This window comes from Vreelandella aquamarina, assembly GCF_900110265.1.
GTDB classification, from domain to species: domain Bacteria; phylum Pseudomonadota; class Gammaproteobacteria; order Pseudomonadales; family Halomonadaceae; genus Vreelandella; species Vreelandella aquamarina.
On record NZ_FODB01000018.1, the window covers coordinates 1 to 57,208 of the forward strand.

Below are 57,208 nucleotides of genomic sequence, written 5' to 3' on the forward strand. Positions count from 1 at the left end.
TTATCAGTTAGCGCGGAAAACCTCGTACTTTTAGTGCGAGGATGGATAGCGCGGCGTCCGCCAGGACGCCTTGTGTTTTGCATCCTTACAATATTTCGTCTAAAGTGTAAAGAATGAAAGCCGAACGCGCCTACCAATACCGCTTCTATCCCACGCCTGAGCAAGCAGCCTTGCTGGCGCGGACGTTTGGGTGCGTGCGGTTTGTCTGGAACGCGGTGCTGCGCTATCGCACCGACGCGTTTTATCAGCGTCAGGAAAAGATCGGCTATAACGATGCCAGCGCGTTCCTAACACAGTTAAAGAAGCAGCCGGACACCGCCTTTCTAGCCGAGGTTAGTTCGGTGCCACTGCAACAATGCTTGCGCCATCAACAAAGTGCGTTCAAGCATTTCTTTGCCAAGCGGGCGCGGTACCCCAGCTTTAAATCGAAGAAGCACCGGCAGTCAGCTACCTTTACCAGTTCGGCATTTTCGTACCGTGACGGGCAGATCACGCTCGCCAAGTGCCGTGAACCGCTAAACATCCGCTGGAGCCGCGACCTGCCTGCGGCACCGAGCACAGTGACGGTATCCAAGGATGCAGCAGGCCGTTACTTCATTAGCTGTTTGTGCAAGGTAGACACTGAGGCGCTGCCAATTACGTTCAAGATGGTCGGTATCGACCTGGGGATTAAAGACCTGTTCGTGACCAGTGACGGCCATCGGGTGAATAATCCCCGCCACACTGCCCGCTATGCCCGAAAGCTAGCGAAGGCGCAGCGGCGCCTCAGCCGTAAGCAAAAAGGCTCGAACAACCGAGCCAAGGCACGGTTAAAGGTCGCTCGCTGTCACGCCAAGATCGCTGACACGCGCCGTGACCACCTGCATAAACTCACCCGCCAGATCGTTAACGAGAACCAAGTGATTGCAGCGGAGAGTTTGCAGGTGAAGAATATGGTCAAAAACCGCCATCTCTCTAACGCCATCAGTGATGTTGGCTGGGGGGAGTTGGTCCGCCAGCTTGACTACAAGGCGGCCTGGGCGGGAAGGCAGTTTGTCCAGATTGATCGCTGGTACCCAAGCTCAAAACGCTGCCATAGCTGCGGCTTTGTGCTGGAATCACTACCGCTGAATGTTCGCACCTGGGACTGCCCAGATTGCGGTACTCAGGGCATCGACCGCGACGTGAATGCGGCCCGCAACATTCTGCAAGCAGGCACCGCGCTATTAGCCGGTGCAGATGGTTGAAAGATCATACCGAGGGGCACTCGGGAATGTACGCCTGTGGAGTTTGTGTAAGACCAGCAGTGCCAAGGCATTGAAGGCAACGAACATCGAAGCAGGAACCAGGAAGGTAACGACCTGGGAATCCCCTTCCTTTCCGCCGCAAGGCGGCAGCGCAAGCTGAGGGAGGGGAGGATGTCAACGGTAATACCGATATTCAATTCGCCTTTGATAGTGTGATGCAGCGCGTTAACGTCACTTTTAAAGGTCTCCAGCGCCGTAAGCAGCGTTAGCCCTGCCTGATAAATCTCTTTCCCCTCTTCTGTTAGGCTGAATCCGCCGCGTCCTCGCTGACAGAGGGAAAACCCCAGACGTCCCTCCAGGTCGTTCATATGCTGGCTAATGGCCGAGCGACTAATCCCCAAGGTGGTTTCCGCAGCGGTAAAACCGCCGCACTCAACGACCGTCTTAAAAATGCGGATCAGGCGTATTTCGTAGTCGCTCATTTGGCCTAGTGATGCCATAACTGTCTCTTGATCAGGAAAAAAGAGGGGGGTGCTGCATTGCGTTTAACAAAAAATTGATATACATCAAAAAAGCGAAGCGTCACTATCCTGGCATTGCGCCCATAGAGTCGCGGTGGTGTATCTTCCACTGTTATCCATGCCATCGCAAAGGACAAGCTACTCTTGGGTAGCCAGCAAGCGCTAGGATTGCACTATCAGCAGGTGTTGCCCCCCCGCGTTGGCAAACACCTTTGACGCCATCTTTCATCAAGTTCAGCAAACCCGTCAGGTGGCGACGTTTGAATACCCGCTGATGCTAGGCCAACAGCAACGTTACTTTCATGCCACTGTTAGCCCCTTGGCAAGCAAAACAAAATACTTTGAAGGAGTGCTTTCTGTGCCCCGCGATATTACCGACGCGAAGCAAGCCGAGGTTGAACTGCAAATCGCCGCTGCGGCATTCCAGGCGCATTTAGGCATTATGGTGACCGATGCGCGGGGCAATATCCTGAAGGTTAATGATACTTTTAAGCGTATTACCGGTTACAGCGATGAGGAGATGATTGGCAGAAATCCGCGCATGTTCAGCTCTGGACACCATAATGCCACGTTCTATCGGCGACTTTGGAACAGCGTTGCAGAAACGGGTAGCTGGGAAGGGGAAATTTGGAATCAGCGTAAAAACGGCGAGCTGTTCCCTGAGTGGCTGACGATTAGTGCAGTGTATGATGCCGACGGTAACCTCACGAACTACGTTGCCACGATGAGTGATATCAGTGAGCGCAAGGCGGCCGAGCAGGAGATCCACCAGCTTGCTTTTTATGACCCCATTACGGGTTTCGCTAACCGGCGGCTGTTTATTGACCGTATTGGCACAGCGCTAAAAGAGCTGAACCGCCATCAGCGCTGCGGCGCGTTAATCCTGATCGATATTGATAACTTTAATCATGTTAACGATACCCTAGGCCACCATGCGGGCGACCAGCTGTTGCAAAGTGTTGCCCGGCGCTTTGGGCGAATGCTGCGAGATACTGACACCTTGGCAAGGTTGGGAAGCGACGAGTTTGCGGTGCTGATTGAAGGGATTGATGGTAGCCCACGGCAAACTCAGCAACTGGCTGAACATATCGCGTATAAGCTGCTGGCGGCGCTGGATGAGCCGATCAGCGTGGGGGAAGAGAGTGCGTTAGTCACCGCTAGCGTAGGTATTACGATCATCGCAGATAGCCAGCGCAGCGCAGACGACTACCTTCAACAGGGAGATATGGCACTTTCTCAAGCGAAAGCCAGCGGCCGACGAGCAGTGCGCTTTTTTGACCCTTCCATGCAGGCAAAACTGCTAGCTAAGGTAAAACTAGAGTCGGAGCTTCGCCAAGCGCTTGAGCATCAGCAATGGCGGCTGCATTACCAACCTCAGGTTGATCGTCGGGGTAGATTAATAGGCGTTGAAGCCCTACTGCGCTGGCAGCACCCTGAGCGTGGGTTAGTCTCGCCGGGCGAGTTTATACCGCTGCTAGAGAGCACAGGGCTGATTAATGATGTCGGGGAGTGGGTGCTGGAAGAGGCTTGCCAGCAGTTAGCCCAGTGGGCAGGTTCGCCGCTGCTGAATAGGCTCACGATTTCGGTGAACATCAGCCCACTACAATTCCGCGAGAACAACTTTCTGCAGCGGGTCGAGCAGGTATTTCAGCGCACTCAAGCGCCGCTAGAGCAGCTGAAATTAGAAGTCACTGAAACTCTGTTTGTAGAGGCGCGTGACGATGCACGCGATAAAATGCTCAGTCTAAAAGCCTTGGGCGTTCGTTTCTCGCTGGACGACTTCGGCACCGGCTACTCGTCGCTGGCTTACTTGGCCCAACTGCCGTTGGATCAGCTGAAAATTGACCAATCCTTTGTGCAGCAAGTGCTCGAGAGCAAAGCAAACGCGGCGATTGTGGAAAGTACCATTGCCCTGGCGAAGAGCTTAAGCCTGGATGTGATTGCCGAGGGGGTGGAAGTGGAAGCGCAGCAGGCGTGGCTGATGGCCCATGGCTGTCACGCCTTTCAGGGCTATCTGTTCGGACGGCCGGTGTCCGTTAATGACATTGAAGCAGCCGTGCTAGCTCAGTCCTACGCTTGAGGCATGCAGCTTGATGAGTAACGCCGCGATCAGCGCGGCGTGCTCAAAGCTCTCGGGGGTAATCACCTCAAGCCGCGAGTCTTGCCGCCAAGCGCTGCTGACAACGCTCAGGGCGCCATCCGCGCGGTTGAACCGTTTCCAGCCGTCGGTGGTGTGGAACACTCCCTTTACCCGCGCCGTCGCGGGCAGCTCGCCAATACAATGGGCGAGATGGTCGAGGCCGAATCGCTCGGTAGGGTGCCAGCGCAGGCCCGTACTGGTGTAACCCAGGGCAGTGGCGGTTTGCTGTTGGGGCTGGCCAGGAGGGGGCGGAAAATCGAAAAAAGCCCCCTCTAGGCTAGGGCTGGCTGCCAGAGCCTGATGCTCGGCAGGCATCGCAGGCTGATCTTGTTGGCGCGCCTGGCCGCTGTCCAAGATGAGCGACACCGGCAGCACCCCTTCCTCAACGGTGTACACCCATTTACGGGCCGGCCATAGCGTGCCGATAAACTGCTGCGCTTGTTGATGCTGGGCGCTGCTTGCCTGCTCGCCCATGGTGATGGCGATGGCGTCGGCCATGTGGAGCTGGTCCTGAAACGTGTCGTGCTCGCGCACGCGGGCTTCATCCAATCGGCGTGGGTCAAGCGTGGCGATGATATCCTGCACCGTCACCACGTCTTGAAACGCCTCGCCGCGCAGTAAATCTAATAACCCCGCCGGATGGCCAAGGCCCGATGGCTCGATAATCACCCGATCGGGCTTGCTGCGCGCCAATAAATTAACCAGCGCCGCCTGAAGCACAAACGCCAGCTGGCAGCATAGGCAGCCGCCGGGCAAGCCTTTTACCACCACATCATCGCGGGCATCAAACATCGCTTGATCAATGCCGATCTGACCAAATTCGTTGACCAAAATCGCCCACTTCTCATCCACAGGCTTTTGCTCGATCAGGCTGTGGATAAGCGTGGTTTTGCCGCTACCTAAAAAGCCGGTGACGATGTGAACGGGAACGCGTGAAGCGGCTGCCAACGGTTAACCTCCGGTCATGTTCATAAAGCGCACCACCTGCACGTCGCCATCGGTGGTGAAGTGGTGGCGTTCGGGCTTAAGCGGTAGGGCGTTAATAATGGCGGTTTTGAGCGCCTGCATATCGCCAGGATGGCGGCGCAATACGGCGCGCAGGTCCACCGAGTGCTCATTACCCAGGCAGAGCAGCAGGCGGCCTTCCACGGTGACCCGTACGCGGTTGCAACTATCGCAGAAGTTGTGGCTGTGGGGCGAGATAAAGCCCACCCGGCTGTCGCTGTCGGCCATTTTGAAGTAACGCGACGGCCCTGGTGTGCTCTCTGTGGTGGGCATCAGCGGGTAGCGTGTTTCGATCAATGCCTGAACGTCGTCGCTGGAGTAGAAGGTCTCTGCCCGGGAGTGGTCCGACACATCGCCCAGCGGCATCTCCTCGATAAAGCTAATATCGAGGCCCTCCTGACGGGCAAAGGTCACCAAGTCGAGCACTTCGTCTTCGTTACGCCCCTTCAAGATCACTGCGTTCAGCTTGATGCGCTTGAAGCCCGCCTCTTTGGCGGCGTGAATGCCGTCGATCACCTTGGCTAAGTCGCCGGTGCGCGTCAGCTGCTTAAAGCGCTCGGGGTTGAGGGAGTCCAGGCTGATATTGAGCCTACGCAGGCCGCCGTCATACAGCCGCTTGGCGTGCTTGCGCAGGCTGGCGCCGTTGGTGGTCATGGTGAAATCGTCCAGCCCCGGTAGGGCGCCAATCTCGTCCACCAGTTGCTCAATCCCTTTGCGCACTAGCGGTTCGCCGCCGGTTAGGCGGATCTTCTCGACGCCAAGCTCGGTGAAGGCGCGCGCCACCATGGCAAGCTCTTCCAGCGTGAGCACTTGCGCGCGGGGGAGAAACGTCATCTCCTCGCTCATGCAGTACACGCATCGGAAGTCGCAGCGGTCCGTCACGGAGATGCGTACATAGCGGACACGGCGGCCAAAATCGTCAATCAGTTGTTCGGTCATTGCCAGCTCGTTATCGGTTGAATGCAGACCGCCTCGCCTGGTTGAGCGTCTGCTTGGTCATCGCCAAGTTCAATTAAGCAGTTGGCCATCACCATGGAAGTCAAAATACCCGAACCCTGGGCACCTGTGCTGCGCACATGTAGCACGCCCTGCTCATCACAAGTATAAATGCCACGTAGAAAGTCGGTGCGCTTCAGGCGGCTTTTTAGCGGTGTTTGGGCAATCGCTGTGAGTCGTAAGGGCGGAAAAGGCAGCTGCCCCTGCAGCCGTTGCAAAAGCGGCACCACAAACTGGCTGAAAGTAACCATCACCGCCACCGGATTACCGGGTAAGCCCACAAACGGCGTGCGGGAGTCACTCAGTTGGCCGCAGGCCATCGGGCGGCCAGGGCGTAGCGCCACCCGCCAAAAGGCCAGCCGTCCAAGTTTTTCCAGCGCGTCGCGGGTGTAGTCCGCGTGGCCCACGGACACGCCGCCGCTGGTAATCACAAGGTCACACTGCGCTGCTGCTTCCGCAAGCGCTTGCTCAATGGCGCGCGGGTCGTCGGGCAGAATACCTAAATCCACCACCTCGGCCCCTTGCTCGCTAAGCATGCCAATCAGGGTGAAGCGGTTGGTGTCGTAGATCCCGGCGCTGGGGAGCGGCTCTCCCGGTGGCGTGACTTCGTTGCCGGTAGAAAAAATCGCAACCTTAGGGCGCAGGTATACGTCGACCTCGGCATAACCTAACGAGGCCAACAGCCCCATGCTGGCAGCATCCAGCCGTGTGCCCGCCGTCAATGCAACGGCCCCTTTGGCAATATCTTCCCCGGCTTGGCGTACGTGCTGCCCAAAACTGACCCGCTCTGGCGCATCGATGGTAACACTGTCGTCACCCTCAATGAGCTGCTCACGCATAATCACCGTATCGGTGCCGCTGGGCAGCGGCGCGCCGGTGGTGATGCGTACGCACTGGCCAGAGGGCACCTCACCCTCAAACGCTTGCCCGGCGAAGGCATCGCCCGCAACAGGCCATTGGGTTTGAAAGGGCGGCTGCTTTGGCCAGGATAAGGCAACGCCATCCATCGCCGCATTGGTATTCTGTGGCACGTTAATAGGCGCAGTGATATCAATCGCCAGCCTGCGTCCGTAGGCGCTAGCTAGTGCCACCTGTTCTACCGCTACCGATTTCTCAACCAGCGTCATCAGCGCATCACGGGCGGCATCGACGCTGAGCATCTGCTCGCCCAGTTCAAAACACGACAGGCTCATGGCGTCTCCTGGGAAGGCGTTGTCAGTGCCAGCTCCAAGCGGGCTTTCTCCTCTTCGGTATTGAGGTTGGCGAACGCTTCAGGGCAGTCAGACATATCCACCCGGCACCATGCGTGGCGCGCGTACCAGCGATCGATTTTACGCTCGCCTTCGGCCAGGGTGGCCGCTAAGTCGTCAGCCAGCGACGTACGTAGCAGCGCGACGACGGGGTGCAGGCGCTCGCCATCAAACGCCACGGCGATATCGTGCTCGACACCCTCGTGAGTAATACCTGCGACCATGCGCGCCACCAAATCGTGGGGCAGCGCAGGGGAGTCGCAGGGTGCGACCAGCAGCCACGGAGTTTGAGCCGCACGCAGGCCGCTGTAAATACCCATCAGCGGGCCTTTAAAGCCGCCTTCGGCATCTTCAATCACACGGTCGGCAAACAGCGCATACGCATCGCTATTACGGTTGGCGTTAATCACCAGCTCATGTACCTGGCCTTCGAAACGCTTGACGGTGTGTGCCACCAGCGGCAGTCCGGCAAATGGCTCTAGGCCCTTATCACGGCCACCCATGCGACGGCCTTCTCCGCCCGCGAGGATCATGCCAGTCAGTTCGTGCTTGGCGATCATATGCCTGCCTCCTTGGACGAGCGCGCGCTCGGAGGCTTGGGGGGAATCGCGTCCAGCGTCAAGCGGCCAGCGGCGTTAATAGCTTGGAAGCCTTTGCCCTTCGCACGGGCAATCAGCATCACGCCGAAACGCTCGGCCAGCTCTACGCCTTTCTGTGTCACGCCTGAACGCGATACCAGTACGCTAATGCCCATTTGCGCGACTTTCAGCACCATTTCAGACGTTAAACGGCCGGTGGTGTAAAAAATATCGGCGCTACGGCTATCGGCTTGGTTAAGCCACTGGCGACCCGCCAGTGTGTCCACGGCGTTGTGGCGGCCCACGTCTTCGACGAAATCCAGCACCTGAGCTTGGTGGCACAGCGCGCAGCCGTGTACCGCGCCCGCGCTGCGGTAGGTGTCGTTATAGGTGTTCAAATTGGTCAACAGTTGATAGAGCGTCGATTGGGCCAGCGGTGTCTCAGGCAGCGCTGTGAGAGAAGTTTGCTCCAACAGTTTACCAAACACAGTGCCCTGACCGCAGCCCGTTGTGACAGTGCGCGTGCTAAGGCGCGCTTCCAAGTCATCCGGCAGGTGGCGGGTAACGATCACCGCAGCCTCTACTTCCCAATCGACTTGAACCGCGGTTAAGTCCTCGGCGCTTCTTAATAGCCCCTGGTTGCGCAGGTAGCCTACCACTAGTGCCTCGGGGTCATCGCCTAGCGTCATCAGGGTGACAATTTCACGCTTGTTAAGATACACCGTAAGCGCACGCTCGGCGGCAATGGCCTGGGGGCGAGTGTCGCCGTAGGCATCCATGACATCAATGGTGGTCGTGGCCGGTAAGCGGGCTCGGCTTAACTGAAGGGCGGGCATCCGCAATCCTCACTGATACCAAAACGCTGTGTGGCTGACGCAAACACGGCGCACAAGATCATAATAGTTGAGTAAAATAGTCTGAGTTGACGATGATGGCGCTCAAAAGGCTTACTTGTCTACCCGTTCAAGGTCTAAGGTGGTGAAACCCATGAGTGATAGTTTACGCGCATTAAGCGTTACCTTAGTCGCCGAGCCCAAGCAGGTGCGCAGTTTCACGCTGACCCAGTGGCGCATTGCCGAGCTGGTGCCGGGGGACGAAGGGGAGTGCGTACTCAACCTGCAGCTCTATATGACCGAGCGAGCCGCCTATCGATTTAACCTCACCGCGCCGACGCCGCGCCTGTTCGTGCGTGCCGGGTTCACCGGGCAAACCCCGAAACCCGATGCCATCACCGCCAGCCAGGATGTGGCCGCAGGCTGGCTGGATGGCGAGCAGCAAGTATTAGAAGCTGCGATGCCGATGGCGATTCAGGTGTGGATAGAGCACTATCTGGCCCGTCATGGAGAAGCCCCCGTGGAGCAGCGCAAGAAAAAACGCAAAGGGGCCGGGCGCAGTAAAGAGATCCCGACCAAGGAGCAGCCACAGTGAGCCGTTTGGAGCGCTGGTCGCGTAAAAAGCGCGGCATTGAACATGAGAGTGATGACAGTCAGCCGGTGGAGCCGATAGAGCCTCAGTTGGAAGTGGAGACGCACGCGCCTGAGTCTGACGGCATAGATGCCTCCTCCTCAGCGGTAGACGAGCAAGAGGCCGCAGCTCCGCCCCTGCCGGGCAGCCTGGACCACACGTTGCCCGACCCAGACACCCTGCCTGCAGGCAGCGACTTCAGCGCCTTTATGGTGCCTGGCGTCAGTGCTGCGCTGCGCCGCCGTGCCCTGCGTAGGCTCTGGGCCACCGGTAACTACAATGTGCGCGATGGTTTGGATGATTACGACGCCGACTTCACTCAACAGTTAAAGCCCATGGCCAGCGAGCTAGCGGGCAAGCTGCGGCGTTGGGCCAATAAGGCGGAAGAGACCTTAGAGAAGCTGGAAGATTCGGCACAAAAAGACGCTGAATACAGCGAAAAAGTAGCGGCTGAGAGCCCGCCTGAGCAGGTGAGCGCTTGCACAAGTGATGACAGTTTTGTACAAAGTGCCTCGCCAGACGACCAGTCTGATTATCCTGATCACGCTCCAGGAGAGCGAAGAAAAGACAGTTAGCTTTTTGAATCAGTGGGTTATGGTAAGTATGGCGGGCTTGTGTTGACAGCGGTGCGACCAAAGGAAGTGGCAAAAAAGCTGTTTTCGCCATACGCTGATACAAGAAGCTATGTCGTTATAACGCCGAAAGTCATCCGTGGTGAGATGACAAAATCTAATCTCTAATTATAACAAAAACGACCTCTTGACCGTGAGAATGCATGAACCAACGAATCCAACTGGCGTCGATTGACGACCAGCGCAACGTCGCCGCTCGTGAAGCGGTGCGTCGGCGTATCTCATGGCCGGTGAATTTAACGCCTGCCAACGTGACCTACCACAGCCGCGGTCATGTGCTGCTGCTCGGTAGTGCGCCGTCAGTGACTCAAGCGGCACGAGTGCTTCAGGGGCGAGGATTAGCGTCCCTCACGATGCTGACCACAGATGAGGCCGTTGATCTTCCCGTCGCCAGCGAGCCGCTGATCGCTCAAGTGCTGAGTGCGCATCAACAGTCACAGCTTAACATCGCGGGTCATTTGGGTGGTTTTCGTGCCACTCTGAGCCAAGACGATGGCGACTCTCTCAATCTTGCCCAAGCGCTGATTGAGCGGGACGTGTTTGACGTAGTGCTGGACCTTTCGGAGGGAGTACTTAACGTCGCTTCTTGGGAACTGCCCCCGCCGGGCTACCTGCGCCTCGCATGGGAGCGCCAGGAAGCTGAGCGTGCCGACGTGTTAGAGAGCGTGACGGAACTGGTCGGTGAGTTCGATAAACCGCGCTATTTCCAGGTCAATACCGATCTTTGCGCCCACTCTTCCAGTGGTAACGTCGGTTGCACTCGCTGCCTCGACGTCTGCCCGGCGGATGCGATTTCTAGCATCCAAGGCCGCATTGAGTCGCGCATTGAGATTGATCCTTTCCTTTGCCAAGGCGTAGGCAGTTGCACCAGTGCGTGCCCTACGGGTGCCATCGAGTTTCGCCTGCCGGAAACCCGCCGTCAGCAGGATACTCTGGCCAACTGGCTAACCGCCTATCGGGAAGCCGGTGGCGAGGTGCCGGTGCTGCGCTTTATTACCCATGACTCGCTGGAAGCTGAGCGTGTTGCAGGCATTACCACGCCGGGTCACATCATTGATGCCCCCTTGGAAGAGCTGGGCGCGGCGGGCCACGACCAGTGGCTGACGGCGCTCGCCAGCGGCGCTTCTGAAGTGCGCATTCAGCTTCACGACGACATGCCGAATCGGCTCAGCGCATTTTTAGAGCATCAAATCACTCAGGCTCATAGTCTGCTGGCCGCGCTAGGCCACGACGCCGCGCGTATTAAGCTACTGTCGGTAGATGCCGAGGGCGAGCGAGATGCGCTGCCCAGCCTAACACCGCTCACCGAGACGCCATTGAGCTTTAATGAGCCTAATAAGCGTGCTCGCCTAAACGTTGTGCTAGCGCGGTTGGCTGAACTGGGGGCTCCCAGCGGTGAGCGCCACGCCATGCCTCAAGGGGCGGCTTACGGCGGCATTAATGTCGATAGCGCGGCCTGTACGCTGTGCCACGCCTGTGTCAGCAATTGCCCAACGCCTGCGCTTAAATCCGGCGGTAATACCCCCGCGCTTAGCTTCCTGGAAGCCGATTGTGTACAGTGCGGGCTCTGCGAACAGGCCTGCCCTGAAGACGCCATCACGCTGGAGCCAGGCTTCCTCGCGGCACCTGCGCGCGAAACGCGGCATATTTGCCACGAAGAGGCGGCTTTCGAATGTATTAGCTGCGGTAAGCCGTTTGCCACCGCCAGCACCGTTGCCACCATTAAAGCCAAGCTGGCCAACCACCCTTACTTTGCCGGTGATGCCATGACGCGCTTAGAAATGTGTGAAGACTGTCGGGTGAAAGACGTGTGGAAAACCATGGCTCGTGACCCTGAAGCGCAACTAAAGGTGTAAAGCAATGAGCGATGCAATGCCGACGCTAAGTGAAACCGATGCGCTGCGAATGGATATCTACCAGCTGTTCGCTAGCCTGCTGCGTCAGGCCCCCGACAGCGAGCTACTGGCGTGGTTGGAAAGTCTCGATATTGAGCAAGATGGCAGCCGCATTGCTGAATGCTGGGCCGCGTTGTCAGAAGCGGCAGGCCAAAGCGATGTGGACAGCCTGAAGCGTGCGCATTTCCGCCACTTAGTAGGCGTCATTCAAGGCGACGTTGTGCCCTATGCATCCTGGTACCGCAACGGCGAGCTGATGGAAGCCGCGCTGGTCGCGCTACGCCAAGATCTCCGGGCGCTAGGCTTTGAGCGCAGCGAGCATACCCGGGACCCAGAAGACCACCTGGCGGCGATGTGCGAAGTGATGGCCATGCTCATCGCCGCGCAAAGTAGTGAACAGTTCACCTTTTTCCAACAGCACCTTACCCCCTGGGCTAGCCGCTGTTGGGATGACCTTGCAAAAGTAGACACCGCTTTCTATTCAGCGCTGGGGCAGTTGGGTAGTGCTTTTATGGAGAGCGAACAGGCACGTTTGAGCGATCAAGCGGCCTATCAACCGGTGCGCATAGTGGAGCCTGCTTCCTATGATGCCGGTGCAGCGCGCAAAGCCACACCGTGACGTGACCGTGCGCAGCGGTAAGCGAACAACAGGGCCTACGGGCCACGCATAAAAAGGGCATGAAAGAGGAGAACCCCATGCACCAGTCACATAACCCTGAGCGCCGCCGGTTTATGAAAACCGTTGGTTTAGGCACCGCCGCTGCGGGCGCAGCCGTTGCGGTAGGCCACGTCACGCTGGCACAGGCAGATGATAAAAGTCCGGTTGAGCGCGACAAGCAGGCGGTGAACTACCGCGAGACCGACCATATTCGTGCTTATTACGCCTCGCTGCGTGACTGACGGCGAACTGCCAGGAGATTTGCCATGCGTCTAACTCGCAAAACGAACACCCCCGCTACCACTGGGTTGGGTATTTCCCGTCGTCAGTTCCTAAAGCGCACGGGTGTAGCCACCGGTGGGGTGGCTGCGGCAGGCTTTATGGGCGCGCCGATGATGCAGCGCACTGAAGCGGCTGATAAAACGCCGGTGCTCGACTCCCCGGTAGAAACGAAGCGCACCATCTGCTCCCACTGCTCGGTGGGCTGCGGTGTGTATGCCGAGGTTCAAGAGGGCATCTGGACCAAGCAAGAGCCCGCCTTCGACCACCCGATCAACCGTGGCGCTCACTGTGCCAAAGGTGCGTCGCTCCGCCAGCACGGCCACTCCACTCGCCGCCTGAAGTACCCGATGAAACTGGTCGCCGGTGAATGGCAGCGCCTGAGCTGGGACGACGCCGTCAATGAGATTGGCGACAAGCTGCTGGAACTGCGCGACGCCCACGGCCCCGACAGCGTTTACTGGCTGGGGTCGGCCAAGTTCAGTAACGAGCAGGCGTACCTGATGCGCAAGCTCGCCTCCATGTGGGGCACCAACAACACCGATCACCAGGCGCGTATTTGCCACTCCACCACTGTGGCGGGCGTTGCGAATACCTGGGGTTACGGAGCGATGACCAACTCGCTCAACGATATGCATAACAGCAAATCGATGCTCTTCATTGGCTCCAACCCCAGTGAAGCCCACCCGGTGGCCATGCAGCACATTTTGATCGCCAAGGAGCGCAACAACTGCGACATCATCGTCGCGGACCCGCGCTTTACCCGCACCGCTGCTAAAGCCAACAAGTACGTGCGCATTCGCCCCGGTTCTGACGTGGCCTACATCTGGGGCTTGCTGTGGCACATCTTCGAAAACGGCTGGGAAGATAGCGAGTACATCAACCAGCGCGTGTACGGCATGGACGACGTGCGGGCCGAAGTCGCCCAGTTCCCACCCAGCGTCGTCGAAGACATTACCGGCGTGCCCGAAGCAGAGATGTTCGACGTGGCCAAGCGTCTGGCCGACAATCGTCCTGGCTGCGTGGTGTGGTGTATGGGCGGTACTCAGCACACCACCGGCAACAACAACACCCGCGCCTACTGCATCCTGGAGCTGGCACTGGGCAACATCGGCAAGTCTGGCGGCGGTGCCAACATCCTGCGTGGTCACGACAACGTACAGGGTGCCACCGATTTGGGCCTGGGGTCTGATTCACTGCCGGGCTACTACGGCTTAGCAGAAGGCGCTTGGCAGCACTGGGCCAATGTGTGGGACGTAGACTACGAGTGGCTGAAAGGCCGCTTCGACGACACCGAGTACGCCGACGGCAAGCCCATGTACTCCAGCGGTATTACCGTCTCCCGTTGGGTAGATGGCGTGCTGGAAGAGGACGAAAACATCTCCCAGCGCACCGCGCTGAAAGCGATGTTCTACTGGGGCCACGCGGTCAACTCGCAAACCCGCGGCGTTGAAATGCAAAAGGCGATGCAGAAACTGGAGATGATGGTCATCGTCGACCCTTATCCCACTGTCGCGTCCGTCATGCACGACCGCACCGACGGCGTCTACCTGCTGCCCGCTGCCACGCAGTTTGAAACCACCGGTAGTGTGACTGCCACCAACCGCTCGATTCAGTGGCGTGACCAAGTCATCGAACCGCTGTTCGAGTCCAAGCCCGACCATGAAATCATGTACCTGTTTGCCCGCAAGCTGGGCTTCGGTAATGAGCTGGTCAAGAACTATGAAATGAACGGCGACGAGCCGCTGATCGAAGATATTCTGCGTGAAATTAACAGAGGTATGTGGACCGTCGGTTACACCGGCCAAAGCCCAGAGCGCTTGAAAGAGCACCAGCAAAACTGGCACACCTTCAGTTTTGAGAACCTGCGTGCCCAGGGCGGCCCTGCCGATGGCGACTACTACGGTTTGCCGTGGCCTTGCTGGGGCACCCCGGAATTCCGTCACCCGGGCTCCCCGAACCTCTACGATACCAGCGTGCCCGTGATGGAGGGCGGCATGGGCTTCCGCGCCCGCTTTGGCATCGAGCGTAACGGCGTCAACCTGCTGGCCGAAGGCTCGGCCCCGGTAGGCGGCGACATCGACGACGGTTATCCGGAGTTCAACGACCAGTTGCTGAAAGACCTGGGCTGGTGGGATGACCTTACCCCGGAAGAGAAAGCCGCCGCAGAAGGGCAGAACTGGAAGACTGACCTCTCCGGTGGTATCCAGCGCGTCGCCATTGAGCATGGCTGTGCGCCCTACGGTAATGCCAAAGCCCGCGCCGTGGTGTGGACTTTCCCAGATGCGGTGCCGAAGCACCGCGAGCCGCTCTACACCACCCGCCGTGATTTGGTGGAGCGTTACCCCACATGGGACGACTTTGACTCCATCATGCGTCTGCCCACGCTCTATCGAACCATCCAGGAGCGCGACAACAGCGCGGACTACCCGATCATTCTGACCTCAGGTCGTTTGGTCGAGTACGAAGGCGGCGGCGAAGAAACCCGCTCCATGTCGTGGCTGGCGGAGCTGCAACAGGAAATGTTCGTCGAGATGAACCCTGCCGACGCCAACGATATCGGCGTACGTGACGGTGACGATGTCTGGGTCGAAGGCGCCGAGGGCGGCCGCGTCAAGGTGAAAGCCCTGGTCACCCCCAGGGTGGATCGCAAGGTGGCCTTCATGCCGTTCCACTTTGGCGGCATCTTCCAGGGCGAGAACCTGCATGATCGCTACCCGGAAGGCACGGCGCCCTATGTTCAGGGCGAGGCAGCCAACACGGCGACCACTTACGGCTACGACCCGGTGACACTGATGCAAGAGACCAAGTGCACCATTTGTCGTATTGAGCGCGCTTGATCGATAACGCGCGACCCGACCAGATAGCAGGCCGATGCGGCAATGTCCGCACCGGCAAGAGGAGAACACCATGGCTCAAATGAAATTTATGTGTGACGCCGAGCGCTGCATCGAGTGCAACGGCTGCGTCACCGCCTGTAAGAACGCCAACGACGTCGAGTGGGGCATCCAGCGCCGCCGAGTAGTGACTCTGAACGACGGCGAAGCGGATGAAATGTCCATTTCCGTTGCCTGTATGCACTGTGATGATGCCCCTTGTATGGCGGTTTGCCCTACCGACTGCTTCTACAAAACCGACGATGGCATCGTGCTGCACGATAAAGACCTCTGCATCGGCTGTGGTTACTGCCTATACGCCTGCCCCTTCGGCGCGCCGCAGTTCCCCCAGCAGAACGCCTTTGGCGAGCGCGGCAAGATGGACAAGTGCACCTTCTGTGCCGGTGGCCCTGCGGAAACCAAAGAAGAGGAGTACCAGAAGTACGGCTCCAACCGCATCGCGGAAGGCAAACTGCCGCTATGTGCTGAGATGTGCTCCACTAAAGCGCTACTGGCTGGTGATGCTCAAGATGTTGCCGATATCTTCCGCCAGCGCGTGGTACACCGTGGCCATAAAGATGGTGCGTGGTCGAACAATCCTCAGGCTAGCACTGACAACCTTGCCTATGATGCTGCCCGCAAAGGGTAAGGAGGCGTGTCATGACAACGTTGACCATGACAAAGGTGCCCTCACGGGCACCTAGCGGCACCGCTAGCTGGCTACAGCGTGGCTGGCGTCTATGCCTAATGCTGGTGCTGTTGGTTGCGAGTTTGGGGGTCACCCACATGGCCGTGGCGCAAGCCGACCCGGATCGCGAAATGACCACCGCCGCCCCCGGCATCACGGCGGATCAGTGGCGCCAAGTACGCAGTGGCGAGACGGGACCGAACTACCGTGACTCCCGGCACGAGAGTAACTACAACCTGATCAACGCCAGCGGCGAAACGTGGCGGATACTGCGCAATCGCTGGGTATCGCCGTTTGGCTTGATCGCCATCGGCGGCATGGCCGCGATGATTGCGCTGTTTTACTTCATCGTTGGCCGTAAATACCTGGAAGAGCCGCGCACGGGCCGCAAGCTCTTGCGCTGGTCGCTGCTAATGCGCGCGCTGCACTGGACCGTGGCGACGCTGTTCATCACGCTGGCGCTGACCGGGCTTAACCTGCTGTTAGGCAAGTTCGTGTTCCGTACGCTGTTTGGTGATGCGGTATGGGCCTGGATGATTGCGGCTTCTAAAGTGCTGCACAACTATCTGGGGCCGATTTTTGGCGTGCTGCTGGTCATCATGCTGATTAGCCTGATCAAAGAGAACATTCCCAAGAAGCACGACTGGGTATGGTTCAAAAAGGGCGGCGGTATGATTGGCAAAGGCCATGTAGATGCTGGTTTTGCCAACGGTGGCGAAAAAGCCTGGTACTGGCTGCTAGCGTCGGTAGGCATTTTGGTGGTGGCGAGTGGCTTCGTGCTCGACTTCCCCAACTTTGACCAGGGCCGCGACACCATGCAGTGGGCCAACATCATCCACGCCGTGGGCGCGCTGGGCTTGACCGCCGTCTCGCTGGGCCATATCTACATCGGCACATTAGGTACGGAAGGCGCGCTGGAAGGCATGACCACCGGCTACGTGGATGAAACCTGGGCTAAAGAACACCACAACCTGTGGTATGAAGCGGTTAAAGATCAGACCGTTAGTGAAGAGGAACTGGCCGCGCGTAAAGCGGGCGGCAGCGGTGAGCCTTCAGCAGCCAAGCCAAGCTGAGTCACGCCGTCGAGATAAGTGGACGTGAACGCCCTTCGACACCGCCTTCGGGCGGTGTCTTTTGTTATGCTGCACTCCAATGACTTTTGAAAGAGGAATCACCATGGCGACATTTGACGAACTGGATGCCACCACCCGCACTGAGCTGGAAGCCGCCGCCTTTCGGCGCTTGCTTAAGCATCTGGACGACAATAAAGATGTGCAGAACATCGACCTGATGATTCTGGCGGATTTCTGCCGTAACTGCCTCTCCAAGTGGCTGGTGACCGCCGCCGATGAGCGCGGCACCGAGCTTGAGCTGGACGCCGCCCGCGAGTACGTCTACGGCATGCCCTACAGCGAGTGGAAAGCCAATCACCAGGGTGAGGCAACGCCGGAACAGCTGGCTGCTCTTGAAGCGCGCCAAGCCAAGAAAAAGGCCAACGCCTCCCCCAACGAGCACAAGGAGTAGCGCCATGGATGCCATGGAAGCGCTGAACATTGCGGTGCTCACCGTCTCCGATACGCGGACGGAAGAGACCGACCGCTCGGGGCAGTCGCTGGTGCAGCGGCTAACTGAGGCGGGGCACCGTTTGGCGGATAAGCGGATCGTACCGGATGACGTTTACCAGATCCGTGCGGTGGTAGCGCAGTGGATTGCCGACCCCGGCGTGCAGGTGGTGCTAACCACGGGCGGCACAGGGTTTACCGGGCGCGACTCCACCCCCGAAGCGGTCTCGGTGCTGCTGGATAAACGTATCGAAGGTTTTGGTGAGCGTTTTCGCCAGCTCAGCGGCGATGAGATCGGCAGCTCCACGATCCAGAGTCGCGCATTGGGTGGCTTCGCTAACGCCACGGTGGTGTTCTGTTTGCCGGGCTCTACCGGTGCGTGCCGTACCGGCTGGGATGGCATTCTGGCCGAACAGCTCGATAGCCGCCATAAGCCCTGCAACTTTGCCAATCTGGTGATTCCCGGTCGGGGGCAGCATGGCTGAGTTACAGCCGATTGAAGCGGCGCTTGAGGCGCTGCTGGCCGATGTTGCACCGCTCTCCACCGAGCAGGTGGCGCTGGATGGCGCCGCTGGCCGCGTGCTGGCCGAACCGGTGACGGCCACGCTGGATGTGCCGCCGTTCGATAACAGCGCAATGGATGGCTACGCGCTGCGTGCTATGGATGCGGGTAAGCGGCTGCCGGTTAGCCAGCGGATTGCCGCGGGCAGTACGGCACGGCCATTGGCGGTGGGCACCTGCGCACGAATCTTTACCGGCGGGCAGATTCCGCCAGGTGCCGACTGCGTGGTGATGCAGGAGCGGGTGGCTGAGGAGAACGGCGAGGCGCTCATCCCCGTGGACGTGCCTGAAGGAGACAACGTTCGCCTGCAGGGCCGCGACGTGCGCCAAGGCGATGTGCTGCTCAATGCTGGCGAACGCTTGGAAGCCGCCGCGTTAGGGCATTTGGCGGGGCAGGGCATCACCGAGGTTCGCGTACGTCGTCGCCCCCGGGTGGCGCTGCTTTCCACAGGTGATGAGATCGTCGACCCCGGCACACCGTTAAAACCGGGTCAGCTGTATAACTCCAACCGCCCAATGCTCAAGCGGCTGCTGGAGACGTTCGGGGCCGAGGTGGTGCAGTTGGTGAGCGTGCCTGATGACTACGCCCAAACCGTGGCGCTGTTGAACCACGCCGCTGCCGAGGCCGATGTAGTGGTGAGCACCGGTGGCGTCAGCGTCGGGGAGGAGGACCACGTCAAAGCGGCGCTGGAGTCTCTTGGGCAGCTCGATATGTGGAAGCTGGCGATTCGTCCTGGCAAGCCGCTAGCGCTGGGTCGCTTGCCCCGCGACGATGGCAGTCATGCTCGGTTTGTGGGGCTGCCGGGTAACCCGGTGTCGGGGTTTGTGGGCGCGTGGCTATTTCTACGCCCACTGATGGGGGCACTACTGGGCTGCCCTGCGCTGGCGGAGCTTCCGTGCCTAACCGCCACCGCGACCTTTACCACCGACACCGGCCCGCGCCAGCACTATATGCGGGTGGCGCTGCGCTTTACGCCCGAGGGCATTGAGGCCGATGCCTTTGATGATCAAAACTCAGCGGTGCTCTCTTCCTGCATTGCGGCCGATGCGCTGGCGGTGATTGATCCGCATAGCCAGGTGGAGAAAGGTAGCCAAGTGCGCTGCTTATGGATGGTGGGTTGAACTTGCCTCGGAAGGTGGGCTTAGCCGAGCTCCGTTTAGGAGCAGAGTGAGCTGCTCCCCTTCCAGGGTGATGCCGCACAGCGCCGGATGGCGGGAGCGGGCAGCCAGCGCGTTGGGTGGCTAGGCTGATTAAGCAGTAGCGCATCGGCAGCGATGTGTCGATGATGAGTGGGCGTACTATCGATGCGTTGAATATAGCGCGCTTCTAAGGCCACACGGTGGCCGCTAGCTTGAAAGCATACGCAGGCGACATAGCTCACGGCCTAACCAAGCCCCTTTTGATAGGCGTGAAACAGGGCATCAGGGTCCAAGAGGGCCGTGGCACGCTGCTCGTCACTAGGTTGCCACAAAGCGCTGACGTAGGGGCGTAACGTGCTCTATGTGAAGAGGTACACCGCTTACTCGGTGGTTACGAACTAATCACGCGATTAATTTTGAAAAGGCACTTAATCGGTTGCTAGAAAAAAGAATGATCGAGCAACTAAATAATGGCATGGGGAATAAAACACGACGTATCCTTGGTAATACGTCCCACGTCTTCGCGAATGCCCATGCCGCAGGCGCGGTCGCCCACTACCCAACTGCCAATCAGCGCGTGCATGTCGCCAAAGCGCGGCAGTGGGTGGTACGCCTGGCGTATCCACGGGTTATCAGTGTAAGGCCCGCCCACGCTCTCTTGCTGGCCGCTGGGCGTTATCAAACTGATGTTGCTCCCTTCCCGTGAGAAAAACGGCTTGCGCACCCAGCCTGCTTCCAGCGGCGAGTGACTATCTTTTTCAAAATACGCTGGTAGCAGATTCGGGTGCCCTTCAAACTCTTCCCACAGCAGCGGCAGAATCCCTTTATTGGAGAGTACGGCTTTCCAGGGTGGCTCGAACCAGTAGGTGTTGAGTTGCGTGACCGCCTCGCCAAACGCTTCTATCGCCATCTCTTCCCACGGATAGAGCTTGAACAGGGCGGTAATCGGCTGCTCGTCCAAATCGACAAAGTGCTCGACTCCTGGGGCCACGCCAATGTCTTCGATGTAGATAAACGGTGCCTGTAAGCCTGCTTGTAGAGCGATATCCTGCAAGTAGCTGACGGTGGCGCGCTCCTCGTCGCTGCCTTTTACACAGGAGAAGTAGAGGGTGCGGTTTTCCAAGCGGTCGCCCAGATGCGCCATAGCATTAAGCAGGCGTTCTTGAATCGAGTTGTACTGGTCGGCGTGGCGGGGCAGGATGCCTTGCTCAATCGCCTGCTCCAGCCATACCCACTGGAAAAAGCCCGCTTCATAGAGCGAGGTGGGCGTATCGTAATTCAGCTCTAACAGCTTGGCGGGGCCGTTACCTGAATAGGCAAAGTCCATTCGCCCATAGAGGGGCGGTTGCCCGCTGCGCCAGGAGTGGTGGATGAGGTCCCACATATGCTCGGGGATTGCGAGGCGCTGCATTAAGGCATTGGAGTGACAGACCTTATCCACCAGCTCCATACACATCTCGTGCAGGGCTTCGGTGGGTGCTTCGATCTCTTGCTCCACCTGCTCCAGGGTGAACTGGTAGTAGGCGTCCTCTTTCCAGTAGGGTTCGCCATCAATGGTATGGAAATGAAACCCCAGCTCTTTGGCCAGGGTTTTCCATTGCGGGCGTTCAGAGACGTTGATGCGCAGCATGGTAGCTCCCAAACGGTGGTCAATACCCCAAAACGCTAGGAACCCCAAGAGGCCGATCGTGTGCCCAAACCGCGACGTGTCGTGGCTTGGCGGTTTTGCACCACCGAGCTGCGCAGGGCCTCGTTACGCTGATTGACCCGTTGCGTCGCCTGGCTGGCCGCAGCATTCCAGTTGCCCTGGTTTTGGCGGTTGCGGTAGACCGGCTCTTGATACACGCGCTCAAACGAGCGCCCTCGGCTGGTATTCGCCAGCATGTTACCGACCATATAGCCCATCATGGCAGGCATGAACCAACTGCCGCCGCCTGCGGCCTGGGCTTGCTCATCGGTGGGGGCTGCGCAGGCGCCTTCGCCGTGTTCGGCTTCGCAGGCTTCTAGGGTGTCGAAGCGGGGGACGGACGCCAACGAGGCCTCGTAGGCGTCTTCGCAGGCGCTGCGGGTGTAGACGTTGGCTGCGACGCAATCCTCTACGCTTTGAAAGCTTTGCGGCTCATCAAAGCGCACATCGGTTAAGTGCTCATCTTCTGCTGGCTGGGTACAGGCAGTTAAGCCAAAGGCGCTCGCTCCCATCATCGCAAGCGATAGGCGTGCGCTACGTTTACGACGTGGCAGGTGGGTAGGGTGAGACTGCTTTTCCATGATGGCGCTCCGTTACCAGGTCATTGAAGCCGCGTTAATTAAGCCCACGGCAATCGAGATGCTGCCCACCAGCGTGCCGTAGGCTTGATGACCTTCGGTGATGTGCTGAGACAAGCTCTCGCCCTGACGACGCAGGAACAGTTTTACACCAAAGAAGGTGGCGATCTGCACGCCGAAGGCCACCACGCCCCACAGAATGAAGTCGATATAGCTAATGGAGTGGGCCATGGCGCTGTAGAGCGGGAGGGTGAAACCCAGGATAGAGCCGCCATAAGCGGTGGCGGCCGCCGCATTGCCCGCTCGAATCAGCGCCCACTCGTGGTGAGGGGTCAGGCGGCTATAGCAGTACATGAAGGCCACCAGCAGCGCGAGCGCGCCAAGCAGGTAGGCGAAGAAAGACGGTAATCCCTGTAGGTAGTGCAACATGGCGGTGTGCATCCTTGTAGTTAATGACGTGTGGTCAATAAGCAATCGACATTGTGACATAGCTTAGCCGGAGAGCGGCAATCATCCATCGCCTTTCGTCGCGCCGCTCGGTAAGTAGTAAAAAAACCTATTTTTTGACTTTTGTTGCGACTAAAGGCTAATAGATGAAACGTGTCACCTGCTTAGAATCCCGCGATGGTTGGTATTTTTACCTAAACTCACCGTGTCGTATCGCTTGATACCGCTCTTCGTGCCCGTGTTGGGCACCGCTTTAGACGCGACCGCTTCGAAGGACTTCCCCTCATGCATGCCCTAACCCTGGCATCGTTTCTGTTTTTTACGGGCCTGGTGGCCTTTGTCACATGGCGCATCACGCGGCGTGATGACCACCGCAGCACCAGCGGCTATTTCCTGGCAGGCCGCACGCTGACCTTTCCGCTGATCGCAGCGTCCATGCTGATGACCAACCTCTCCACCGAGCAGATGGTGGGGCTGAACGGGTCCGCGTTTACCGATGGTTTGAGCGTCATGGCGTGGGAAGTGATCGCCGTGATTGCCCTGGTGGCGCTGGCGCTGTTCTTCCTGCCGCGCTTTTTGAAAAGCGGCATTGCCACGCTGCCACAGCTGCTGGCGATTCGCTTTGATACAGGCACTCAACTGATCGCTAACGTTATTTTCCTGATTGCGTACGCGGTGGTACTGCTGCCGATCATTCTCTACTCTGGCGCCATCGGCCTTCAGGGGATGCTGGATTTACAGGGCTTGACCGGCATTGGCTCCAGCACGGTGCTGCTCTGGGCGACGGTATGGGCGGTGGGTCTGATTGGCGCGGTCTACGCGCTGTTTGGCGGCCTGCGTACCGTTGCCGTTTCTGACACTTTAAACGGGGTTGGTCTGCTGATTGGCGGCTTCGTGATCGTTTACTTTGGCCTACAGGCGGTGAGCGGCGGCAGCGGCGTGATGGAAGGCTGGAGCATCTTGAAAGAGAGCGACCCCAGCAAGTTCAACTCCATGGGCGGGCCAGATCAGCAGGTACCGTTCTCGACTATCTTTACCGGCGTGCTGCTGCTTCACCTCTTCTACTGGACCACCAACCAGCAAATCATCCAGCGCACCTTTGCCGCCAAGAACCTGGCCGAAGGCCAGAAGGGCGTACTGCTCACAGGGTTTCTAAAGCTGCTAGGGCCGCTGTACCTGGTACTGCCCGGCATCATCGCCTACCACCTGTATGCCGACCAGGGTATTCGCGCTGACGAAGCGTATGGCCACCTGGTATTCAACGTGCTGCCGCCTTACCTGACCGGCTTCTTTGCCGCCGTCATGGTCGGGGCCATTCTCTCCTCGTTTAACTCTGCGCTGAACAGCACCACGACGATCTTCAGTCTGGGCATCTACAAAGGCGTGCTGAAAAAGGACGCCACGGAAGAGCAGGTGGTGAAGTCTGGTAAGGTGTTTGGCTGGACCATGGCGATTACCACCATGATTATTGCGCCGCTGCTGGCGGGTCAGGACAGCCTGTTCGGCTACCTGCAGAAGATGAACGCGATCTACTTCATCCCAATTCTTGCCGTGGTGCTGGTGGGTCTGCTGACAAAACGCGTACCGCCCATGGCCGCGAAAGTAGCGCTGGTCGGCGGCTGTTTGCTGATTGCGGCGGGCTACTTCGTGCCGCCGTTCAACAAGCTGCCCATAGTGATGCACGAGTTCCACTTCGTCGCTGCGGTGTTCGTGCTGCTAGTGGCGGTCATGCTGGTGATCGGTAAGCTGCGCCCCCGCGCAACGGACTGGGTGCAGGAAGATTCCGGCGATGTCGATCTCACCCCGTGGAAAGGCGCGGTGCCTACCGGTATCGTGCTGGTGGTGTTGGTGGTGATTATGTACGCCTCCTTTGCGGGCGGCTGATCACGCCAGTGTTGTAAATGGAATAGCCCCAACGCCCCGCATTGCGGGCGTTGGCGTTGTTGGCGATAGGCTTGGCGGCATGACAGGTGGCGTCGAAGCGTTAGAGGAGGTGTGTAGAAGCGTACTGAGCGAAATGCATTTTAAAAAGTGATGCAGCCAGTGGTGTAGCGCCCCCATCATGCTGCACTGAATTGACAACGTTGCCGGGGTATGACAAACACACATCCATTTTGTGTGAGGAATCATCGGTGGCAAACGAGCAGACTTATCAAGCGTTAGCAGTGGATACCCTTGGCCAACGGCTAGGCGGTGTGGAGGCAGTCGCCAGCCGCGTGGGTGGCAACCCCGCCGAGTGGCACATCCGTGAAGTAGGCGACGGCAACCTCAATCTGGTGTTTATCGTGACAGGCAGCACCGGCAGCGTGGTGGTCAAGCAGGCACTGCCCTATGTGCGCATGGTGGGCGAGAGCTGGCCGCTGCCGCTCTATCGCGCCCATTTCGAATATTACGCCTTAGTGCGTCAAGCCAAGCGCGCGCCCGGCGTGGCCCCCGAGGTGTACCATTTCGACAAGCCCCAGGCGCTGATCGTGATGGAGTATCTGTATCCGCACGTGATTTTGCGGCGCAAGCTGATCAGCGGCGAACGGGTAGAGAAGCTGGGCGCTACGTTGGGTGAATTCTGTGCGCGCACGGCGTTTCGCGGCTCGGAGCTTTCCATGGCGAGCCCGGACAAGAAAGCCGATGTGGGGCTGTTCTCGGGCAACGTCGCGATTCCCGCGATCACCGAGTCGCTGGTGTTCACCGACCCCTACTACGGCGCGGAGATGAACCGCCACACCCCCGAGCTCTCGCCCGTGGTGGATGAGCTGCGCCGCAACGCCCGCCTGAAGGCCAAGGTACAGCGGCTGCTGATGAAGTTCACCGCCAACACCGAGACCATGCTGCATGGCGATTTGCACTCCGGTTCCATCATGGCCACCGACACCAGCGTGCGGGTCATCGACCCTGAATTTTCTCAATACGGCCCCATGGCGTTCGACTTGGGCATGGCGGTAGCCAACTTCTTCATGGCCTACTTTAGCCAGCCCGCCCACCGTAAAGAAGGTGACCTGGAGGAGTATCAAGCGTGGATTTTAGAAGTGATCACCGATTGCTTTACCCGCTTCGATGAGGAGTTTCGCCACCTCTGGCAAACCGAACGCACCGGCATTCTGTTCCCCAGAGCGTTGTTCGAAGAGCAGGGCAACAGCGCCGACGACGCCTGCGACGCGCTGCTGGATGAGATCCGTGAAGATGCGCTGGCCTACTGCGGCATCGAAATGCACCGCCGCGTGCTGTCGCTGGCCCACAATGCCGACTTCGAAGAGATCGAAGACACTGCCCTGCGCGCCAAGCTGGAAGCACGCAACGTGCTGATGGGCCAAGTGCTAATCATGGAGCCGCAAGCTTACTGTGATCTCAATGCGCTAGTGGCTTTAGCCAAGGCATACAATCAGAAATCAGTGCTGTAAGCACTTTAGGTGGCACCTTCGGCACCGCTTTGCGGTGCTTCGCGGGTGCGCTCCGCTTACGCCGCGCTACGGGTGCCCCTCCTGGAGTTCGGCGAAGCCATGTAGCGCGGCGTAACGAATCTTGCTCGGCACGAGCAAATGAGGCACCCGCGAGGGCGGCGATAGCCGCCTTCACACGTTAAAGCTGATCCAAACGATCAAACTTCCCGGCGATGTCGCTTTCGGTCCAGTGGGGCACCCAACCTTCCACGTTGTCGAAGAAGCGCAGCGCGGTGAATTCCGGCTCGGGGCCCATATCGAACCAGTGCGGGGTGTTGGCAGGCACGCTGATCAGGTCGTTACGGGTGCAGAGCACCTGATACACCTTGTCGTCGATGTGCAGGCAGAACAGCCCCTGGCCCTTCACGAAAAAGCGCACTTCGTCTTCATGGTGGCGGTGCTCGTTTAAGAACTTCTGACGCATCGCTTCTTTGTCCGGGTGGGTGGGCACCATGTGCAGCACATCGACGGTTTGGTAGCCGCCTTTGGCTTTGACCCGGTCGATGTCCTCCTGATAAAGCGCCAGAATCTCCTCCTGAGTGGCATCGTCGGCAATCTCGCCCGGCGCTGCCCAGCGCTCAAATAGCACGCCTACCCGGTTCAGCTCAGCGGTAATTTGTTCGCCGTCCGTGGTGTCCAGCAGCGCATCATTAGGATGTTGATCGGCAAAGACTTTCAGTTGGGACATAAAGACGCTCCTAAGAGATAAGGGGTGAACGTAGCCGTTAAAGGGCAATGTCAGCAAAGCTTTCGACACAGGCGTGTGCAGTGCCTGCCTGAGTACCTTCGCGCACGAGCTGTAAGGTTTGCATACCCGCCTGCTTGGCCGCATCCAGCTCTTCGACCACATCCGACAGGAACAGTATCGACTCTGCAGGTAGATCGAGCGCCTCGACAATGCGCTGATAGGCCACGGCCTCGCGCTTATGGCCAATATGCGTGTCGAAGTAGCCGCTGAACAGCGGGGTCAAATCGCCCTCATCGCTATAGCCAAACAGCAATTTCTGCGCCTGCACCGAGCCAGACGAGTACACGTACAGCGCCTTGCCTTCCGCCTGCCACTGGCGCAGCGCTGGCGCCACATCCGCGTATAAATGACCGGTGAAGTCGCCGCGCTGGTAGCCGTCGGCCCATACCATGCCCTGCAGGGCTTTCAGCGGCGTCACTTTCTGGTCGGTGTCGATCCAGTGCAGCAGCGTGGCGATTACCGCTTCCAGCGAGGCGTCGGCGTCCTGCATGACATCACGCACGGCTTGGATCTGCTCGGCCATCGCCGGTGCCTCTGCGTTCTCGCGCAGAAAGTCAGGCAGCTTGGCGTAGGCGTAGGGAAACAGCACTTTGTGAACGAAGTTGATATCGGTGGTGGTGCCTTCGATATCGGTCACGATAGCGCGAACGGTTGGGTTGCTCATTGGGACCATCGGCTCTCTTCCAGTACACAGGCAAGTAAAAATTCAATCGCTTCCAGATGGCGGCGGCAGCTGGCAATGCTGTCGCCCACGGCGTAAATGCCGTGTCCTGCCACTAAAAAGCCCCAGGGCATCGGCCAGCCCTGGCGAACGTGCTCGGCCAGCTCCTCCATGTCCTGGGAGTTGGGCACCACCGGCAGGCGAATCGTTGCATCATGCGTCACGTTACCCGCCAACGCCTTTTGCATCTCGAAACCGCTCAGTTCGATGCCGTCGGGAAAGCGTCGCGACAGCACGGTGCTGGCCACGGTGTGGGTGTGCAGTACGCAGTGAATGCTTGGGTCTAGCCGGTACAGCGCGGCGTGTAGGTCACTTTCGGCGCTGGGTTTGCCGTTGCCTTCCAGCACACGGCCTTCCAGGTCACACAGCAGCAGATCATCCGCCTGGATACGGGTTTTATCCCGCCCGGAGGCGGTGACTAAATAGCCCGCCTCGGTACGCGCAGAAAAGTTGCCGCCGGTGGCGGGGGTCCAGCCTTGCTGCGCCGCCCAGGAGATGGCGTCCAGCAGTTCGGTGTGTAAGGTGTTCATCGGGTCAGCATCGCCTCGTCTAGTGGCAGCCATTCTATATGATAAGCTTCGCGCCTGATAAGCCGTGCCGCTGTTCTGCTTGCCCCATTATCAAGGAGCCCCTCATGGTCAATTTACAGTCACGCAGTTTACGGGTGTATGCCGACTCGCTTGAGTATCTGGACCAAACCCGGCTACCCCAGGCTGAAGAGTGGGTGCGCTGCGACTCTCCCGAGGCATGGCAGCACGCGGTTAAACACCTCGCCATTCGTGGCGCGCCATTGATTGGTTTGAGCGCCGCCTTTGTCCTGGCCCAGTACGCCGCTCGCCATCCCGAACCCGAGTGGCAAGCCGTCAGCGACCGTTTACGGGCAACGCGACCCACGGCGGTGAACCTGATGTACTGCCTGGACGCCATGGAAGCCTGCTTTGCCCAGGGCGCGGACGCTCTGGCCGAGCGTGCCCAAGCGCTGTTCGAAGAGGACCGCGCGCTGTGCCAACGCATGGCCGAGCGGGGCGCCGACCTGTTGGCCTCCGGCGACCGCGTGCTGACCCACTGCAACACCGGCGCGCTGGCCACTGCCGGAGTGGGCACCGCGATTGGGGCGTTGGCCATCGCCAAACAACGCGGCATAGATCTGCATGTCTACGTAGATGAGACCCGCCCGCTGCTCCAGGGCGGGCGTTTAACCGCGTGGGAAATGGCCGATTTAGGCATTCCCTACCAGCTAATCACCGACAGCATGGCGGCCAGCTTAATGGCGGCGGGCAAGGTGGATAAAGTGATGGTCGGGGCGGATCGCATCTGCGCCAACGGCGACTTTGCCAACAAAGTGGGCACTTACATGCTGGCGGTGGCGGCGCATTACCATCAGGTACCGTTCTACGTGGTGGCCCCTTACACCACGGTCGACCCCGCCTGCGCCACCGGCGCGGCTATTCCCATCGAGCAGCGCGATGGCGCGGAGGTGCGCGGAGCCGCAGGCGCGTTTGGCGAGGTGGTGTGGGCACCGAGCGATGCCCCGGTGTGGAACCCAGCCTTCGACGTGACGCCCGCCAAGCTAGTCACCGCCTGGATTTTGGATACTGGCGTGTTTGACTCAGCGGCGATTGCACGGGGCGAGCATCTGCAGGGCTGGCGCTAGCGGTCAGGCAGGCTCAGTTTAGAAGCGTTAGCTCATAAACGTGCCGAATGCGCTGACCGTCCCAATCATAACCGAGATGACGGCCTTGCCGCGTGGCGGAGAGTACCGGGGGTCTTAGCACTGCGGCGCACTCGCCATCGGGGTCGCGAACGCTGGGGTAAACGATGCCATCTGCCTGCTGCTCCCAAGCGTTTCTGCCCAGGGCTTGCCCGGCAGACCAGCTGTCTGGGGTGAGTAGGGGCTCTGCGTCGCGGTGGCCCCGCAAGTCAATCAGTTGCCCCATCAAATCGGAGAGATAGACGCGCTGCTGCAGCATCATGGGCGGCTCGTTGGACTCCCCCATGAAGCGCTCTGCGTGGTACAGGGTTTCTGCAATGGCGGTGGCTTCGGTGAGTGCGCAGTAGTAGGCACCAAAGGTGCCATCGCTAAACCGCGAACCGGAGGCAGGGAAATGACAAAACGCCGCCATGACGGGTGTCCATCCAGGCCCATACCGGCGGTCGCCGTCGCGCACCAGATGGATCGCGCCCATTTCTTCACGAAGCCTAGCAGAGGTCTCGCCTTCCAGTTCGTTAAGCAGGTCCCAGTCGTCAGTGTGGCTATTGACGCCTTCGAACAGATCAATCGGAGGGAAGCGCGAAGGGATAACGCGGTAGCTTGGCCGCCATGTGACGTTGCTGAGCGGGAAGTTCATACATGGCCCCCTCCACGTGCGGCATCCAAGTGCTGCCGAACGACATAGAGGTCGGAAACGTGACCACTTAACAGGCGTTCCATGGGCGTGTGACCGGCAAACAGTGGGTTGCTGTTGGCTCGTTTTAGCCAGCTATCGGCGGCCTCCTGATTGGGGAGCAGGATATGCAGCGCCTTGTAGATGCCCAGAATCAACGACATGCGCTCAAGATGGTTGGCATCCAGGCGGGCTTGCTCGGGAGTTTGCTTCCAGCGCCGGTAAGTGGAGTCGGGCACGCCGAGTAATAAGGCGGCTTCGCTCTCTTTCAGCCCCCAGCGGCGGGATATGTTGGGATACGTGCGCATGGCAGCGGCTCCCATGTCACGGCGCTTGGTAGCGGTGTTGTGCTGAATGGCCATATCGCTTTCTCCTCTCTTGAATAGAGAATACACCAAATGAGCGATTTTTAAAAAATACGATTATTTGGTGGGCGTTAACGCTTGGCAGCCATGGATGCCCGCACGCAGTGCAGAACCGGGTAATCAATACGGCCCTCCAGCGCTTCGAACACCACTTTCAGCCCTTGGTCTGGAAACTGCTCAAACGCTGCGTGAATCTGTGCCAGGGTTGCTTGGTCCAGGTTGACCACCTCTTCCAGGCTCAGTTCGCCGCCTTGAATGGCATCGCTCAAATGGCGGTAGACCGTGTTGGCGGCCAGCCCGCGCTGCTCGGCGACTTGTTCGGGGGTTAGCCCCTGGCGCAGCAGCGTGGCGGATTCCATGGCGCTATTGCCGATGTCGGTGGGCGTTTCGGGCTCATTGGGGTGCGCCAGTACCACCGCCAGAAATCCTTCGCCGTAATCGGCCAGTTTGCGCGCGCCGATGCCCGAGATGGTGCCCAGCGCCTGCAGCGTTTGCGGTTTTTGCGCTACCAGCTCGGCCAGGGTAGCGTCGTTGAAGATCACGTAGGCGGGTACGCCCTGGGCATCGGCCAGCGCTTTGCGATGCTGGCGCAGCGCTTCCCACAGTACGCCGTGGCCCTTGGCGGCAGATGCCCCTTTGGCTCCGCGTCGCGCGGGCTTGCTGGGTTTGCGCAGGGTGAGACGTTGCTCGCCGCGCAGTATGGGCCTGGCGTTGGCGGTGAGCTTGATCGCGCCATGGCCCTCCATATCCACGCTCAAATAGCCGCTGGCGATCAGCTGCCGAAAGAGTGCTTTCCACTCGCTGGCGGTGAGCTCTTTGCCAATGCCGAACGTACTCAAACCGTCGTGACCAAAGCGGCTGATACGCTCGTTGCGCTTGCCGAGCAGCACATCCACCAGATAAGTGACGCCAAAGCGCTGCTCGGTGCGGTAGACACACGACAGCGCCTTCTGCGCAGCCACCGTGGCCTCCCAGGTGTCAGGCGGGGTGAGGCAGTTATCGCAGTTTCCGCAGGGTTCGTCTAATGAATCGCCAAAGTAGTGGAGCAGCGCCTGACGGCGACAGCTAATGATCTCGCAGAGCCCTAGCATGGCGTCGAGCTTCTGCTGTTCGATGCGCTTTTGCTGGTCGGCGGCACCGGAATCCTGCTGCATCTGGCGCAGAGTGATCACGTCCTGAAGCCCGTAGGCCATCCATGCATCGGCGGGCAGCCCGTCGCGTCCGGCGCGGCCGGTTTCCTGATAGTAGGCTTCGATGCTTTTGGGCAGGTTGAGGTGTGCCACGAAACGCACGTCGGGTTTGTCGATGCCCATGCCGAAGGCAATGGTGGCGACGATCACCACGCCGTCTTCGCGCAGAAAACGGGTTTGATGCTGCTGGCGCTGCTCGGCGGGCAGCCCGGCGTGGTAGGGCAGCGCGGTCAACCCCTGGCGTGCCAGCCAAGCGGCGGTCTCCTCCACCTTGCGCCGAGAGAGGCAGTAGACGATGCCCGCTTCGCCGTCGTGGTGTTCGCGGATGAAACTCAGCAGCTGCTCTTTGGCATTGCCCTGATTTTCCGCGATATGGTAGCGAATATTGGGGCGGTCGAAACCGTTGTTGTAGAGCGCGGCTTCCTGAAGCTGCAGGTGCTCCATGATGTCGTGCCGGGTAGGCACGTCGGCGGTGGCGGTGAGCGCGATGCGCGGCACGTCGGGAAAACGCTGGTGCAGGTGGGAGAGCTGGCGATACTCGGGGCGGAAATCGTGCCCCCACTGGGAAACGCAGTGAGCTTCATCAATGGCGAACAGCGCAATGTGGGTCTGCTCCAGCAGCATCTGCATGCGCGCCGTGGCTAGCCGTTCGGGCGCGACGTAGAGAAGATCCAGCTCGCCCGCCCGCAGGCGGTTCTCCACCTCCATCGCCTCATGCATCTCAAGGCTGGAGTTCAGGTAGGCGGCGCGCACCCCGTTCTGGATCAGCGCGGCCACCTGGTCCTGCATCAGCGCGATCAGCGGCGAGACCACAATCGCGGTGCCTTCACGTAGCAGCGCAGGGATCTGATAGCACAGCGATTTACCGCCGCCGGTGGGCATCAGCACCAGCGCATCGCCTCCGGCCATCACATGCTCAATGATGGCCTGCTGCGGGCCACGAAAGCGCTCAAAGCCAAAGACTTCCCGCAGTACTTTGAGGGCTGCCGAGTCGTCGTGCATCGCTGCTCTCCTTGTCGTGTGCGTGAAGGAGAATTGTCGCACGAAAACCCGAGTGAGTTGGGCTAGCGAATCCCCGCGCGTAAAAACGACTGCACGAACTGGCGCTGGAACAGCAGAAAAGCCACCAGCAGCGGCGCAATACTCAGCAGCGTGGCAGCGCTGACGGTGGCCCAATTGACGCCGGTTTCTGGCGCGGAGAACACGCCCAATCCTACCGTCAGCGGGCGGCTCTCCACGGAGTTGGTCACCACCAGTGGCCACAGGAAGTTGTTCCAGTGGTGGCTGATCGACACCAGCCCGTAGGCCAGATAGGTGGGCTTGGCCAGCGGCACGTAGACCTTCCACAGGATTTCCAGCCAGCCACAGCCCTCGATACGGGCGGCGTCCTCCAGCTCTCGGGGGATGGTCTTGAAGGTCTGACGCAGCAGGAAAATGCCGAAGGCGCTGGCCACGTAGGGCAGGCCAATGCCGGTGATGGTATTGATCAGCCCCAGCTCGCTGGCGATACGGTAGTTTTCGACGATCAGCACTTCGGGAAACACGAACAGCTGAATCAGTACCAGCATGAACAGCAGGTTCTTGCCGGGGATCGGAAAGCGGGCAAAGGCAAAGGCGGCCAGCGTGCAGACCACGAACTGGGCCAGTACCACGCCGGTCACCAGCGCGAAGGTGTTCAGGTAGTCACGCGCAAAGGGGGCCTGGGCCCAGGCGTTCGTGAAGTTGTCCAGCGTCAAAGGCGCCAGCAGGTCGAAACGTACCATGTAGGCGGGCGGGTGAATCGCGGCCCACACCGCGTAAAGCAGCGGAAAGATCCAGATCACGGCCAGCAGCCAGGCCGCCAGGGTTTCCAGGCGGGGAAGCGCCAGGGTGCGCCGTGGCGACACCGGAAAAGAGGAGGTACTCATTGGTAGTGCGTCCTGCGGTCCAGAATCGTGAACTTCAGCGTGGCCACCACCGCCAACACCAGCAGAATGACCACGGTGATGGTGGCCGCCATGGTGCGGTCGAAGAACGAAAAGGCGTTCTCGTAGACGTAATAAAGCAGCAGGTTGGTGGCGTTATTGGGCCCGCCCTTGGTCAGAATGAACAGGTGGTCGACCACCCGCACCGCATTGATCAGCGCGTTGATCAGTACGAACAGCGTGGTGGGCATCAGCAGGGGAAACGTCACTCGCCAAAAGAAGCTCCGGCGGCTCGTGCCTTCCAGGTCAGCGGCTTCCTTGAGCTCCGGGGGGATGGCCTGTAGCGCGGCCAGGTAGAAGATCATGAAAAAGCCCGCTTCTTTCCACACCGACATGACGATGACCGACCCCAGTGCCACGCCGGGGTCGCCCAGCCAGTTCACCCCGGCAAACCCCAGGGCGCCGAGCAGCTTGTTGAATAGCCCTATCTGCGGGGCGTAGAAAAACATCCAGATATTGGCGGCGGCGATCATGGGCAGAATGGTGGGCGTGAAATAGGCCATGCGTACCAGCCCGCGCCCGGGCAGGCGGGCATTGACCAGCAGCGCCATGCCCAGTGCCAGCGCCATGGAAGTGGGAACCGTGCCCAGCGCGTACAGCAGGTTGTTGCGGGCGACTTTCCAGAACGTCGGGTCGTCCATCAGCACGCGATAGTTGTCGAGCCCGACGAAGGCGGCGGGCTCGCCGCGAAAGCCGGGCAAAAAAAGGCTGTTGATCACGGTGGTGACCGTGGGCAAGTAGGCAAAAGCTGTAAGCAGCAGCGCCGCGGGCAGAAGCAGCAGGGCGCCGTAAAGCTGCATCGTTCGATGGGCGTTCAGGTTCATGGGGCCGCCGTGATGAGAAAAAGCCGGGGCGAACCCCGGCGAGCATGGAAACGTAACCCTAGTGACACTTACTGTGCATAGCGGCGTAGCGCGGCATCGGCCTCACGCTGGGCCTGGCTCAGCGCTTCGGCAGGGCTCATTTGGCCCGTCAGCGCGGCCTGCACGGCGTTATCTAAGGCACGGCGCACGCGGCCACCCTGGTAGGTAGAGAGCTCAGCAGTGCCATGTTCGAGCTGGTCCCGGGCCACGGCGGCGGGAGCAAACTCTGCCACGTAGCGCTGCAATGCATCGGTGTCATAAGCGGCGGGGCTAACGCCCATATAGCCGGTTTCAATCGACCACGCGGCGGCACGCTCGGGGGCGGTCATCCAGCGGATGAAGGTCATCGCCGCGCGCTGCTCTTCTTCACTGGCATCTTCAAAGATATAAAAATTGCCGCCACCGGTGGGGCTGCCGCGCTGGGTCTTCATGGGCAGCATGGCGACGCCAAAATCAAAATTGGCCTCGTTGCGCACGGCGGTCAGGTTGCCCGTGGTGTGCCACATCATCGCGGTGGACTGCTCGATAAAGTTTTGGCGCAGCGTACCCCACTCGATGGTGCCATCGGGCATGGCATTGTGCTCGGTGGCCAGCGACACCCAGTACTCCAACGCTTCAACAGCGGCCGGGTCGTCAAAATAAACTTCCGTACCATCGTCGCTCATCAAGCGATGGCCGTTCTGAAAAGCGAAGGCCTGAAACATCCAGTAAGGGTAGCCGGTGGAAGGCACCATCACGCCCCACTGTTCACCGTTGGAGGCTTCCCGCACGGTGGCGGCCATTTCAGCCATCTCTTCCCAGTTCTCAGGGGGCGTTTCGGGGTCTAGGCCAGCGGCTTCAAAGGCGTCTTTGTTCCAGAACAGCACGATAGTGGAGCGCTGGAAGGGGATGCCGTAGGTTTTGCCATCCAGCTGACCGTTCTCCATCAGACCGGGGTAGAAGCTCTCCAGCCACGCTTGCTCTTCCTCGGTTTCGATGAGGTCGTCAAAGGCCACAATGGCGTTCTGCTCAATCAGTTCGTACAGGTCGATGGAGAACAGCACCGATAGCTGAGGCGTATCACCCGCTTCCATGGCGGACATGGCGCGTACTCGGGTGTCGTCGTAGTTGCCCGCGTAGATGGCTTCTACGTTGATGTCCGGGTGTTCGCTTTCAAACTCTTCCACCAAGTTGTCAACGACCTCGGTCAGTGCGCCACCTACTGAAACAGGGTAGTACATCGTCAAGTCGACACTGTTAGCGCTGGCGTGGCCGGCACCTAACAGTGCTGCGGCGATGGCTGTCATTGCAAAAGAGAACTGAGAACTCATGAGAGACTCCACAAGTGTTTGTGATGTTGTCAGGATGAGAGCGGTCAGTGTTGGAAAGAGCCCACTGCGGGCGGGCGCGGTACGCTTCGATGCGAAGCGGGTAAGGCAAGAGGCGCTAACGCTTGCTGACGCAGACCCTGTTGATCAAACAAATGGGCGCTATCTGGCGTCCAGTAGAGTTTGCAGGGCTTACCAGAGAGCGCTTGCTTACCGCTTAGACGAACGCGCACGGTGTGATTGCCAACGGCGACATGGGCAATAGTGTCGGCACCTAAGTACTCATCGCTGAGTACCTGGGCCGGAATGCCTGCCTCGGATGCTGGGCGCAGTTCGATATCTTCAGGGCGCACGCCCAACTGACCCCCGGCGGCCTCCATGGGGGCCACTGGAGTCGTGGGTTCGCCCTCAATAACGGCCCCCTGTTCACCTAGCACAAGAGGCAAAAGGTTCATGGCTGGGCTGCCAATAAAGCTGGCGGCAAAAGCGCTGGCGGGCTGGTTATAAAGCTCGTCGGGTGTGCCGTCCTGCACGATATGTCCCTGTTGCATCAAGATCACACGGTCTCCCATGCTCATGGCCTCTACTTGGTCGTGAGTGACGTAAACCACCGTCATGTTGAGTCGTGATTGCAGGGCTTTAATTTCCCTGCGCATATCGCTGCGAAGCCGCGCATCCAGATTGGACAGCGGTTCATCCATCAAACAGATGGGATGCTCGGAGATAATCGCTCGCGCCAGCGCGACCCGCTGGCGCTGGCCACCGGAAAGTTGGGCCGGTTTGCGGTTCAGGTAATCGGTGAGATCGACCAGTTCGGCGACCTTGGCGAGCCGTTCACGTTGTTCTGCCTTGGCTACCTTGCGGCTGCGCAGACCAAACACGATATTGTCGGCCACGCTTAAATGTGGAAACAGCGCATAGGACTGAAACACCATGCTCAGTCCTCGGTCGCCGGGTGGCAGGCGTGTCACATCACGCTCACCCATATGAATTTCCCCGCCGCTGGCTTCTTCCAAACCAGCGATCATGCGAAGCGTGGTGGATTTTCCACAGCCCGACGGCCCCAGTAAAATGACGAACTGCCCTGGCTGTATATCGAAGGAAAGGTCTTTCACTGCGGTGGTCGCACCCCAGTGCTTAGAAACGCTTTGAAGGCGTATTTGCGGTTGTTGTGGCATAGCACCTCCAAGATTGGCCGTGGGCTTAATAGGTCAAGCATGTGATGGAGGTGTTGCGGTTGAATGACGCTTATGTGGCAGGAGGGTGACGTGTGGGAGCGTTAACGGATGATTTTAATGCCATAACGCTGTAACCGCCGCACCACGCTGGACTGGCTGATACCCAACCGTTTGGCGATGGCATAGGTGCTGGGCAGTGTGTGACACAACGTTTGTAGCGCGTCCCGCTCTAACCGCTCTAGGTATTCTTTCAAGCTTTCGCCTGAGGCGAGCGGTGCCGCTAAAGGTGAGGCAGATACATTCGCCAAGCTGTGGGTATGCTGTTCGGTATAGGCTTGCGTTGCAGGCACTTCAATTTGATCGGTGGGGCTTGAAAGCCAGGCTCTTTCCAGCCAGTTTTCCAGCTCCCTGACATTACCCGGCCAGTCGCTGCCCATGAGCGTCGACCATACTTGATTGCCGAGAATTTTCTGCCGCCCATAGCGCTGGTTCAGCCGTTGTAAGCACGCTTCCACTAAGTCGGGAATATCCTCACGTCGTTCGCGCAAAGGTGGCAGGGTGACGGGAATGACGTTGAGGCGGTAATAAAGATCCAGGCGGAAAAGCCCCGCTTCCACCTGTTTGCCCAAGTCCTGATTGGTCGCGACCACCAAACGGAAATCGACCCGACGAGAGCGCGTATCCCCAAGGCGGGTTAGGCTGCCATCCTGAATGACCTTGAGCAGCTTGGTTTGCATTAACAGCGGCAGCTCGCCGATTTCATCCAGAAACAGCGTGCCGCCTTCGGCCTGTTCTAACAGCCCCGCTTTGCCTTGCCGGGCTGCACCGCTGAAGGCGCCGGGCTGATAGCCAAACATTTCGGACTCAAATAGATTTTCCGGGATTGCCGCGCAGTTCACCTCAATAAAGGGGCCGTCGCAGCGCTGGCTCCAGCGGTGAAGCTGTTTGGCAAACGCGGTCTTGCCGACGCCAGATTCGCCGAGCATCAGGACGTTGGCATCCGACGGCGCAACACGCTTGAGCAGCAGGGCAATTTCGCGCATCACATGGCTTCTAACCTGTAAGTTATCCAGCGCGTCATCCAGCGCTTGCTCTTCGGCATCGGGCGCGGCCTGGCTGCGCTTTAAGTGTTCGCTAAAGCGTTTTTGTAGCAGGGCGTACTCGTCCTGCAGAAGCTGTAAGTCGGTGAGGTCTCTCGAGCGGCTGATAATGCGCTCTAGCGTGCCGTTGACGAACACCGGGTAGGCTTCTGCGATGACGCGGCGGCCCGTGCCGGTGATCTGCATCAACTGGGCAGGTTGGCGGGTGCGCATCACTTCCATGGTAATGGAAGGTTTCAAAACACCGGCCGCCTGCAATTGCTGAACACTGCTTGAAAGAAGCTCTTCTCGCGATACGCCGTACACCGCCTCAGCACCGGGGCTGATATCCAAGATCTGCCCATCGCCACTGACAATGAAGAAGTGGTCGTTGGCGGTTTCTATGATGGTTTGCAGTACACGCCTGTCGATGTCGCTCATACGTCCTCCTTATCTATCGCAGCCGCTTTTATATTGTTGGATGAACGGAGTGATGCAAAGGTGACTCATTGATTCACTATTGCATCATTTTATTGGTTGATTGATTCATTTTTGCATCGATAAGCCGGTAAACCTACCTATTTATCGGCGCGGGTGACTTGGCATGGTCTGTGCAGTACCTGTGTATGAGCTAGATAAATCGCTAAAGCGCTAGGCCCGTCAGGCTGGCCATAATAAATCCAAGGAGAAAATGATGTCGGACTTTAATCAGCCGCTGGGCGGCAACACCATGCCGCGCTTTGCGGGGCCTGCCACCATGATGCGCCTGCCCACGCAAGAGAGTGCTGAAGGGCTGGATGCGGCGTTTATCGGTATACCCATGGATATCGGTACATCGAACCGCCCGGGTACGCGCCTAGGGCCACGCCAGATTCGCGATGAGTCGCGCATGTTGCGCCCTTATAACATGGCAACAGGTGCCGCGCCGTTTGAAAGCCTACAGGTGGCGGATATCGGCGATGTGCCCATCAACACCTTTCACCTGCCGAAAAGCGTCGACATCATCACCGCCTTCTATGACGACGTGCTCAAGCACGACTGCATTCCGCTAACGCTGGGCGGCGAGCACACTCTGACGCTGCCCATTTTGCGTGCCATAGCGAAAAAACACGGCCCGGTGGGGCTAATTCATATCGATGCCCATGCGGATGTGAACGAGCACATGTTTGGCGAACCCATTGCGCACGGCACGCCGTTCCGTCGTGCCCAGGAGGAAGGGTTACTCGCCCATAACAAGGTCGTGCAAATTGGCCTGCGCGGGACCGGTTATGCCCCTGAAGATTTCGACTGGTGCCGCGAGCAGGGCTTCCGTGTGGTGCAGGCTGAGGAGTGCTGGCACCGCTCGCTGGCGCCATTGATGGCGGAAGTGCGTGAGCAGATGGGCGATATCCCGGTGTATATCAGCTTTGATATCGATGGCTTAGACCCCTCCGTTGCCCCTGGCACCGGCACTGTGGAAATGGGCGGCCTGACATCCGCCCAAGGTTTGGAAATTGTGCGGGGCACCGCTGGCTTGAACATCGTCGGTGGTGACCTAGTAGAGGTATCACCACCTTATGACCCCAGCGGTAATACGGCGCTGATGGGTGCCACGCTGCTGTATGAAATGCTCTGCGTACTGCCGGGCGTCAAGCGTAACGCCTAAACCTAGCATGCACGTGTTCGTGAAAAAGCGCTGACCTAACAAGGCGCAGATGACAAAACATAAGAAGGGGAGCCGCGCTTCCCTTCAGGACGCCGCCAGCCCACCTCCAATAATCACATCCAATAGGTGAATCGTATGTCTTATTCACAAGCGAAGTCGGAAGAACCCACTTCGTCTTCATTGATCCCCCGAGCACATCTTCTAAAGTTTTTGCTGCCATCGCTGATGGGCGTACTGCTTTTTCTGGTCCCGTTTCAAGTCGGTGATTCGATCAATATCGGCATGGGGTTAATGGCCGATGGCCTGCAGTCGCTTTTGGGCGCTGCACTGCCCGCGATTGCACTATGTGTGCTGTGTCTATCCGTCATCGTGACGCTCTATGTGAAGCTCGCACAGCCTAGCTGGGCACAGCAAGGCCACTTCAAAGACATGTTCGACGTGGGGGCTATTTGGGTAGCGCTGCGGATACTCGGTGCGATCTTCGTCATCATGACGTTTTTCCAGTTCGGCCCCGAAGTTGTCACAGCGTCTTACACGGGCGGAGTGATGCTTAATGATCTGGCACCCGTGCTACTGACGTTCTTTTTCTTTGCCGCGCTGCTACTGCCTTTTCTGGTCGAGTTCGGCTTTATGGAGTTTATTGGCACCATGGTGCGTAAGCCGTTCCGGGTCATCTTTAACCTGCCGGGGCGCAGCGCGATTGATGCCACTGCGTCATGGATGGGCTCCGGTACGGTAGGCGTTTTGATTACCGCACAGCAGTACGAGCAGGGCTACTATAACGGCCGCGAGGCTTCGGTGATCGCGACCAACTTCTCCGTTGCTTCCATCGCCTTCAGCTTGCTGGTAACAAACTTTGTCGAGATCAACCACCTCTTCGTACAGTTCTATTTCACGGTAGTGGTTTCTGGGTTGATGGCAGCTGTCATCGTCTCGCGGATTCCACCGCTGTCGCGTAAATCCGATGACTATTACGAGCCGGTCGGCTGCCAGTTAAGCGAAGAGCGCACCGAAAACGTGGGCCTGTTCCGCTACAGCCTGCTGCAGGCAACCCGCCGCGCGGCTGGCGCACCAGGGCCAAAAGAGCTGGCCCGGTTGGCGCTGCTTAACGTTATCGATATCTTCCTGACGCTGCTGCCGCTGGTGTTTGCGATTGGCACCGTAGCGCTGATTTTGGCCGAGTTCACGCCGCTGTTTACCTGGCTCTCCTACCCCATGGTGCCAGTGCTGGAACTGCTGCGTATTCCCGAAGCGCAGGCGGCCGCTCCTGCCACACTCGTCGGCTTTGCCGACATGTTCTTGCCTGCCGTGCTGGCCACCAACATTGAAAGCGAGCTGACCCGCTTCGTGATTGCCTGCCTTTCCATGACGCAGTTGGTCTATATGTCGGAGATTGGTGCGCTGCTGCTCAAGTCGAAGATTCCCATCAAGTTCTGGGAGCTGGCCGTGGTATTCCTGCTGCGCACGGCGATTACGCTGCCGATCATCGCCTTTATGGCCCACACGTTTTTCTTCTAAGGGGCCTGGTATGAACGAGTCAACGACAATGACCTGCGCCGACCTGTTGATCCACCTGCTGCGCGATACGTACGGCGTGCGCGCGCTGTTCGGCATTCCCGGTGTGCACACGGTGGAGCTGTACCGTGGCCTGGAAGGCAGTGAGGTAGCGCATATCACTCCGCGCCATGAGCAGGGGGCGGGGTTTATGGCCGATGGCTATGCCCGTGCCAGCGGTCAGCCGGGGGTGTGTTTAATTATCACCGGGCCGGGGATGACCAATATTGCCACCGCCATGGGCCAAGCCCTGGCGGACTCCATCCCCATGCTGGTGATCTCCAGCGTTAATCGTCGCGATACCTTGGGCTTAGGCCAAGGGCGGTTGCACGAACTGCCCAGCCAGCAGCAGATGATCAGCGGCGTAGCGCGGTTTAGCCACACGTTGCTGGATGCCAGCACGCTACCCGAGGTGTTGGCCCGTGCCTTTGCCGTTTTCAACGGCGCGCGCCCAGGCCCGGTGCATATTGAAATCCCCATTGATCTGTTCAATGCGCCCGTCAGCGTGCCGACTAGCTGGCAAGCGCCCACGCTATACCGCGCGGCTCCCGACCCGGAAGGGCTGGCCGAGGCGGCTCGGCTACTCAAGGCGGCGAAGCTGCCTCTGGTGCTGTTGGGCGGTGGCTGTGTGTCAGCGCCGGAAGCCGCGCGAGCACTGGTAGAGCAGTTGGATGCCCCCACGGTGACAACCATCAACGCCAAGGGGCTGCTGGGTCGTGATCACCCGCTGGACTTAGGAGCTAATGCTGCACTGCCCGCCGTGAGGGCACTAGCCGCTAAGGCGGATGTGATTCTGGCAGTAGGAACCGAGTTGGGCGAAACCGACTATGACGTCGTTTTTGACGACGGCTTTCAACTCAACGGCACGCTGATTCGTATCGATCTTGATCCTGAGCAGCTGGTGCGCAATCAGCGCACCACGCTTGGCTTGGTGGGCGATGCCGGGCGCAGTTTGGAGCTTCTGATTAAGTATTTTTCGGAGACGCAGAAGCGGCAGGGCGGCGAGCGAACCGCTGCTGCTTTGAACACCTTAGATTTGGTAAACGATCCTTCGTTTAGCGATTTCGTTCCGCTCTATGAAACGCTGGCCGACCACTTACCTGACGCCATTCTAGTGGGCGACTCCACCGCCCCGGTGTATGCCGGAAATCATCTGGTCAGTCAGCCTGCGCCGCGGCGCTATTTCAATGCATCCACCGGTTACGGCACCTTGGGTTATGGGCTGCCTGCGGCATTAGGGGCGCAGCTAGCCCGGCCAGATCTACCCGTAGTAGCGCTGGTGGGAGACGGCGGGGTGATGTTTACGCTCTCGGAACTTGCCACCGCCGTGGAAGCCCGCCTGCCCGTGGTCATCGTGCTATGGCACAACGCCGGTTATGAAGAGATCCGCCGCTATATGGATGCCAACGGCGTGGCCCGCTTAGGCGTGGATATTCAAGCGCCAAACTTCCTGACTCTGGCCGAAGGTTTCGGCTGCCCCGGCATGTTGGTAGAGAGCCCCGCTGAGCTTTCCCAGGCACTCGCCAACCGCGTTCCCACCGGGCCGCTACTGATCGAAATTGACGCCGCTGCTTGGCAGCGCGCGTGCTCACTTTCTGACTAGGGTATTCCCATGCAGACACTCAATCATCAGTTCATCAACAACCAGTGGGTTGCATCGAAGGGCACCCGGTTGCTCGATGTGATGAATCCTTATCGCGAAGAGCGTATTGCTCAGGTCACCGCAGGGGATGCGGCAGATGTGGATGCTGCTGTTAAAGCTGCCCAGCAGGCTCAACCTGAATGGCAGGCGTTGGGTGGGGCCGAACGTGCCAACTACCTCGATGGATTTGCTGATGCACTAGAGTCTCGCCGAGAGGCATTGATCATACTGTCGGCCACCAATAACGGTAAGCCACTGGCGGAAGCAGGCATTGACCTAGACGATGCGATTGCCTGCTACCGCTACTACGCCAAGCAGGCCAAAGCGCTGGATGCACGGCAAGGGGAGCAGGTCAGTGTCGACATGGAAGGCGTTGAAGCGCGTACGTATCACGACCCGGTTGGGGTAGTGGGTCTGATTGCGCCGTGGAACTTCCCTTTAGTGACTAGTGCTTGGAAGCTGGCACCTGCCCTAGCGGCGGGCTGCACTGCGGTATTTAAACCTTCAGAAGTGACGCCGCTGCCTGAACAAGTGCTGGCGGAGATCGCGCTGGAAATCGGCTTGCCTGCAGGCGTGCTAAATCTGCTCAATGGTGACGGCGAGGGCATCGGTGCGCCGCTGACTAACCACTCTGGCGTGGATAAAATCTCCTTCACCGGCAGTAACCGCGTTGGCGAAGCGGTGATGCAGGCTGCCAGCGCCCGCACGGCGAGCGTGTCGCTGGAGCTAGGCGGTAAATCACCCATTATAGTGATGGAAGACGCAGAACCCGCCCAAGCCGCTGAGTGGGTGATGGCCGGTATCTACTTCAACGCCGGACAGATCTGCTCTGCCACCTCGCGTCTATTGGTACACGAAGACATAGCCGAAGCGCTTTACGCTGCGCTTGCTGAGCGGATGGATGCGCTGACGCTAGACGACCCGCTAGCCGAAGGAACCGACTTGGGCCCACTGACCAGCGTTAAGCAGCGCGATGCAGTACAGCGCTACATGGATATTGCCGATCAGGAAGGGCTCACGGTGGTACGCGATGGGAAGCACCGCACGCTGCCAGCTCAAGGCTATTTCCTAGCACCCACGCTTTACCGTGATGTGCCGGTAGAGAGCCGTTTGTGGAAAGAAGAGATCTTCGGCCCTGTACTTTGTGGTCGTAGCGTCGCAAGCGAAGCCGAAGCGATTCAGCTCGCCAATGACAGTGACTACGGCCTCGCCGCGACGGTGATCAGCGGCGACCCGGAGCGGGCCAAGCGCATTGGCCGTCAGTTGAAGGCAGGCAGTATTTGGTACAACAGCGAGCAGCTCGTGCTACCCGAAACTGCCTGGGGTGGCTTCAAGCGCAGCGGTATCGGGCGTGAGCTGGGCCCTTGGGGGCTGAGTGCGTACTTGGAAGTGAAGCATGTGGTTGGCGCTGAGTAGCCTGCGTTAACTAAGTAGAGTGGCCGCCAGTAGCGGCCACTCTACTTATGACAGATAAGTACCCGTTTTACCCATCCGCATTAATCTTCTTAACAATCGCCGCCAACGCGCTCTCCGCCTGATCATTATCAACTTGGCAAGTGCCCGCATTCAGGTGGCCGCCGCCACCGTAGCTTAGGCACAGTTCGCCCACGTTGGTGTTGCTGGAGCGGTTGAGGATCGATTTACCAATCGCCAGCACGGTGTTTTGCTGCTTGAGCCCCCACATCACGTGAATCGAGATATTGCATTCGGGGTACATGGCGTAGATCACGAAGCGGTTGGTGGCGTAGATGGTCTCTTCGTTGCGTAGATCCAGAACCACCGCATTGCCGTGCACGGTTGCGCAGCGCTCAATTTGCTCCTTTGCTAACTGCTCATGCTCACGGTAAAGCGTGGTGCGCTCATGCACATCGTCAAGGGCGAGGATTTCATCGATGGTGTGCTCGCGGCAGTAATCGATCAGCTTCATCATCAACTGATAGTTGGAGATGCGGAAGTCGCGGAAGCGGCCCAGGCCCGTGCGGGCGTCCATGATGAAGTTGAGCAGTACCCAGCCCTGCGGGTTGAGAATTTCGTCTTTGTTGAACTGGGCAGAGTCGCCTTTATCGACGGCTTCCATCATATCATCCCAGCGTGCGGGGAAGGCTTCGTGGCCGCCGTAGTACTCCCACACTACGCGGGCAGCGGAAGGGGCGTCTGCATTGATGATGTGGTTGTCGGCACGCTCAACGTTGCGCACGGTCTCGCTTAGGTGGTGGTCGAACGCTAGGTGGCAGCCGGGCACGTAGGGCAGGTTGGTGGTGATGTCGTTGGCATCAATAGCAATCTTGCCATCCTGCATGTCCTTCGGGTGAACGAAGGTGATTTCGTCAATAAGGCCTAAGTGCTTGAGCAGAGCACCGCATACCAAACCATCAAAATCGCTGCGGGTAACTAAACGAAACGTGGATGCTTGTTGGGTAGACATTTATTTTCTCGATACGGTGAACGGTGACCAAAAGATACCAGCAGTTATGTTGGGTTAAAATAAGCCTTTCTAGCCTTGCAACCTTTCTCACCAACGCTTTCGCCCTATGTACCTATTTATTATGTCAAGTTAGCCGCGGTGCGGGGCGGCATGAATCGCTGGGGCTCATGTGCCAAACGTAAACAAGATTTTGCTAATTAAAAATCGCGATTCACCTTGTTTCAGTTAATGAATTTTTTATTAAGTAGTTGAAAAATAGTGTTTATATTTATTTTTGGCATGCCCTGGTATGGCGTCTGCAGTAGTTGGGTAAGAGCGAAAGGTTAGGATGACTCGCCGCTCTTATCGATCGTGAATCTATCGTGAAGACATAACGTTGTTAAATGTTTAACGCTGAATTGAACGAAAGAGTTGCCATTAGGAGGCACGACCATGAAAAAGGAAGCTCTCAAGAAGTTAGGTATCCTGGGTGTATCATTTGGTCTGGTAGCGAGCCCGCTCGCGTTTGCGATGGAAGAGCCTGAAGAGCAGCCCGCAACGCCGCAAGAAGAGACCATGCAGGATGATCAAGGCACCTACAACTCCTACGACACCGAGCAGGAGCAGGGGTCGACTACTGAAGGCGTGACCACCGAGTACGAAGAGGAAGAGCAAGAATTTACTTACGAAGAGGAGGAGGAAGAGCAAGAGCAGTGGGAAACGGAAAAGGATGACACATCCGGCCAGTAAATCCATTTTAGCGAAAGGAAGTCCTTCCCCTCACGCTCACGGATGAGCAGCACAGTGCCCCGCCCATTGCGGGGCACTGTTGTGTTGGGTGAGTGGCAACGTTTAATAAAGCGCAATAGCACACTAGGTGAATAGGCTATGGTAAAAGCAATGTTTCCCTAACACGAACACCCTACAAGGACGTTGCTAACGTGTTTACCTGGCAAGAAGTGCCACGCCTGCCTCGTGCGGAAGGGCGTATAGATGCGATTGATCTCGCCCGTGGTATAGCGATTGGGCTGATGATTCTCAGCCATACGGTGAGTGGGCTGATTGGAATACGCAACGTGCCCGATTGGGGCATGGTGCCCGTCCATTTTCTCACTAAGTTCTCTTCTTCCCTGTTCATCCTGGTCTTCGGGATTGCGCTCACCGTGGCCTTTTTAGCGTCTACCCAAACAGAGGCGTGGCCAAAACGGCGGCTAAAACTATGGGTGCGCGCGGTTGAAGTGTGGTTTTGGTACAAGGCGTTGACGGTCGTCGAGATGCTGCCGTATTACGCCCCAGGCGATATTGTTGATGCGTTGCTTTATCAGCGCTTTGCGATTTGGGTAGAAATCCTCGGTTTTTACGCCATCGTCCTACTGTGGGTGCCGCTGGTACTTCCATTATGGGCACGTACACCGCTGTGGGGGCGGTGTGCGCTTATTATTGGCTTAACCGCGCTCTCCGCTTGGCTGCAGGGGCTGAGCTTTGGCGGTAACGACACCTTAAAAGCGCTGTTGGTAGACCATGAAGACCATTACACCTGGGGCCAGCTTAGCCGTGCGCCGTTAATTTTGGCGGGCCTGCTGATCGGTGAAGCCTTGCTGCGCTGCTATTTTGATACGGCGCTAAGGCGAAAGCTGGTGCTGGCGCTGGTGGGCGTAGGGATGTTGATGATCGCCGCGTTCTATGGCTTGGCCTTTGCCGAAGGCGATGTTTCTGCTGCGATGCTGGCGGTGGCGAATAACGACGGCAAGCACCCGCCTGGGCTGAAATTCACGCTGTACAGCGTGGGCGGAGCGCTGATTCTTTTAGGCGCTGCACTCGCTGGTGGAGCTACGGCAGCCAAGGCGCTACGGCCATTAACGATGGTAGGGAGCGACGCGCTCAAAGCGTTTATTTTCCACATTGTGATGATTTTTCTGGTGCTGCGTTTTCTGCTGGAAGGCGAAGGCATTTACACCTATCCACAGGCGCTTGGTGTGGGTGGGCTGTTAATTCTTGGAGCCGCGTTGTGGATTTGGCTAACGCGCTGGATTGCCCGTTACAAATAGCCCGCCACTCGCCGCGGTAGGAGGTAAGGTTGCGACATTTTCAACGCTGGCTAGCCGCAGTGCTGCTGTGCGCTTTATTGCCAGCCAGCGCGGCGGTATTGGCAAGTACGAACTGGTATTACGAGGTCGATAAACAGAGCCCTTGGCAAGGCGATGTAGATGCGCGAATAATCGCCATTGAAGAGGTGTTTGGCGGCGCGCTAGGTGTTTATGTTCAGAACCTTGCAACAGGCGAGGCGTACTCCTGGCAGGCAGACGCCCCCTGGTATTTGGCCTCGCTGATTAAAGTGCCCGTAGCGGCTCAGGTGCTAGCTGAGCGCCAGGCGGGCACGCTCTCCTTGGATGAACGCCTGATCCTGGCACGTAGCGACTTTGTCGATGGCGCAGGGCCGATCAACTGGCACGACCCCGGTACGCCGATCTCGGTGCGCTACCTGCTCGAGCAGATGCTCACCGTCAGCGACAACACCGCCACGGATATGCTGATTGATCGTGTGGGCTTGGATGCCGTGAACGCCCGCGCCCGCCGCATGGTGGCCGTCAGTAACGGCCAGCCGGAGCACCTTGGCCCCATCAGCAAGCTGGTGGAAGTTCGCCAAGGGGTATATGGCCAGTTACACCCCGAGGCTCGCCAACTGGGCGGGTTAGATTTTATCGCCCTGCGCCAACATCGCGTTAATCAGCGCTCGGCCGCCCTTGCTCGCACGCTGGGAGTGAGCGAAGAAATCTTCGAACAGCCCGACTATGACCACGCTTTTGATGCCTACGAATCCACCGGTGAAAATGTGGGCACACTGCGCGCCTATGGCGACCTGCTGGCCAGCCTGCATCACGGTGGTATGGAGGATGTGAATGCAGAACAGCGCCAAACGCTGCTGGCGATCATGCAGCGGACCCAGTCCGGCGAGCGGCGCTTGAAACAAGGCATGGGCAGCGAATTCACCTTTGCGCACAAAACAGGCACACAGCACCGGCGAAGCTGCGATGCCGGTATTGCATCGCGTGCCTCTCAAGCGGGTGACGCCGCCAATGGCCCCTGGGTCATCGTGGCCTGTGCTCGTGGGCCGCTCTCGGTGCAGGCCCATGAACGTGCCCTGGCGAGTGTGGGCGAAGCGCTGCGTTATAGCGGTGCCTTGGGTCACGACTAGCAGCGAGCGTGATAAACTGGCCTACCGTATTGGGTTTTTTATTAAGGAGTTCGTTATGGCACGTGCCAGCGCCCGTCATATTTTGGTAAGCAGTGAAGAGCAGTGCAACGCACTGAAACAAGAGATCGAAAACGGCCGTGACTTCGCGGACGTGGCCAAGCAGCACTCCAGCTGCCCTTCTGGCCGTCAGGGCGGCGACCTGGGCAGCTTTGGCCCTGGCCAAATGGTGCCGGAATTCGACAAAGTCGTCTTCAGCGGTGAACTCAACAAAGTTCACGGGCCGGTACAGACTCAGTTTGGCTATCACTTGCTCGAAATCACCAGCCGCACTTAATACCTTTTAAAGGCCGTCATGCATCGCGGCAGCCATGTCGCGGTGCCATTGGCATCGCGCTGCGCTGGTTCTGCGCTGTCCCGCGATGTAAGGAGTACGCCTTGAACGACCCCATCATTACCATCGATGGCCTGAATAAAACCTACGACGGTGGCTTTCAGGCGCTCACCCGTGTGGATTTAACCATCCAGCGCGGCGAAATTTTTGCTCTGCTCGGCCCGAACGGGGCGGGTAAAACTACCTTGATCAGCTTGGTATGTGGCTTGGTCAATCCCAGCGAAGGTCATGTCATTGTCGACGGCTTCGACAGCGTGCGCGATTACCGCCAAGCCCGCGAGCGGATTGGCCTTGTGCCGCAAGAGCTCACCAATGAGGCGTTCGAAACGGTCTGGAACACGGTGAGCTTTAGCCGTGGCCTGTTTGGTAAATCCCCCAACCCTGCCCATATCGAAAAAGTGCTTAAGTCGCTCTCGCTGTGGGATAAACGCCACAATCGCCTGATGACCCTCTCCGGCGGTATGAAGCGGCGGGTGCTGATTGCCAAGGCGCTCTCCCACGAGCCACGCATTCTGTTTTTGGATGAGCCGACCGCCGGGGTGGACGTCGAGCTGCGGCGTGATATGTGGAACGTGGTGCGCGGGCTGCGGGACGATGGGGTGACGATCATTCTCACCACCCACTACATTGAAGAAGCCGAAGAGATGGCCGACCGCATAGGCGTCATCAATCGCGGCGAAATCGTGCTGGTGGAAGAGAAAGCCGCGCTCATGAAAAAGCTGGGCAGCAAGCAGCTCACCCTGCAGCTCCACAGCCCGCTGGCAGAATTGCCGCCTGCGCTGGCGCAGGAAGAACTCAGCTTGGCCGCCGATGGCTATGAGCTGGTGTACACCTACGATGGCCGCCAGGAAGAGGAGGGGCGAGGGATCTCTACCCTGTTAACGCAGCTAGAGCAGGCGGGCATCAGCTTTAAAGATCTACACACCCGGCAGAGTTCGCTGGAAGATATCTTCGTGGACCTGGTGAAGGAGCGCTCATGAACCTCTATCCCGTTCGTGCGATTTACATGGCGGAGATGGCCCGCACTCGCCGCACGCTGCTGCAGAGCATTGTCTCGCCGGTGATCTCTACCTCGCTCTACTTTGTGGTGTTTGGCGCGGCGATTGGTTCGCGGATTACCGAAATTGGCGGGGTGAGCTACGGCGCGTTTATCGTCCCTGGTTTGATTATGCTGATGCTGCTGACCCAGAGCGTCTCGAACGCCTCGTTTGGCATCTTTTTTCCCAAATTCTCCGGCAGCATCTATGAGATTTTGTCGGCACCGATCTCCTATTTGGAGATTGTCGTGGGCTACGTAGGGGCGGCGGCCTCGAAATCGATACTGCTGGGGCTGATCATTCTCGGCACGTCCAGCTTCTTTGTGCCGCTTGAGATCGCCCACCCGTTCTGGATGCTGACGTTTCTGGTGCTGACCGCCGTCACCTTCAGCCTGCTGGGCTTTATCATCGGCATCTGGGCGGATGGCTTCGACAAGCTGCAGCTTGTACCGCTGCTGGTGATTACCCCGCTCACGTTCTTAGGCGGCAGCTTCTATTCCATCGATATGCTGCCCCCGTTTTGGCAGAGCGTGACCCTGGCGAATCCGGTGGTGTACCTCGTCAGCGGTTTCCGCTGGAGCTTCTACGGCATTAGCGATGTCAGCTTAGGAGCTAGCGTGGCGATGATTTTGCTGTTTTTGGCGGCAAGCCTTGCCACCATTGCCTGGATTTTCCGCACCGGCTACCGCTTGAAGCCCTGATGCTGAAGTGACCTCTTCGACGTTTTTATAAAGGTAACGCCTGTTTATGCCGCTACTGCAAAGTACTGTCTACCGCCTTGAGCCATCCCTCGACGGCGAGCGCTTAAGTGTGACGGCCCCGCCTGCCGAGGCCGCTGCCGCCAGCGACGACACGGTGATGGCCAGCCTAGTGAATGCGCTAAACGACACCTACAACACCAAAGCGAAGGGCTGGGGGCGCTTTGCCGAGCAGGGCGAGCAGGCCGGGCCGCTGGTGGCGTGGCTTTCGGCGTATCAAGCCGACGAGCAAACCTTTGCCCAACTGGCGAACGCGATGGCCGAGCGGCTGGCCCAAACGCTGCAGGGGCAGCTCTCCGTTGGTGGTTACTTGGTCATTGCCCATCTACGTCAGGGCGATACGGAAACGCTGCTGATGGCCCTCATTCACCAGCGGGAAGGTATCGGCTTTAACGACGCGCACCAAGCGGTGCCTGCCGCCCAACTGAACACGAGCCAACTCACCCTGGCAGCCCGCATCAACCTGACCCAGTGGCAGAGCGGTGTGGAAAGCACGCAGTACGTCTCGTTTCTAAAAGACCGGGGCGGTAAAAAGCTCGCCGATGGCGTAGCGGCGCTGCTGGGCATGGAAGAGGGCATCGATGCCCCCGCCGAAACCCGCACGCTGCTGAAAGCCTTTAGCGACTACGTCGAAAAAGAGGACCTGGACGACGACGCCAGCCGGGAAAAAACCGATACTTTGGTTGATTACGCCAACGAGCAGCTGCGCCGAGGCGAACCCATGACGCTGGAAGAGCTCTCCGAGCTAGTGGATGAGAAGCAGCCCAAGGCGTTTTACGACCATATTCGCAACGCCGACTACGGCCTTTCGCCGGAAATCCCGCCGGACAAACGCACTATCAGCCAGTTTCGCCGCTTCACCGGGCGCTCTGGAGGCGTCTCGATCAGCTTTGATTCACACCTGCTGGGTTCCAGCATTGAGTATGACGAAACCCAGGACCGGCTGATCATCAAGCAAGTGCCCAAACAGCTCAAAGAGCAGCTTGCCAAGCGGAAAGAGTGACAAGGTTAAAAGGGCTTGAACAGGCAGCGTAAAGCTTGGGTGGCGAACGGCTCCAGGGGCTAACCTATAGAGGCCAAGCGATTAACCAAGCAGCGATGTTCAACAGGCCTGAGCTAAACAGATCGACGCGAAACATACCTACTTTAAACAGAGCTCAATGGCAAAGGAGCGCCGCAGTGCCCATGAAAGAAACGCAGGATGCGACGAATTTAACCGAACTGATCCACACCATGGAACGGATGGAGCGGGAAAACGCGCAGGTTAGCGTGGATGATGTGGTGCATGCGGTAGGGCGGCGCTCGTTTGGGCCGCTGCTTCTATTGGCAGGCTTGATAACGCTGGCGCCGATTATTGGTGATATCCCCGGCATGCCAACGCTGATGGCGGTGTTAGTGCTGCTGACCTCTTCACAGCTGCTGGTAGGGCGGGAAACGTTCTGGCTGCCTAAATGGCTGCTTAATCGTTCTTTATCACGGCAGAAGTTTGATAAAGCGCTGCACTACATGAAAAAGCCCGCCAAATGGGTCGATGGCTTGCTGGGCGTGCGCTTGGCTTGGATGACTGGCTACATCGGTATTCGGGTGACGGCCTTCGCTTGCCTGCTGGTGGCGTTAGCGATGCCACCCATGGAGTTCATCCCTTTCAGTGCCAATGGCGCTGGATTGGCACTCACGCTGTTTGGGCTGGGGCTGGTGGCCAGGGATGGCCTGATGCTGGCGTTGGGATTCTTGCTTACCGGCGTGACCTTCACGGTAGTAGTGATGAGTCTCATCTAATGCTTTACTAGGTTTTTCGCGCTGATTGATAAGGCAAGCCGCGATAGGGGGGGCTGATTACGCAAAACAAAACAAAGCCTGCTAGGCTGGAAGGGTCAGCTCAAGGGTGAGCAACCATCTGCTTTCTCGAAAACGCAACAAGCAAGGAGCACCGTTATGCGTAATATTATCTATATCGTGGGTTTGATCGTGGTAGTGCTGTTTATTCTTTCCATGCTGGGCCTACGCTAAGCGCTACGCTGCTGTACCACTCACTCTATCCCCCTGGCCTGTGCTGCCAAGCGCCCGCTCCTGTCTAGCGGGCGCTTGGCTAACGCGTTAGGCGCAGTCTGCGGCTCCCTGCCCAAACATATCAAACATCAGCTCGCGGCCCATGGCTGTTAACACAAAACGGCCATAGTCATTAAAAGTGGCGGCATCACTCTCTTCCAACACTTGCTGGCAAAGCGCCCAACGGGGGTGCTGATGGCTCAGAGAGATCAACTCCTGGTGCGATAAACCACGCTGTATCAGGGTGATGGTTTCAAGCACATGGCCGCTCTCATAAAGCAGTTCCGCTACGCTAGAAAGGCAGTGGCGCAAGCTGCGCTGTACGTGGAAGGAAGCAGTGGTCGCGGGGGATAATGCTTCAGCGGGCATGGTAGGTTGCTCCTGCAATCGCAGCAAAATGGGTGTGCTGCAGTGCATTATAAAGCAGTAGGAGTGTTAGACCAAGGTCTATGTATTGGGCTGAGTTTTGCGTGTCATCTGAATTACAAAAAAGGTGTGATAGGCTTGCGGCACTCCTTTTTAGAGCTGGTTGATTATGCAGATTAGTGTCTTTGGTACCGGATATGTAGGGCTCGTGGCAGGTGCGTGTTTGGCGGATGTGGGTCATCAGGTCATCTGCATGGATATTGATGCTAACCGCATCGCACAGCTTAGCCGTGGTGAGATCCCTATTTTCGAGCCAGGCCTGAGCCAGCTGGTTACCCATAACGTCGCCGCCGGACGCCTGCGGTTTACCACAGATGCCGCCCACGCGGTCACCGAAAGCGACACGCTGTTTATCGCGGTGGGCACCCCGCCAGACGAAGGTGGCAGCGCCGACCTGCAGTACGTATTAAGCGTCGCGGAAAGTATCGGCCAGCACATGCAGGGCTATAAGCTGGTGGTGGATAAATCGACGGTGCCGGTAGGCACCGCCGAGCGTGTGAGCGACACCATCAGCCGCGTGCTACAGCAACGTAAGGTTGAACACCCTTTCGATGTGTGCTCCAACCCTGAGTTTATGAAAGAAGGCGCTGCCATTGACGACTTCACCCGCGGCGCCCGCATTATCGTAGGCACCGAGAGCGAGCGGGTAAAAGAGCGCATGAAAGCCTGCTACGCTCCCTATAACCGCAACCACGACAAGCTCATGTTTATGAGCGTGCGAGCGGCAGAACTGACGAAATATGCTGCCAACGCCATGCTGGCGACCAAAATCAGCTTTATGAACGAAATGGCGAATTTAGCGGAGCGCTTAGAGGTTGATATTGAAGACGTACGGCGGGGCATAGGGAGCGACCCGCGTATTGGCTATCACTTTATTTACCCTGGTTGTGGTTATGGCGGCTCCTGTTTTCCTAAAGATGTGCACGCCCTTGAGCAAGCTGCTTTGCAATTAGGTTACACGCCGGAATTATTAAAAGCCGTAGAAGCCGTTAATCAGCGCCAAAAACAAACGCTTTACACAAAACTGCAAGAGAGCCTCGGTAACTTAGAGGGGAAAGTGATTGCTATTTGGGGGCTAGCATTTAAGCCCGGCACCGATGATATGCGCGAAGCGCCCAGCCGAGCACTGATGGAAGCCCTGTGGGCAGCAGGCGCAAAGGTGCAAGCGTTCGACCCGGAAGCGATGGGTGAGTGCCGAAGGCTTTATGGCGAGCGTGACGACCTGATGCTCGCAGGCGATCGCATACAGGCAGTAAAAGGTGCAGATGCACTGGTTATTTGCACAGAGTGGAAAGAATTTCGCACCGTTGACTTCACTTGGTTAGCAAGCCAGCTAAACAATAAACTAGTAGTAGATGGGCGTAATTTATACGCACCCAGCGCGTTGAGTGAGGCGGGTGTTTGCTATGTGGGTGTCGGTAGAAAGTCTTAATAAACAGAAGTTTATAGCTTTGGTTTGCTGTCTCTGGTAAATGAGTAAGCCCAAGGCTAATAAATTTGTTAAAGTTAATAGGCTCAATGCCGAATAAATAACTAATTAGCTAACTTGAATAATGGCTGCCGCAAAATCGGTAAGACGGCCGCACAACGCGAAAAAGGGACGGTACGCATGGCTTCCATTTCATCACTTGGTATCGGTTCAGGGCTGGACCTCAACGGCTTGCTAGATCAGTTGCAAGAAGCCGAACGCGGCAAGCTGGAACCCATCGAGCAGCAACTGGAAACCCAGCAAACCAAAATCTCTGCCTATGGGCAGCTACAAACGGCCCTTTCTGCCTTTCAGGACGCAGCGGATGCTCTCAACGACAGCACACTGTATGAGAGCCTCTCGACCAACGTTAGCGGTGAAGCATTCACTGCCACGGCCAATGGCGAAGCGCAGCCCGGTAGCTATAACGTATCCGTCACTCAGTTAGCCACATCGGGCACCCTGGCAACCGCAGGCGTGCCGGATTCAACCACCGCCCTGACCACAGAAGCGACCACGCTGACACTCAATTTTGCAGGCGCTGATCAAGCTGACGTTGTGGTGGACATTGCTGCCAACAGCTCGCTTGAAGAAGTGCGTGATGCCATTAATGCGAAAGAAGATAGTGGTGTCTCTGCCTCTATCATTTTCGACGGTGACAATTACCGGCTAGCACTCAACTCTACGCAAACCGGTGAAGACGCGTCTATCTCAGGCATAACGCTAGGGGCGGCATTTGGCGGGCAGTTGGAATCAGAGTTTACGCAAGCAGGCCAAGATGCGGTTCTTAATGTCAACGGTGTGGCCATTACCAGCCCTACTAACCAAGTAGAGGGTGCAATTCAAGGCGTCACGCTGAACCTTCAAGCAGAAGGGGATAGCACCGTTTCAGTAGAGCAAAACACCCTAGCAGTGCGCGAAGCGGTGACGGGCTTTGTAGATGCCTACAACGACCTAAAAGGCACCATTGGCGAACTCACCAGCTTTAATGCGGAAACCGGCGCTGCTGGGGAGCTGCTGGGCGACAGCGCGGTACGCACGGTGGAGTCGCGTTTACGCAGCGTGTTGGGTGGAGGTATCGAAGGCCAGTTCTCGATGCTAACGGATATCGGTATTTCGCTGCAGCGAGACGGCACGCTGGAAATCGATAGCGGCAAGCTAGACGACGCCATTGCCAATAATCAGGGTGCGCTCTCCGCCTTTTTTGCAGGCGCTGCCGATAACGAAGGTATGGCAGGCCAAGTGAACCAAACCATCGAGCAGTTGCTAGGCACTAATGGTACGGTATCCGGCGCGATTTCTGGTGCTGAAAACCGCGTTGAGTCGCTGGGCGAGCGTTACACGCGCATGGAGCAATCCATCGAGCAGACCATTTCTCGCTACCGCACTCAGTTTGGCCAGTTGGATAGCATGATTGCCCAAATGAACCAAACCAGCAGCTACCTCACCCAGCAGTTTGATGCGTTAGGTGCACAGCTAGGCCGAAAATAATACCAACTTTGTTTAGCTGTCTCCAAAGCGCCTGCGATAAGCAGGCGTTTTTATTGGGGTAATGGGGTATTCGGAGTTAGGTGATAAAAAAGACCTAAAGTTAGCCGTTGTTCCGTCGATAAGAATGCTATTAAATCCAGTCGAAACGCCACCGCTGGCGCAATGTATCAATAATTGTGGGTTTAGCCTTTTGCATCGAGGAACATCTGCATGGCGACAATAACCTCTCTAGGCGTCGGCTCTGGCCTGGACCTCACCGGCTTGTTGGATCAGCTTCAAGAAGCGGAGCGGGGCAAGCTCGCGCCTATCACGCTGCAGAAAAAACAGCAGCAGGCGAAAATTTCTGCCTACGGGCAGCTGCAAACATCGCTAAACAGCTTTCAAGATGCTGTAGCGAAACTCAACGACCCGAAGCTCTACCAAAGCCTTTCCGCGAACGTGCGTGGCGATGCCATTAAAGCCACTACCTCCGCCAGTGCCTTGCCCGGTAGCTACCGGGTAGAGGTATCTCAGTTGGCCACCTCTGGCACCCTGGCATCTAACCGCATCACGGGTGAAAAAAACGCCGCGCTAGACCTACAAGGGGCCACGGCCATACGGCTCAATTTTGGCGGCGCGGATTCGGTCGATATTGCCATTGCCCCCAACAGCAGCCTGGAAGCCATTCGTAACGCCATTAACGCCCACAAGGATGCCGGTGTTAACGCCACCATCATCAACGATGGGGAAGGCTACCGCCTGGCGCTCAGCTCCAAGGCTACAGGTGCGGATGCTTCGATTGAAGGCTTCAGCTTTGTAGATACCAGCCAGGACCCCGCGGCAACGGTAGCAGGGCCCTTTAGCGAAGATGCCGCCACCAAGCGTTCTGGCGAAAATGCCGCGCTCACGGTCAATGGCATTGCCATCAGCAGTGCCAAAAACCAGATTGAAGGGGCCATTCAAGGGGTTACGCTCAACCTGGCCGAGTTGAGTATTGCCGAAGGTGAAACGGCCACCAGTACCATTACCGTCGAACGAGACACCCTCAAGCAGCGCGAAGCCATCAACGACTTCGTGAAAGCGTTCAACGACCTGAAAGGCACCATTGCCAAACTCACCAGCTTTACAGGCGACAGCGAAACCGCAGGCGAGCTGGTCGGCGACAGCACCGTGCGCACCATTGAAAGCCGCTTACGCAACGTGTTGACCGGTGGCGTGGAAGGTGGCGAGCTAGGCACCCTGAACCAGCTAGGCATTACCCTGCAGCGCGACGGTAAGCTGGCAGTGGATGACGACAAGCTATCCGACCTGGTGGCCAATAACCCCCAGGCGCTGAGCGACTTCTTCGCGGGTGATAAAAAAGAGAACGGCCTGGCAGGCAAGCTGTCCACCACGATTGACCAAATGCTCAGCAACAATGGCGTGGTCAAGCTGGCCATTAGCGGCGCTGAAAACCGGGTGAAAAGCCTAGATGAGCGTTTTGAGCGTATGGAAGTGACCATCGAGCGCACCATGAGCCGCTACCGCTCTCAGTTCGGGCAGTTGGACAGTATGATTGCGCAAATGAACAGCATGAGTAGTTACCTCACCCAACAGTTTGATGCACTAAATGCCCAGCTAGGGCGCAAGAGGTAGCCGCTAAAAATCGCCCGCTAGCCCCCATTTCAAGGGGGCTTTTTCACTTCTGAGCCAGGGTGAAGGTGGAAAGAGCCAGGGTAGGTGGTGAAGTTGGTGACTGCTGTGGGAGGCAGC

53 protein-coding genes and 1 pseudogene are annotated in these 57,208 nt (G+C 58.2%); 31 read left to right on the forward strand and 23 right to left on the reverse strand.

Annotated features, from left to right (window positions below):
* Positions 1–113: 113 nt before the first annotated feature.
* Positions 114–1,226, forward strand: a complete 1,113-nt coding sequence (locus BMY49_RS06615) for an RNA-guided endonuclease InsQ/TnpB family protein (RefSeq protein WP_074211430.1) — start codon at positions 114–116, stop codon at positions 1,224–1,226.
* 137 nt (positions 1,227–1,363) lie between these two features.
* Here BMY49_RS06615 and BMY49_RS18085 read toward each other — a convergent pair.
* Positions 1,364–1,726 (reverse strand): annotated as a pseudogene (locus BMY49_RS18085) (LysR family transcriptional regulator); the annotation flags it as partial.
* Between the two features lie 379 nt (positions 1,727–2,105).
* On the opposite strand from BMY49_RS18085, the gene BMY49_RS06625 reads away from it, so the two are divergent.
* Positions 2,106–3,827 (forward strand): putative bifunctional diguanylate cyclase/phosphodiesterase, encoded by a 1,722-nt coding sequence (locus tag BMY49_RS06625; RefSeq protein ID WP_244154927.1) that lies wholly within the window; start codon positions 2,106–2,108, stop codon positions 3,825–3,827.
* Here the strand turns inward: BMY49_RS06625 and BMY49_RS06630 are convergent.
* The 5 genes from BMY49_RS06630 to BMY49_RS06650 are packed head-to-tail and all read right to left on the reverse strand — an operon-like array spanning position 3,807 to position 8,552.
* Positions 3,807–4,835 carry a CobW family GTP-binding protein gene (locus BMY49_RS06630; RefSeq protein ID WP_089675236.1) on the reverse strand — a complete coding sequence of 343 codons (1,029 nt, stop codon included), beginning with the start codon at positions 4,833–4,835 and terminating at the stop codon, positions 3,807–3,809. The two genes, BMY49_RS06625 and BMY49_RS06630, sit on opposite strands and share 21 nt — an antisense overlap.
* Before the next feature lie 3 nt (positions 4,836–4,838).
* Entirely contained in the window at positions 4,839–5,831 is a 993-nt protein-coding gene (moaA, locus tag BMY49_RS06635) for a GTP 3',8-cyclase MoaA (RefSeq protein ID WP_044630051.1), read from the reverse strand.
* A complete protein-coding gene (gene moeA / locus BMY49_RS06640) occupies positions 5,828–7,081 on the reverse strand; it encodes a molybdopterin molybdotransferase MoeA (protein ID WP_044630050.1) in 1,254 nt (417 codons plus the stop codon). The genes moaA and moeA overlap by 4 nt, the downstream gene beginning before the upstream one ends.
* Positions 7,078–7,698 (reverse strand): molybdenum cofactor guanylyltransferase MobA, encoded by a 621-nt coding sequence (gene mobA, locus BMY49_RS06645; protein ID WP_062360934.1) that lies wholly within the window; start codon positions 7,696–7,698, stop codon positions 7,078–7,080. The genes moeA and mobA overlap by 4 nt, the downstream gene beginning before the upstream one ends.
* On the reverse strand, positions 7,695–8,552 hold the full coding sequence (locus BMY49_RS06650; RefSeq protein WP_054641250.1) for a formate dehydrogenase accessory sulfurtransferase FdhD: 858 nt from the start codon (positions 8,550–8,552) through the stop codon (positions 7,695–7,697). The genes mobA and BMY49_RS06650 overlap by 4 nt, the downstream gene beginning before the upstream one ends.
* A 151-nt stretch (positions 8,553–8,703) precedes the next feature.
* Here BMY49_RS06650 and BMY49_RS06655 point away from each other — a divergent pair, with 151 nt between their 5' ends.
* The 11 genes from BMY49_RS06655 to BMY49_RS06705 all read left to right on the forward strand — a co-directional run bounded on the left by BMY49_RS06655 (position 8,704) and on the right by BMY49_RS06705 (position 19,453).
* Positions 8,704–9,144, forward strand: coding sequence for a DUF3305 domain-containing protein (locus BMY49_RS06655; RefSeq protein ID WP_062360932.1), 441 nt, complete (start codon positions 8,704–8,706; stop codon positions 9,142–9,144).
* A complete protein-coding gene (locus BMY49_RS06660) occupies positions 9,141–9,755 on the forward strand; it encodes a DUF3306 domain-containing protein (protein ID WP_062360929.1) in 615 nt (204 codons plus the stop codon). Before BMY49_RS06655 ends, BMY49_RS06660 begins: the two co-directional genes overlap by 4 nt.
* Before the next feature lie 200 nt (positions 9,756–9,955).
* Complete coding sequence (locus tag BMY49_RS06665; RefSeq protein ID WP_062360926.1) at positions 9,956–11,668, forward strand: 4Fe-4S dicluster domain-containing protein; 1,713 nt, start codon at positions 9,956–9,958, stop codon at positions 11,666–11,668.
* A 4-nt stretch (positions 11,669–11,672) separates the two neighbouring features.
* Positions 11,673–12,326 (forward strand): TorD/DmsD family molecular chaperone, encoded by a 654-nt coding sequence (locus BMY49_RS06670; protein WP_062360924.1) that lies wholly within the window; start codon positions 11,673–11,675, stop codon positions 12,324–12,326.
* A 77-nt stretch (positions 12,327–12,403) separates the two neighbouring features.
* Positions 12,404–12,607 (forward strand): twin-arginine translocation signal domain-containing protein, encoded by a 204-nt coding sequence (locus tag BMY49_RS06675; RefSeq protein WP_052509959.1) that lies wholly within the window; start codon positions 12,404–12,406, stop codon positions 12,605–12,607.
* A gap of 24 nt (positions 12,608–12,631) precedes the next feature.
* Positions 12,632–15,484: a molybdopterin-dependent oxidoreductase gene (locus BMY49_RS06680; RefSeq protein ID WP_089675237.1), complete on the forward strand. Its 2,853-nt coding sequence runs from the start codon at positions 12,632–12,634 to the stop codon at positions 15,482–15,484.
* A 70-nt stretch (positions 15,485–15,554) separates the two neighbouring features.
* Positions 15,555–16,169 (forward strand): formate dehydrogenase FDH3 subunit beta, encoded by a 615-nt coding sequence (fdh3B, locus tag BMY49_RS06685; protein ID WP_074211440.1) that lies wholly within the window; start codon positions 15,555–15,557, stop codon positions 16,167–16,169.
* Positions 16,170–16,180: 11 nt separating this feature from the next.
* On the forward strand, positions 16,181–17,281 hold the full coding sequence (locus BMY49_RS06690) for a formate dehydrogenase subunit gamma (protein ID WP_208596177.1): 1,101 nt from the start codon (positions 16,181–16,183) through the stop codon (positions 17,279–17,281).
* A 103-nt stretch (positions 17,282–17,384) separates the two neighbouring features.
* Complete coding sequence (locus tag BMY49_RS06695; protein WP_062372825.1) at positions 17,385–17,732, forward strand: DUF1244 domain-containing protein; 348 nt, start codon at positions 17,385–17,387, stop codon at positions 17,730–17,732.
* Positions 17,733–17,736: 4 nt separating this feature from the next.
* Entirely contained in the window at positions 17,737–18,255 is a 519-nt protein-coding gene (gene moaB, locus BMY49_RS06700; RefSeq protein WP_016915144.1) for a molybdenum cofactor biosynthesis protein B, read from the forward strand.
* The gene (locus BMY49_RS06705; RefSeq protein WP_089675238.1) at positions 18,248–19,453 is read left to right on the forward strand and encodes a molybdopterin molybdotransferase MoeA; all 1,206 of its coding nucleotides are present in this window, start codon (positions 18,248–18,250) and stop codon (positions 19,451–19,453) included. Before moaB ends, BMY49_RS06705 begins: the two co-directional genes overlap by 8 nt.
* Before the next feature lie 35 nt (positions 19,454–19,488).
* Here BMY49_RS06705 and BMY49_RS17395 read toward each other — a convergent pair whose 3' ends face one another.
* The 4 genes from BMY49_RS17395 to BMY49_RS06725 all read right to left on the reverse strand — a co-directional run bounded on the left by BMY49_RS17395 (position 19,489) and on the right by BMY49_RS06725 (position 22,165).
* On the reverse strand, positions 19,489–19,668 hold the full coding sequence (locus BMY49_RS17395) for a hypothetical protein (protein WP_167359358.1): 180 nt from the start codon (positions 19,666–19,668) through the stop codon (positions 19,489–19,491).
* Positions 19,669–19,934: 266 nt separating this feature from the next.
* Positions 19,935–21,101 carry a glutathionylspermidine synthase family protein gene (locus BMY49_RS06715; protein ID WP_089675239.1) on the reverse strand — a complete coding sequence of 389 codons (1,167 nt, stop codon included), beginning with the start codon at positions 21,099–21,101 and terminating at the stop codon, positions 19,935–19,937.
* 35 nt (positions 21,102–21,136) lie between these two features.
* On the reverse strand, positions 21,137–21,739 hold the full coding sequence (locus BMY49_RS06720; protein WP_062372832.1) for a DUF1190 domain-containing protein: 603 nt from the start codon (positions 21,737–21,739) through the stop codon (positions 21,137–21,139).
* A 12-nt stretch (positions 21,740–21,751) separates the two neighbouring features.
* Entirely contained in the window at positions 21,752–22,165 is a 414-nt protein-coding gene (locus BMY49_RS06725) for a DUF350 domain-containing protein (protein WP_062360914.1), read from the reverse strand.
* A gap of 303 nt (positions 22,166–22,468) precedes the next feature.
* On the opposite strand from BMY49_RS06725, the gene BMY49_RS06730 reads away from it, so the two are divergent.
* Positions 22,469–24,067 carry a solute:sodium symporter family transporter gene (locus BMY49_RS06730; protein ID WP_044630034.1) on the forward strand — a complete coding sequence of 533 codons (1,599 nt, stop codon included), beginning with the start codon at positions 22,469–22,471 and terminating at the stop codon, positions 24,065–24,067.
* Between the two features lie 248 nt (positions 24,068–24,315).
* Positions 24,316–25,578, forward strand: a complete 1,263-nt coding sequence (mtnK, locus tag BMY49_RS06735; protein ID WP_089675240.1) for an S-methyl-5-thioribose kinase — start codon at positions 24,316–24,318, stop codon at positions 25,576–25,578.
* Between the two features lie 178 nt (positions 25,579–25,756).
* Here the strand turns inward: mtnK and BMY49_RS06740 are convergent, their stop codons facing one another.
* Genes BMY49_RS06740 through mtnB form a run of 3 tightly spaced genes read right to left on the reverse strand, consistent with a single transcriptional unit; the run spans position 25,757 to position 27,616 of the window.
* Complete coding sequence (locus BMY49_RS06740) at positions 25,757–26,305, reverse strand: 1,2-dihydroxy-3-keto-5-methylthiopentene dioxygenase (protein WP_089675241.1); 549 nt, start codon at positions 26,303–26,305, stop codon at positions 25,757–25,759.
* Between the two features lie 37 nt (positions 26,306–26,342).
* Positions 26,343–27,029, reverse strand: coding sequence for an acireductone synthase (mtnC, locus tag BMY49_RS06745; RefSeq protein WP_089675242.1), 687 nt, complete (start codon positions 27,027–27,029; stop codon positions 26,343–26,345).
* Positions 27,026–27,616, reverse strand: coding sequence for a methylthioribulose 1-phosphate dehydratase (mtnB, locus tag BMY49_RS06750; RefSeq protein ID WP_089675243.1), 591 nt, complete (start codon positions 27,614–27,616; stop codon positions 27,026–27,028). Before mtnB ends, mtnC begins: the two co-directional genes overlap by 4 nt.
* Before the next feature lie 104 nt (positions 27,617–27,720).
* On the opposite strand from mtnB, the gene mtnA reads away from it, so the two are divergent.
* Positions 27,721–28,740 carry an S-methyl-5-thioribose-1-phosphate isomerase gene (gene mtnA, locus BMY49_RS06755; protein ID WP_089675244.1) on the forward strand — a complete coding sequence of 340 codons (1,020 nt, stop codon included), beginning with the start codon at positions 27,721–27,723 and terminating at the stop codon, positions 28,738–28,740.
* 13 nt (positions 28,741–28,753) lie between these two features.
* Here mtnA and BMY49_RS06760 read toward each other — a convergent pair whose 3' ends face one another.
* The 8 genes from BMY49_RS06760 to BMY49_RS06795 form a co-directional block, all read right to left on the reverse strand.
* Positions 28,754–29,434: an RES family NAD+ phosphorylase gene (locus BMY49_RS06760; protein WP_058578166.1), complete on the reverse strand. Its 681-nt coding sequence runs from the start codon at positions 29,432–29,434 to the stop codon at positions 28,754–28,756.
* Positions 29,431–29,832: an MbcA/ParS/Xre antitoxin family protein gene (locus BMY49_RS06765; RefSeq protein WP_054641243.1), complete on the reverse strand. Its 402-nt coding sequence runs from the start codon at positions 29,830–29,832 to the stop codon at positions 29,431–29,433. The genes BMY49_RS06760 and BMY49_RS06765 overlap by 4 nt, the downstream gene beginning before the upstream one ends.
* A 74-nt stretch (positions 29,833–29,906) precedes the next feature.
* The gene (gene recQ / locus BMY49_RS06770) at positions 29,907–32,027 is read right to left on the reverse strand and encodes a DNA helicase RecQ (RefSeq protein ID WP_058578167.1); all 2,121 of its coding nucleotides are present in this window, start codon (positions 32,025–32,027) and stop codon (positions 29,907–29,909) included.
* A 62-nt stretch (positions 32,028–32,089) separates the two neighbouring features.
* A complete protein-coding gene (locus BMY49_RS06775; RefSeq protein WP_089675245.1) occupies positions 32,090–32,932 on the reverse strand; it encodes a carbohydrate ABC transporter permease in 843 nt (280 codons plus the stop codon).
* Positions 32,929–33,813: a carbohydrate ABC transporter permease gene (locus BMY49_RS06780; RefSeq protein ID WP_089675246.1), complete on the reverse strand. Its 885-nt coding sequence runs from the start codon at positions 33,811–33,813 to the stop codon at positions 32,929–32,931. Before BMY49_RS06780 ends, BMY49_RS06775 begins: the two co-directional genes overlap by 4 nt.
* Before the next feature lie 68 nt (positions 33,814–33,881).
* Entirely contained in the window at positions 33,882–35,162 is a 1,281-nt protein-coding gene (locus tag BMY49_RS06785; RefSeq protein WP_058578170.1) for an ABC transporter substrate-binding protein, read from the reverse strand.
* 44 nt (positions 35,163–35,206) lie between these two features.
* Positions 35,207–36,337 carry an ABC transporter ATP-binding protein gene (locus tag BMY49_RS06790; RefSeq protein ID WP_058578171.1) on the reverse strand — a complete coding sequence of 377 codons (1,131 nt, stop codon included), beginning with the start codon at positions 36,335–36,337 and terminating at the stop codon, positions 35,207–35,209.
* Between the two features lie 101 nt (positions 36,338–36,438).
* Complete coding sequence (locus tag BMY49_RS06795; protein WP_058578172.1) at positions 36,439–37,857, reverse strand: sigma-54 interaction domain-containing protein; 1,419 nt, start codon at positions 37,855–37,857, stop codon at positions 36,439–36,441.
* Positions 37,858–38,110: 253 nt separating this feature from the next.
* On the opposite strand from BMY49_RS06795, the gene speB reads away from it, so the two are divergent.
* From speB to BMY49_RS06815, 4 genes are all read left to right on the forward strand, one after another.
* A complete protein-coding gene (gene speB, locus BMY49_RS06800; RefSeq protein ID WP_074211450.1) occupies positions 38,111–39,061 on the forward strand; it encodes an agmatinase in 951 nt (316 codons plus the stop codon).
* A gap of 135 nt (positions 39,062–39,196) precedes the next feature.
* A complete protein-coding gene (locus BMY49_RS06805) occupies positions 39,197–40,579 on the forward strand; it encodes a YjiH family protein (protein WP_074211451.1) in 1,383 nt (460 codons plus the stop codon).
* Between the two features lie 10 nt (positions 40,580–40,589).
* Positions 40,590–42,218, forward strand: coding sequence for a 5-guanidino-2-oxopentanoate decarboxylase (locus BMY49_RS06810; RefSeq protein ID WP_208596178.1), 1,629 nt, complete (start codon positions 40,590–40,592; stop codon positions 42,216–42,218).
* Positions 42,219–42,227: 9 nt separating this feature from the next.
* Positions 42,228–43,673 carry an aldehyde dehydrogenase family protein gene (locus BMY49_RS06815; RefSeq protein WP_089675247.1) on the forward strand — a complete coding sequence of 482 codons (1,446 nt, stop codon included), beginning with the start codon at positions 42,228–42,230 and terminating at the stop codon, positions 43,671–43,673.
* Positions 43,674–43,740: 67 nt separating this feature from the next.
* Here BMY49_RS06815 and BMY49_RS06820 read toward each other — a convergent pair whose 3' ends face one another.
* Entirely contained in the window at positions 43,741–44,682 is a 942-nt protein-coding gene (locus BMY49_RS06820) for a DHH family phosphoesterase (protein ID WP_058578176.1), read from the reverse strand.
* Between the two features lie 432 nt (positions 44,683–45,114).
* Here BMY49_RS06820 and BMY49_RS06825 point away from each other — a divergent pair, with 432 nt between their 5' ends.
* The 8 genes from BMY49_RS06825 to BMY49_RS06860 all read left to right on the forward strand — a co-directional run bounded on the left by BMY49_RS06825 (position 45,115) and on the right by BMY49_RS06860 (position 51,822).
* Complete coding sequence (locus BMY49_RS06825) at positions 45,115–45,411, forward strand: hypothetical protein (protein ID WP_054641241.1); 297 nt, start codon at positions 45,115–45,117, stop codon at positions 45,409–45,411.
* Positions 45,412–45,602: 191 nt separating this feature from the next.
* Complete coding sequence (locus BMY49_RS06830) at positions 45,603–46,709, forward strand: heparan-alpha-glucosaminide N-acetyltransferase domain-containing protein (protein WP_089675248.1); 1,107 nt, start codon at positions 45,603–45,605, stop codon at positions 46,707–46,709.
* 29 nt (positions 46,710–46,738) lie between these two features.
* On the forward strand, positions 46,739–47,857 hold the full coding sequence (locus tag BMY49_RS06835; RefSeq protein ID WP_371827818.1) for a serine hydrolase: 1,119 nt from the start codon (positions 46,739–46,741) through the stop codon (positions 47,855–47,857).
* Positions 47,858–47,912: 55 nt separating this feature from the next.
* Positions 47,913–48,191: a peptidylprolyl isomerase gene (locus tag BMY49_RS06840; protein ID WP_016915098.1), complete on the forward strand. Its 279-nt coding sequence runs from the start codon at positions 47,913–47,915 to the stop codon at positions 48,189–48,191.
* Positions 48,192–48,292: 101 nt separating this feature from the next.
* The gene (locus tag BMY49_RS06845) at positions 48,293–49,228 is read left to right on the forward strand and encodes an ABC transporter ATP-binding protein (RefSeq protein WP_089675249.1); all 936 of its coding nucleotides are present in this window, start codon (positions 48,293–48,295) and stop codon (positions 49,226–49,228) included.
* Positions 49,225–49,986: an ABC transporter permease gene (locus BMY49_RS06850; protein WP_044630024.1), complete on the forward strand. Its 762-nt coding sequence runs from the start codon at positions 49,225–49,227 to the stop codon at positions 49,984–49,986. Before BMY49_RS06845 ends, BMY49_RS06850 begins: the two co-directional genes overlap by 4 nt.
* Positions 49,987–50,032: 46 nt before the next feature.
* On the forward strand, positions 50,033–51,046 hold the full coding sequence (locus tag BMY49_RS06855) for a nucleoid-associated protein (protein ID WP_089675250.1): 1,014 nt from the start codon (positions 50,033–50,035) through the stop codon (positions 51,044–51,046).
* 182 nt (positions 51,047–51,228) lie between these two features.
* A complete protein-coding gene (locus BMY49_RS06860) occupies positions 51,229–51,822 on the forward strand; it encodes an exopolysaccharide biosynthesis protein (protein WP_089675251.1) in 594 nt (197 codons plus the stop codon).
* Positions 51,823–52,140: 318 nt separating this feature from the next.
* On the opposite strand, the gene BMY49_RS06865 is transcribed toward BMY49_RS06860, so the two are convergent.
* Positions 52,141–52,461 (reverse strand): hypothetical protein, encoded by a 321-nt coding sequence (locus BMY49_RS06865; protein WP_054645118.1) that lies wholly within the window; start codon positions 52,459–52,461, stop codon positions 52,141–52,143.
* Between the two features lie 166 nt (positions 52,462–52,627).
* Between BMY49_RS06865 and BMY49_RS06870 the strand changes: the two genes are divergently transcribed.
* The 3 genes from BMY49_RS06870 to fliD (BMY49_RS06880) all read left to right on the forward strand — a co-directional run bounded on the left by BMY49_RS06870 (position 52,628) and on the right by fliD (BMY49_RS06880) (position 57,091).
* On the forward strand, positions 52,628–53,950 hold the full coding sequence (locus tag BMY49_RS06870) for a UDP-glucose dehydrogenase family protein (protein WP_044630020.1): 1,323 nt from the start codon (positions 52,628–52,630) through the stop codon (positions 53,948–53,950).
* A gap of 177 nt (positions 53,951–54,127) precedes the next feature.
* Positions 54,128–55,477, forward strand: a complete 1,350-nt coding sequence (fliD, locus tag BMY49_RS06875) for a flagellar filament capping protein FliD (protein ID WP_089675252.1) — start codon at positions 54,128–54,130, stop codon at positions 55,475–55,477.
* A 210-nt stretch (positions 55,478–55,687) separates the two neighbouring features.
* On the forward strand, positions 55,688–57,091 hold the full coding sequence (fliD, locus tag BMY49_RS06880) for a flagellar filament capping protein FliD (RefSeq protein WP_062360864.1): 1,404 nt from the start codon (positions 55,688–55,690) through the stop codon (positions 57,089–57,091).
* Positions 57,092–57,208 lie beyond the last annotated feature (117 nt).

Coding starts and splice junctions, on each gene's coding strand:
- BMY49_RS06860 (WP_089675251.1), top strand. CDS start 51,229: ATGAAAGAAACGCAGGATGCGACGAATTTAACCGAACTGATCCACACC.
- moeA (WP_044630050.1), bottom strand. CDS start 7,081: ATGAGCCTGTCGTGTTTTGAACTGGGCGAGCAGATGCTCAGCGTCGAT.
- fliD (WP_062360864.1), top strand. CDS start 55,688: ATGGCGACAATAACCTCTCTAGGCGTCGGCTCTGGCCTGGACCTCACC.
- mobA (WP_062360934.1), bottom strand. CDS start 7,698: ATGATCGCCAAGCACGAACTGACTGGCATGATCCTCGCGGGCGGAGAA.
- mtnA (WP_089675244.1), top strand. CDS start 27,721: ATGGTCAATTTACAGTCACGCAGTTTACGGGTGTATGCCGACTCGCTT.
- speB (WP_074211450.1), top strand. CDS start 38,111: ATGTCGGACTTTAATCAGCCGCTGGGCGGCAACACCATGCCGCGCTTT.
- BMY49_RS06760 (WP_058578166.1), bottom strand. CDS start 29,434: ATGAACTTCCCGCTCAGCAACGTCACATGGCGGCCAAGCTACCGCGTT.
- mtnC (WP_089675242.1), bottom strand. CDS start 27,029: ATGAGCAACCCAACCGTTCGCGCTATCGTGACCGATATCGAAGGCACC.
- BMY49_RS06815 (WP_089675247.1), top strand. CDS start 42,228: ATGCAGACACTCAATCATCAGTTCATCAACAACCAGTGGGTTGCATCG.
- BMY49_RS06615 (WP_074211430.1), top strand. CDS start 114: ATGAAAGCCGAACGCGCCTACCAATACCGCTTCTATCCCACGCCTGAG.
- moaA (WP_044630051.1), bottom strand. CDS start 5,831: ATGACCGAACAACTGATTGACGATTTTGGCCGCCGTGTCCGCTATGTA.
- BMY49_RS06840 (WP_016915098.1), top strand. CDS start 47,913: ATGGCACGTGCCAGCGCCCGTCATATTTTGGTAAGCAGTGAAGAGCAG.
- fdh3B (WP_074211440.1), top strand. CDS start 15,555: ATGGCTCAAATGAAATTTATGTGTGACGCCGAGCGCTGCATCGAGTGC.
- BMY49_RS06795 (WP_058578172.1), bottom strand. CDS start 37,857: ATGAGCGACATCGACAGGCGTGTACTGCAAACCATCATAGAAACCGCC.
- BMY49_RS06690 (WP_208596177.1), top strand. CDS start 16,181: ATGACAACGTTGACCATGACAAAGGTGCCCTCACGGGCACCTAGCGGC.
- BMY49_RS06810 (WP_208596178.1), top strand. CDS start 40,590: ATGAACGAGTCAACGACAATGACCTGCGCCGACCTGTTGATCCACCTG.
- BMY49_RS06680 (WP_089675237.1), top strand. CDS start 12,632: ATGCGTCTAACTCGCAAAACGAACACCCCCGCTACCACTGGGTTGGGT.
- fliD (WP_089675252.1), top strand. CDS start 54,128: ATGGCTTCCATTTCATCACTTGGTATCGGTTCAGGGCTGGACCTCAAC.
- BMY49_RS06775 (WP_089675245.1), bottom strand. CDS start 32,932: ATGAGTACCTCCTCTTTTCCGGTGTCGCCACGGCGCACCCTGGCGCTT.
- BMY49_RS06705 (WP_089675238.1), top strand. CDS start 18,248: ATGGCTGAGTTACAGCCGATTGAAGCGGCGCTTGAGGCGCTGCTGGCC.
- moaB (WP_016915144.1), top strand. CDS start 17,737: ATGGATGCCATGGAAGCGCTGAACATTGCGGTGCTCACCGTCTCCGAT.
- BMY49_RS06695 (WP_062372825.1), top strand. CDS start 17,385: ATGGCGACATTTGACGAACTGGATGCCACCACCCGCACTGAGCTGGAA.
- recQ (WP_058578167.1), bottom strand. CDS start 32,027: ATGCACGACGACTCGGCAGCCCTCAAAGTACTGCGGGAAGTCTTTGGC.
- BMY49_RS06730 (WP_044630034.1), top strand. CDS start 22,469: ATGCATGCCCTAACCCTGGCATCGTTTCTGTTTTTTACGGGCCTGGTG.
- BMY49_RS06675 (WP_052509959.1), top strand. CDS start 12,404: ATGCACCAGTCACATAACCCTGAGCGCCGCCGGTTTATGAAAACCGTT.
- BMY49_RS06850 (WP_044630024.1), top strand. CDS start 49,225: ATGAACCTCTATCCCGTTCGTGCGATTTACATGGCGGAGATGGCCCGC.
- BMY49_RS06790 (WP_058578171.1), bottom strand. CDS start 36,337: ATGCCACAACAACCGCAAATACGCCTTCAAAGCGTTTCTAAGCACTGG.
- BMY49_RS06780 (WP_089675246.1), bottom strand. CDS start 33,813: ATGAACCTGAACGCCCATCGAACGATGCAGCTTTACGGCGCCCTGCTG.
- BMY49_RS06805 (WP_074211451.1), top strand. CDS start 39,197: ATGTCTTATTCACAAGCGAAGTCGGAAGAACCCACTTCGTCTTCATTG.
- BMY49_RS06725 (WP_062360914.1), bottom strand. CDS start 22,165: ATGTTGCACTACCTACAGGGATTACCGTCTTTCTTCGCCTACCTGCTT.
- BMY49_RS06820 (WP_058578176.1), bottom strand. CDS start 44,682: ATGTCTACCCAACAAGCATCCACGTTTCGTTTAGTTACCCGCAGCGAT.
- BMY49_RS06865 (WP_054645118.1), bottom strand. CDS start 52,461: ATGCCCGCTGAAGCATTATCCCCCGCGACCACTGCTTCCTTCCACGTA.
- BMY49_RS06650 (WP_054641250.1), bottom strand. CDS start 8,552: ATGCCCGCCCTTCAGTTAAGCCGAGCCCGCTTACCGGCCACGACCACC.
- BMY49_RS06825 (WP_054641241.1), top strand. CDS start 45,115: ATGAAAAAGGAAGCTCTCAAGAAGTTAGGTATCCTGGGTGTATCATTT.
- BMY49_RS06740 (WP_089675241.1), bottom strand. CDS start 26,305: ATGTCCCAACTGAAAGTCTTTGCCGATCAACATCCTAATGATGCGCTG.
- BMY49_RS06785 (WP_058578170.1), bottom strand. CDS start 35,162: ATGAGTTCTCAGTTCTCTTTTGCAATGACAGCCATCGCCGCAGCACTG.
- BMY49_RS06655 (WP_062360932.1), top strand. CDS start 8,704: ATGAGTGATAGTTTACGCGCATTAAGCGTTACCTTAGTCGCCGAGCCC.
- BMY49_RS06855 (WP_089675250.1), top strand. CDS start 50,033: ATGCCGCTACTGCAAAGTACTGTCTACCGCCTTGAGCCATCCCTCGAC.
- BMY49_RS06665 (WP_062360926.1), top strand. CDS start 9,956: ATGAACCAACGAATCCAACTGGCGTCGATTGACGACCAGCGCAACGTC.
- BMY49_RS06720 (WP_062372832.1), bottom strand. CDS start 21,739: ATGGAAAAGCAGTCTCACCCTACCCACCTGCCACGTCGTAAACGTAGC.
- mtnB (WP_089675243.1), bottom strand. CDS start 27,616: ATGAACACCTTACACACCGAACTGCTGGACGCCATCTCCTGGGCGGCG.
- BMY49_RS06765 (WP_054641243.1), bottom strand. CDS start 29,832: ATGGCCATTCAGCACAACACCGCTACCAAGCGCCGTGACATGGGAGCC.
- BMY49_RS06715 (WP_089675239.1), bottom strand. CDS start 21,101: ATGCTGCGCATCAACGTCTCTGAACGCCCGCAATGGAAAACCCTGGCC.
- BMY49_RS06670 (WP_062360924.1), top strand. CDS start 11,673: ATGAGCGATGCAATGCCGACGCTAAGTGAAACCGATGCGCTGCGAATG.
- BMY49_RS06870 (WP_044630020.1), top strand. CDS start 52,628: ATGCAGATTAGTGTCTTTGGTACCGGATATGTAGGGCTCGTGGCAGGT.